At 70.5% G+C, this 56459-nt stretch carries 49 protein-coding genes and 4 tRNA genes (1 of these 53 only partly in view); 36 read left to right on the top strand and 17 right to left on the bottom strand.

From position 1 onward, the window contains the following. On the top strand, nt 1–287 hold the 3' portion of the coding sequence (locus tag ABT118_RS03955) for a hypothetical protein (RefSeq protein ID WP_350644723.1). It extends 187 nt beyond the left edge of the window; the window shows 287 of its 474 coding nt (coding positions 188–474); its start codon lies off the left edge, out of view; it ends in the stop codon at nt 285–287. Between the two features lie 132 nt (nt 288–419). Further along, nucleotides 420–1088 carry a hypothetical protein gene (locus tag ABT118_RS03960; RefSeq protein WP_350644724.1) on the top strand — a complete coding sequence of 223 codons (669 nt, stop codon included), beginning with the start codon at nt 420–422 and terminating at the stop codon, nt 1086–1088. A gap of 69 nt (nt 1089–1157) precedes the next feature. Here ABT118_RS03960 and ABT118_RS03965 read toward each other — a convergent pair whose 3' ends face one another. Beyond that, nucleotides 1158–1646 carry a YajQ family cyclic di-GMP-binding protein gene (locus tag ABT118_RS03965; protein WP_057231451.1) on the bottom strand — a complete coding sequence of 163 codons (489 nt, stop codon included), beginning with the start codon at nt 1644–1646 and terminating at the stop codon, nt 1158–1160. Nucleotides 1647–1863: 217 nt separating this feature from the next. Between ABT118_RS03965 and ABT118_RS03970 the strand changes: the two genes are divergently transcribed. Further along, nucleotides 1864–1944: transfer RNA gene (locus tag ABT118_RS03970), tRNA-Tyr, on the top strand. Between the two features lie 124 nt (nt 1945–2068). Beyond that, nucleotides 2069–2953: a YDG/SRA domain-containing protein gene (locus ABT118_RS03975; RefSeq protein ID WP_350644725.1), complete on the top strand. Its 885-nt coding sequence runs from the start codon at nt 2069–2071 to the stop codon at nt 2951–2953. Between the two features lie 17 nt (nt 2954–2970). On the opposite strand, the gene ABT118_RS03980 is transcribed toward ABT118_RS03975, so the two are convergent. Both ABT118_RS03980 and ABT118_RS03985 read right to left on the bottom strand, forming a co-directional pair. Continuing rightward, nucleotides 2971–4170: a ScoMcrA-related endonuclease gene (locus ABT118_RS03980; protein WP_350644726.1), complete on the bottom strand. Its 1200-nt coding sequence runs from the start codon at nt 4168–4170 to the stop codon at nt 2971–2973. 145 nt (nt 4171–4315) lie between these two features. Next, the gene (locus tag ABT118_RS03985) at nt 4316–4918 is read right to left on the bottom strand and encodes a superoxide dismutase (RefSeq protein WP_350644727.1); all 603 of its coding nucleotides are present in this window, start codon (nt 4916–4918) and stop codon (nt 4316–4318) included. Nucleotides 4919–5308: 390 nt separating this feature from the next. Here ABT118_RS03985 and ABT118_RS03990 point away from each other — a divergent pair, with 390 nt between their 5' ends. Further along, nucleotides 5309–7276: an APC family permease gene (locus ABT118_RS03990; protein ID WP_350645103.1), complete on the top strand. Its 1968-nt coding sequence runs from the start codon at nt 5309–5311 to the stop codon at nt 7274–7276. Between the two features lie 38 nt (nt 7277–7314). On the opposite strand, the gene ABT118_RS03995 is transcribed toward ABT118_RS03990, so the two are convergent. Next, a complete protein-coding gene (locus ABT118_RS03995) occupies nt 7315–8589 on the bottom strand; it encodes an amidohydrolase family protein (RefSeq protein WP_350644729.1) in 1275 nt (424 codons plus the stop codon). A gap of 265 nt (nt 8590–8854) precedes the next feature. On the opposite strand from ABT118_RS03995, the gene ABT118_RS04000 reads away from it, so the two are divergent. The 6 genes from ABT118_RS04000 (at nt 8855) to ABT118_RS04025 (ending at nt 11419) form a co-directional block, all read left to right on the top strand. Then, nucleotides 8855–8927 (top strand) — tRNA-Thr (locus ABT118_RS04000). Between the two features lie 45 nt (nt 8928–8972). Then, nucleotides 8973–9045 (top strand) — tRNA-Met (locus tag ABT118_RS04005). 83 nt (nt 9046–9128) lie between these two features. After that, nucleotides 9129–9293: a 50S ribosomal protein L33 gene (gene rpmG, locus ABT118_RS04010; RefSeq protein ID WP_006604855.1), complete on the top strand. Its 165-nt coding sequence runs from the start codon at nt 9129–9131 to the stop codon at nt 9291–9293. Nucleotides 9294–9433: 140 nt separating this feature from the next. Then, nucleotides 9434–9892, top strand: a complete 459-nt coding sequence (locus ABT118_RS04015) for an FAS1-like dehydratase domain-containing protein (RefSeq protein ID WP_350644731.1) — start codon at nt 9434–9436, stop codon at nt 9890–9892. 5 nt (nt 9893–9897) lie between these two features. Further along, entirely contained in the window at nt 9898–10320 is a 423-nt protein-coding gene (locus tag ABT118_RS04020) for a MaoC family dehydratase (protein ID WP_350644733.1), read from the top strand. A gap of 58 nt (nt 10321–10378) precedes the next feature. Then, nucleotides 10379–11419 carry a UDP-N-acetylmuramate dehydrogenase gene (locus ABT118_RS04025; RefSeq protein ID WP_350644735.1) on the top strand — a complete coding sequence of 347 codons (1041 nt, stop codon included), beginning with the start codon at nt 10379–10381 and terminating at the stop codon, nt 11417–11419. A 20-nt stretch (nt 11420–11439) separates the two neighbouring features. On the opposite strand, the gene ABT118_RS04030 is transcribed toward ABT118_RS04025, so the two are convergent. Beyond that, the gene (locus ABT118_RS04030) at nt 11440–12459 is read right to left on the bottom strand and encodes an adenosine deaminase (protein WP_350644737.1); all 1020 of its coding nucleotides are present in this window, start codon (nt 12457–12459) and stop codon (nt 11440–11442) included. A gap of 96 nt (nt 12460–12555) precedes the next feature. Beyond that, the gene (locus tag ABT118_RS04035) at nt 12556–13785 is read right to left on the bottom strand and encodes a pyridoxal phosphate-dependent aminotransferase (RefSeq protein WP_350644739.1); all 1230 of its coding nucleotides are present in this window, start codon (nt 13783–13785) and stop codon (nt 12556–12558) included. 237 nt (nt 13786–14022) lie between these two features. On the opposite strand from ABT118_RS04035, the gene ABT118_RS04040 reads away from it, so the two are divergent. From ABT118_RS04040 to ABT118_RS04110, 15 genes are all read left to right on the top strand, one after another. Further along, a tRNA-Trp gene (locus ABT118_RS04040) sits at nt 14023–14095 on the top strand. Between the two features lie 141 nt (nt 14096–14236). Continuing rightward, the gene (gene secE, locus ABT118_RS04045) at nt 14237–14569 is read left to right on the top strand and encodes a preprotein translocase subunit SecE (RefSeq protein WP_502884460.1); all 333 of its coding nucleotides are present in this window, start codon (nt 14237–14239) and stop codon (nt 14567–14569) included. 214 nt (nt 14570–14783) lie between these two features. Then, the gene (nusG, locus tag ABT118_RS04050) at nt 14784–15713 is read left to right on the top strand and encodes a transcription termination/antitermination protein NusG (RefSeq protein ID WP_502884483.1); all 930 of its coding nucleotides are present in this window, start codon (nt 14784–14786) and stop codon (nt 15711–15713) included. Nucleotides 15714–15876: 163 nt separating this feature from the next. Continuing rightward, nucleotides 15877–16311, top strand: a complete 435-nt coding sequence (rplK, locus tag ABT118_RS04055) for a 50S ribosomal protein L11 (protein WP_350644740.1) — start codon at nt 15877–15879, stop codon at nt 16309–16311. A 73-nt stretch (nt 16312–16384) separates the two neighbouring features. Further along, nucleotides 16385–17107, top strand: coding sequence for a 50S ribosomal protein L1 (gene rplA, locus ABT118_RS04060; protein WP_350644742.1), 723 nt, complete (start codon nt 16385–16387; stop codon nt 17105–17107). Between the two features lie 135 nt (nt 17108–17242). Next, the gene (locus ABT118_RS04065) at nt 17243–18163 is read left to right on the top strand and encodes an SCO4651 family lipoprotein (RefSeq protein ID WP_350644744.1); all 921 of its coding nucleotides are present in this window, start codon (nt 17243–17245) and stop codon (nt 18161–18163) included. Between the two features lie 49 nt (nt 18164–18212). Then, nucleotides 18213–19037: an SCO4651 family lipoprotein gene (locus tag ABT118_RS04070; protein ID WP_350644746.1), complete on the top strand. Its 825-nt coding sequence runs from the start codon at nt 18213–18215 to the stop codon at nt 19035–19037. A 320-nt stretch (nt 19038–19357) separates the two neighbouring features. Next, nucleotides 19358–19924 carry a 50S ribosomal protein L10 gene (gene rplJ / locus ABT118_RS04075; RefSeq protein ID WP_350644748.1) on the top strand — a complete coding sequence of 189 codons (567 nt, stop codon included), beginning with the start codon at nt 19358–19360 and terminating at the stop codon, nt 19922–19924. 89 nt (nt 19925–20013) lie between these two features. After that, entirely contained in the window at nt 20014–20394 is a 381-nt protein-coding gene (gene rplL, locus ABT118_RS04080) for a 50S ribosomal protein L7/L12 (protein ID WP_350644749.1), read from the top strand. A gap of 683 nt (nt 20395–21077) precedes the next feature. Further along, nucleotides 21078–24551, top strand: a complete 3474-nt coding sequence (gene rpoB, locus ABT118_RS04085; RefSeq protein WP_350644750.1) for a DNA-directed RNA polymerase subunit beta — start codon at nt 21078–21080, stop codon at nt 24549–24551. 101 nt (nt 24552–24652) lie between these two features. Then, a complete protein-coding gene (locus ABT118_RS04090; protein WP_350644751.1) occupies nt 24653–28543 on the top strand; it encodes a DNA-directed RNA polymerase subunit beta' in 3891 nt (1296 codons plus the stop codon). 170 nt (nt 28544–28713) lie between these two features. Next, nucleotides 28714–29382: a DUF4097 family beta strand repeat-containing protein gene (locus ABT118_RS04095; RefSeq protein WP_350644752.1), complete on the top strand. Its 669-nt coding sequence runs from the start codon at nt 28714–28716 to the stop codon at nt 29380–29382. Nucleotides 29383–29434: 52 nt separating this feature from the next. Further along, a complete protein-coding gene (locus ABT118_RS04100; protein ID WP_350645106.1) occupies nt 29435–30604 on the top strand; it encodes a sensor histidine kinase in 1170 nt (389 codons plus the stop codon). A 10-nt stretch (nt 30605–30614) separates the two neighbouring features. Then, entirely contained in the window at nt 30615–31289 is a 675-nt protein-coding gene (locus ABT118_RS04105; RefSeq protein WP_350644753.1) for a response regulator, read from the top strand. Nucleotides 31290–31427: 138 nt separating this feature from the next. Further along, complete coding sequence (locus ABT118_RS04110; protein WP_350644754.1) at nt 31428–31991, top strand: hypothetical protein; 564 nt, start codon at nt 31428–31430, stop codon at nt 31989–31991. 169 nt (nt 31992–32160) lie between these two features. Here ABT118_RS04110 and ABT118_RS04115 read toward each other — a convergent pair whose 3' ends face one another. Further along, nucleotides 32161–33771: a helicase-associated domain-containing protein gene (locus tag ABT118_RS04115; RefSeq protein ID WP_350644755.1), complete on the bottom strand. Its 1611-nt coding sequence runs from the start codon at nt 33769–33771 to the stop codon at nt 32161–32163. Nucleotides 33772–33831: 60 nt separating this feature from the next. On the opposite strand from ABT118_RS04115, the gene ABT118_RS04120 reads away from it, so the two are divergent. Genes ABT118_RS04120 through ABT118_RS04130 form a run of 3 tightly spaced genes read left to right on the top strand, consistent with a single transcriptional unit; the run spans nt 33832 to nt 36828 of the window. After that, nucleotides 33832–34566 carry an SIR2 family NAD-dependent protein deacylase gene (locus ABT118_RS04120; protein WP_350644756.1) on the top strand — a complete coding sequence of 245 codons (735 nt, stop codon included), beginning with the start codon at nt 33832–33834 and terminating at the stop codon, nt 34564–34566. 13 nt (nt 34567–34579) lie between these two features. Further along, nucleotides 34580–35815, top strand: coding sequence for a cytochrome P450 (locus ABT118_RS04125; RefSeq protein WP_350644757.1), 1236 nt, complete (start codon nt 34580–34582; stop codon nt 35813–35815). Nucleotides 35816–35826: 11 nt separating this feature from the next. Next, entirely contained in the window at nt 35827–36828 is a 1002-nt protein-coding gene (locus ABT118_RS04130) for an ADP-ribosylglycohydrolase family protein (RefSeq protein WP_350644758.1), read from the top strand. 45 nt (nt 36829–36873) lie between these two features. Here ABT118_RS04130 and ABT118_RS04135 read toward each other — a convergent pair whose 3' ends face one another. The 5 genes from ABT118_RS04135 to ABT118_RS04155 all read right to left on the bottom strand — a co-directional run bounded on the left by ABT118_RS04135 (nt 36874) and on the right by ABT118_RS04155 (nt 42965). Further along, complete coding sequence (locus tag ABT118_RS04135) at nt 36874–38298, bottom strand: cellulose binding domain-containing protein (protein ID WP_350644760.1); 1425 nt, start codon at nt 38296–38298, stop codon at nt 36874–36876. Nucleotides 38299–38437: 139 nt separating this feature from the next. After that, on the bottom strand, nt 38438–39940 hold the full coding sequence (locus tag ABT118_RS04140) for a beta-N-acetylhexosaminidase (RefSeq protein ID WP_350644761.1): 1503 nt from the start codon (nt 39938–39940) through the stop codon (nt 38438–38440). A gap of 36 nt (nt 39941–39976) precedes the next feature. After that, nucleotides 39977–40804 carry a carbohydrate ABC transporter permease gene (locus ABT118_RS04145; RefSeq protein ID WP_502884461.1) on the bottom strand — a complete coding sequence of 276 codons (828 nt, stop codon included), beginning with the start codon at nt 40802–40804 and terminating at the stop codon, nt 39977–39979. Continuing rightward, nucleotides 40801–41712 (bottom strand): carbohydrate ABC transporter permease, encoded by a 912-nt coding sequence (locus ABT118_RS04150; RefSeq protein ID WP_350644762.1) that lies wholly within the window; start codon nt 41710–41712, stop codon nt 40801–40803. The genes ABT118_RS04145 and ABT118_RS04150 overlap by 4 nt, the downstream gene beginning before the upstream one ends. Beyond that, nucleotides 41709–42965 (bottom strand): extracellular solute-binding protein, encoded by a 1257-nt coding sequence (locus ABT118_RS04155; RefSeq protein WP_350644763.1) that lies wholly within the window; start codon nt 42963–42965, stop codon nt 41709–41711. The genes ABT118_RS04150 and ABT118_RS04155 overlap by 4 nt, the downstream gene beginning before the upstream one ends. 193 nt (nt 42966–43158) lie before the next feature. Between ABT118_RS04155 and ABT118_RS04160 the strand changes: the two genes are divergently transcribed. After that, nucleotides 43159–44001, top strand: coding sequence for a GntR family transcriptional regulator (locus ABT118_RS04160; protein WP_350645108.1), 843 nt, complete (start codon nt 43159–43161; stop codon nt 43999–44001). Here the strand turns inward: ABT118_RS04160 and ABT118_RS04165 are convergent. From ABT118_RS04165 to ABT118_RS04180, 4 genes are all read right to left on the bottom strand, one after another. After that, nucleotides 43998–45002 carry an ADP-ribosylglycohydrolase family protein gene (locus tag ABT118_RS04165; protein ID WP_350644765.1) on the bottom strand — a complete coding sequence of 335 codons (1005 nt, stop codon included), beginning with the start codon at nt 45000–45002 and terminating at the stop codon, nt 43998–44000. The two genes, ABT118_RS04160 and ABT118_RS04165, sit on opposite strands and share 4 nt — an antisense overlap. A 32-nt stretch (nt 45003–45034) precedes the next feature. Next, a complete protein-coding gene (locus ABT118_RS04170) occupies nt 45035–46300 on the bottom strand; it encodes a DUF2786 domain-containing protein (protein ID WP_350644766.1) in 1266 nt (421 codons plus the stop codon). Nucleotides 46301–46396: 96 nt separating this feature from the next. Further along, nucleotides 46397–47983: a transporter gene (locus ABT118_RS04175; protein ID WP_350644767.1), complete on the bottom strand. Its 1587-nt coding sequence runs from the start codon at nt 47981–47983 to the stop codon at nt 46397–46399. Further along, the gene (locus ABT118_RS04180) at nt 47980–48741 is read right to left on the bottom strand and encodes an ABC transporter ATP-binding protein (RefSeq protein WP_350644769.1); all 762 of its coding nucleotides are present in this window, start codon (nt 48739–48741) and stop codon (nt 47980–47982) included. The genes ABT118_RS04175 and ABT118_RS04180 overlap by 4 nt, the downstream gene beginning before the upstream one ends. 158 nt (nt 48742–48899) lie before the next feature. Between ABT118_RS04180 and ABT118_RS04185 the strand changes: the two genes are divergently transcribed. The 5 genes from ABT118_RS04185 (at nt 48900) to tuf (ending at nt 54095) form a co-directional block, all read left to right on the top strand. Continuing rightward, the gene (locus ABT118_RS04185; RefSeq protein ID WP_350644771.1) at nt 48900–49430 is read left to right on the top strand and encodes a DUF1707 and DUF4190 domain-containing protein; all 531 of its coding nucleotides are present in this window, start codon (nt 48900–48902) and stop codon (nt 49428–49430) included. A gap of 299 nt (nt 49431–49729) precedes the next feature. Continuing rightward, nucleotides 49730–50101 carry a 30S ribosomal protein S12 gene (gene rpsL, locus ABT118_RS04190; protein WP_014144289.1) on the top strand — a complete coding sequence of 124 codons (372 nt, stop codon included), beginning with the start codon at nt 49730–49732 and terminating at the stop codon, nt 50099–50101. A 2-nt stretch (nt 50102–50103) separates the two neighbouring features. Beyond that, nucleotides 50104–50574, top strand: a complete 471-nt coding sequence (gene rpsG, locus ABT118_RS04195) for a 30S ribosomal protein S7 (protein WP_030457432.1) — start codon at nt 50104–50106, stop codon at nt 50572–50574. Between the two features lie 39 nt (nt 50575–50613). Beyond that, the gene (fusA, locus tag ABT118_RS04200; RefSeq protein ID WP_350644772.1) at nt 50614–52719 is read left to right on the top strand and encodes an elongation factor G; all 2106 of its coding nucleotides are present in this window, start codon (nt 50614–50616) and stop codon (nt 52717–52719) included. 182 nt (nt 52720–52901) lie between these two features. Then, entirely contained in the window at nt 52902–54095 is a 1194-nt protein-coding gene (gene tuf / locus ABT118_RS04205; RefSeq protein ID WP_350644773.1) for an elongation factor Tu, read from the top strand. A 229-nt stretch (nt 54096–54324) separates the two neighbouring features. Here tuf and ABT118_RS04210 read toward each other — a convergent pair whose 3' ends face one another. After that, nucleotides 54325–55920, bottom strand: coding sequence for a DUF2142 domain-containing protein (locus ABT118_RS04210; RefSeq protein WP_350644774.1), 1596 nt, complete (start codon nt 55918–55920; stop codon nt 54325–54327). Nucleotides 55921–56028: 108 nt separating this feature from the next. Here ABT118_RS04210 and ABT118_RS04215 point away from each other — a divergent pair, with 108 nt between their 5' ends. Continuing rightward, nucleotides 56029–56436, top strand: a complete 408-nt coding sequence (locus tag ABT118_RS04215) for a GtrA family protein (RefSeq protein ID WP_350644775.1) — start codon at nt 56029–56031, stop codon at nt 56434–56436. Nucleotides 56437–56459: the final 23 nt, after the last annotated feature.

Here is a 56459-nt window from a genome sequence, read left to right on the forward strand (position 1 = left end):
GCGGGTTCGGCCGACGGATGGCGGCCTGGTCCAAGGCCGGCCCGATCGGCTACGTTGAGGCGGACTTCTTCGGCGGCGCGGGCACCCAGCACGCGGCGGTCTGGTTCGACGGCCGGGTGGTGCTCGGCCCGCTCGCCTCGGTCACCGGTGAGCCGTTCCCGTCCGAGGGCAGCCCGATCTCCCAGGCGCTGCGCCAGGTCGGCGCCCAACACACCCACGGGCAGGACGAGTTCGAGTCGGTCGGCCTCGACAGACACCGTCGCCTGGTCGACTGGTGCTCCGGCTGACCACTGCGGAGGCGGTCCGGCGCCCGGGCCCCGAACCATTCGGCGTACAAGCAGTGGCCGGTGCACCACCGGTGGCCCAACGTGAGGTTCAGGCGATTCCGCCTGAACTTCACTGAGAGGAAGCGCAATCCCATGCGTGCCACCTGGACGGCCGTCGTGCTGACCGCAACCCTTGGCCTTGCCACGGTCACCACCACATCCGTCACCGTCGCCAACGCTGCCGACACCGCCGCGGCGACCACCATCCGTCCCCTAGCGTCGATCGTCCCGCCCCTCCCGGACCTGCCGGTGAAGCCCCCGGTGGACGTTCCGGTCAAGCCCCCGGTCGATCTGCCGGTGAAACCCCCGGTCGATCTGCCCGTGAAGCCCCCGGGCGCCGACCTCCCGGCCCTCCCCGACCCCGCCAAGAACCTCGCGGTGCTCGGCTCCCTCGGCGACGTCCTCGGCCAGATCACCAAACTGGTGACCTCCGCGACCTCCGCCACCCCCGACCCGGCCGCCCTGCAGAAGCAACTCGCCGACCTGCAGGCCGCGGTGAAGTCCCTGCTGGGCATGCTCCCGGCCGCCCCCGTCCCCGACCTGCCGGTCAAGCCCCCGGTCGGCGACACCCGGATCGTCCCGCCGCTGCCGGTCAACCCGGCCGACGCCCTCGGCCAGGTCCAGAAGGCCGCGGCCGACCTGGTCGCCAAGGCCACCGCCACCACCCCGGACCCGACGGGCGTCAAGGACGCGGTCCCGCCGCTCTCCACCAGCACCCTCACCGCCACGGTGGCCACCGCCACCGCCCTGGCCACCGGCTGACCCACCCGCACACACGTCGGGCCCCGGACCGTGCACGGTCCGGGGCCCGACAGCGGCGGTGCCGCGGTGTCAGCGGTAGTTCACGAACTGGATCGCGAACTCCAGGTCCTTGCCCTTGAGCAGCGCCTGGATCGTCTGCAGGTCGTCCCGGCTCTTCGAGCTGACCCGGAGCTCGTCACCCTGGACCTGCGCCTTGACGCCCTTCGGACCCTCGTCGCGGATGATCTTCGCAACCTTCTTCGCGTCGTCCTGGGAGATGCCCTCCTTCACGTCCGCGGTGATCCGGTACTCCTTGCCGGAGAGCTGCGGCTCGCCGGCGTCGAGCGCCTTCAGCGACAGGCCACGCTTGATGAACTTGTCCTTCAGCACGTCCAGGATCGCCTTGACGCGCTCCTCGCCGTTGGCCTTCATCTCGATCTTCTCGCCCGACCGCTTGACCTCGCCGCCGACGTTCTTGAAGTCGAACCGGGTGGCGATCTCGCGGGAGGTCTGGTTGATCGCGTTGTCGACCTCCTGCCACTCGACCTTCGAGACGATGTCGAAACTGGAGTCGGCCATGGTGTCTTGGTCTCCTTGATGCTCTGGCTTCACTGTCCGCCCCCACCCCCATCGGAGCAGGCGCCGCCCAAGCCTATCCACCCCCACCCCCGCCCGCCCCCGCCAGCCACGCCCACCCCCTTGATCATCACGTGACCGACAGAGTGGCGAAGCACCCCCATCCATCAGGTATCGTTTACGAGGTCGAACGGGGCAGCGCCCCGCAAGACACCATCCTGGCTGGTTGCCCGAGCGGCCAAAGGGAGCAGACTGTAAATCTGCCGCGCAAGCTACGCAGGTTCGAACCCTGCACCAGCCACAGGATAAAGAAGGGCCCCTGACCAGCGGAAACGCTGCTCAGGGGCCCTTCTGTGTTAGCGGGGCGCGCATGGGCGGCAGTGAACGCACTGTTGGATGTCGTACCTGTTTGCCAGGCTGGGCCCATGGCGAAGGTTTTTGGGCACATTGAGGGTCACCCCGTCGGCTCGCAGTATCGGTGGCGCAAGGAGGTGAGCGCGGCCGGGGTGCATGCCCCGCTGATCGCCGGCATCCATGGCAACGCGTCAGAGGGCGCTGACTCCATCGTGGTGTCCGGTGGCTACGCCGATGATCGGGACTACGGCGATGTGATCATCTACACCGGGCATGGTGGCCAGGCGAACGGGCGCCAGGTCCGCGACCAGGAGATCGATGCATCGGGGAACGCCGGCCTCGTCAAAAGCGAGCTCGAAGGCAACCTGATCCGGGTCATCCGAGGCGCCAACAACCACTCGGAGCACGCGCCTTCCTTGGGCTACCGCTATGACGGCCTTTTCCGGGTGGAGTCGCACCACAGCAAGGCCGGGGAGAACGGCTACCGGATCTGGCAGTTTCGGTTGGTCGCAGTGGACGCCATGCCTCCCGAGCAGCCGGTGACCCCGTTCCATGGGGACGCCGACCATGAGCCAGCCGCCAGACGCGCCTCAACGGTGCAGCGGATCGTTCGGAAGAGTTCAGTCACCCAGCTTGTGAAGAAGTTCCATGAGGGGCAGTGCCAGATGTGCGGTCAGGTACTGCAGGTACCGGGAGGCTCTCCCTATAGTGAAGGGGCGCACATTCAGGCGATTGGTGAGCCGTACAACGGACCCGACGTGCCTGAGAACGTGCTGTGTCTCTGCCCCAACTGCCATGTGCTCTTCGACTATGGCGCACGCTATTTGACCGATGATCTCCGCATCGTCGATGGGCTGACCCAGCAGCTTCTCGGCAACTTGCGGACACACCCGCGCCATCGCATCGACAGTCGCTTCGTGGCGCAGCACCGCGGGCGTTGGATCTCGGGCAGCTGAGTGCCACCGTCTCGCCCTCAGGCAGCAGCTGTGGGCGGTACGGCTTCCGTAGGAGTGAGGCGATTTGCTTTGAGCCAGGACTCGTAGCGCCAACGCAGGGCCTCTTGGTGGGGAAGCCTGCCCCTGCGATCGAGGTGAGGGGCCTTGATTCCCAATGCGGCGATGGTTGGGCCGGAGGGCGTGGTCATCACCTCGAGCGTTTCGGGGTGGATGGCGAACAGATGAGCATCGAGGGCCCGATGCAGTGCAGCGTTGAGCACGATGCCGTTGCGAGGATCGGAGCTGCCGTTGGCTGCGTCGGGGCGGAGGTGGGCGGCTTCGAGCATCGCGTACACAGCCAGACCGGAGAGCGGGCACACGGCGCCGTAGCGCTTGAACACTTCGAGCTTGAAGCGTGCTTGGTCCGGCCGAGTGGTAACGGTGCCGGTGCGACGGCGACGGCGGTTGCCTTCTAGCTCGAACGGCCTGTCATCCAACAGCTCCTGGTCGAGGATTTTCGCCGGCGGTGTGCTGCCAAATGACACGAGGAACCGCTCGAGGCGGTCGTCCCAATCGGCAACCCAACCGAGGCGAACGGAACGGAGGTCTCCTCGCTGGGAAACCACAAAGACGGGAAGAGCCAACTCCGCGGCAGCCTTGCTCGCGGCAATTTCGGACCTGTCCTGGCCGGGACGTCTTGTCCGCGGGTACTGGTAGAGAGCGGAGTCATCGTCGATCTCGTCCGGGTAGTGGATGCCGGTGTGCATGAGGCCGATGGTGACTCCAGCTGGGTGGAGGCTGCCAGTACGCTCCTTGTCCACCCAGATCCCGCGGTAGTTGTCGAAGGCATGGACTGCGCGGACATCGCCTGCCTGAAGCAGCCCGTTGCGGTCGGCTCTGGCCTGGAGGTTTCGCAAGATCGACAGTCGCCAAGCCCGCTCCTCCTCGACGGTCGAGGGTTGGCCATCGCGCAGTTGGAAGCCGAGAGACTGCAATACAGCGGGGCCCGTGGTGCCGTGGAAGCTCTGACCGGGGTTCGGCTCCAGCGAGGAGTACTGGTGGGTGTGCGCTGCCACGATGAGACCGTCGGCCGCGTACAGTCGCCCCTCGTGCTCCACGAACTGGCGCGACGAGTTACCTGATCCATAGCGCTTGCCGAAGGTGTACTGGCCGAGTTGATCGGAGTGGGCGATAGCCCACCGCACTGCCTCTGCATCAGGCAATTGATCGGTGCTCACAGGCGACTCCTTGCTCCGGCGACTTGGTGAGCTTACGGTCCGGACTCGTGAGCAGGCCTTGAATTTTCGGTTGCTAGATGAGTACGACCCGAAGCCCCGCGTCCCGTGCGGGAGGCGGGGCTTCGGAGTCTCACAAGCAGCCTGGTCAGGCGGACTTGGCCTTGGTGAAGCGGGCGGTCACGTCGGTCCAGTTGACGACGTCCCAGAGGCGGGTGACGTAGTCGGGGCGGACGTTCTTGTACTGCAGGTAGTAGGCGTGCTCCCAGGCGTCGAAGGCGAGGAGCGGGGTGGTGCCCTGGCCGACGTTGCCGTGGTGGTCGTAGACCTGCTCGACGATCAGGCGCTGCCCGAGCGGCTCCCAGGAGAGGATGCCCCAGCCGCTGCCCTGGACGCCGGTGGTGGCGGCGGTCAGCTGCTTCTTGAAGTGGTCGAAGCTGCCGAAGTGTTCGGCGATGGCGTCGGCGAGCTCGCCCTCGGGGCGGTCGCCGCCGTCGGGGGAGAGGTTCTCCCAGAAGAGGGAGTGCAGGACGTGGCCGGAGAGGTGGAAGCCGAGGGTCTTCTGGAGGCCGACCAGGCCGCCGAAGTTCTCCTTCTCGCGGGCCTCGGCGAGCTGTTCGAGCGTGGTGTTGGCGCCGGCGACGTAGGCGGCGTGGTGCTTGGAGTGGTGCAGCTCGAGGATCTCGGCGGACATCGCCTTCTCCAGAGCCGAGTAGTCGTACGGCAGATCGGGGAGCGTGTACTGACCCATGAGTAGAGGGCTCCTAGTCGCTGTGCAGTGAAGCAGTGAGGTGTGTACGGCGTGCCGGGGCAACACTATTGCGTATGGCTTGCAATTACATCCGAAGGGCATCAGAGTGTGTCGCGGGGTGGCCGGCCCGTGGCCAGCCGTCTGCTGAAGTGCGTCCCGGCCACCGCGCCGGGAGTCCTCCGCCCGTGCTGATCGTCTTCCCAACCGGCGCCCGCCGGGACGTCCGGGCCGCCACCCCCGCCACCGGACAAGGGCAGTGAGACTCCGTCAGGTGCAAACCGGGACACGCCGGGCATCCCGCGCCCCCGCGAACCTGACGCTCCGCCACTTACGCTCGCGAATGTGTTCAACGTGCCCCAGGCGCTGAAGCGCCTCGTGATCGGCAAGGCCATGCGCAGCGAGGAGCTGGGGGAGACGCTGCTGCCCAAGCGGCTGGCCCTGCCGATCTTCGCGTCCGACCCGCTCTCCTCGGTGGCCTACGCGACGCAGGAGATCCTGCTGGTCCTGACCGTCGGCGGCACGGCGTTCCTCTACCTGACGCCGTGGATCGCGGTGGCGGTGGTGGCGCTGATGGTGGTCGTGGTGCTGTCGTACCGTCAGGTGGTGCACGCCTACCCCAGCGGCGGCGGCTCGTACGAGGTGGTGTCGACCAACCTCGGGCCGAGCCCGGGCCTGGTGGTGGCGGCCTCGCTGCTGGTCGACTACGTGATGACGGTCGCGGTGTCGGTCGCCTCCGGGGTCGCGAACATCATCTCGGCGCTGCCGAGCCTCGCGGACTACCGGGTCGTCATGGCAGTGGGCTTCGTGGCACTGCTGACGGCGATGAACCTGCGCGGCGTACGGGAGTCCGGCAACGCCTTCGCGGCGCCGACGTACCTCTTCATCGGCGGCATCCTGATCATGGTGGTCACCGGCCTGGTCCGCTACCTGCTCGGGGATGCGCCGGTGGCCGAGAGCGCCCAGTACGGGATCGCGCCGGAGCACGGGCACGAGACCATCGCCGGGTTCGCGCTGCTGATGCTGGCGCTGCGCGCGTTCGCCTCCGGCTGTACGGCGCTGACCGGGGTGGAGGCGATCTCCAACGGTGTGCCCGCGTTCCAAAAGCCGAAGTCCAGGAACGCCGCCACCACCATGGCCGTGATGGGGATCACCGCGATCGTGATGTTCTCCGGCATCACCACGCTGGCGCTGGTCGCCAAGGTGCACATCACCGAGGACTCCTGCCGGTTGATCGGCTTCACCGGGGACTGCGGGACGGCCCAGCAGACCGTGATCGCCCAGCTGGCCGCCGCGATCTTCGGCGGCGACCACAGCATCCCGTTCTACCTGGTCCAGGCCGTGACGGCGCTGGTGCTGATCCTGGCCGCGAACACCGCCTTCAACGGCTTCCCGCTGCTGGCCTCGATCCTGGCCGAACACCGCTACCTGCCCCGCCAACTGCACACCCGGGGCGACCGGCTCGCCTTCTCCAACGGCATCATCGCGCTCGCGCTGGTGGCGGGCGGCCTGCTCTGGCTCTACGACGCGGACGTGACCAGCCTGATCCACCTCTACATCCTGGGCGTCTTCACCTCCTTCACGCTCTCCCAGATCGGCATGGTCAAGCACTGGAACCGCACCCTGCGGACGGACCGGCCCGCCGGGCCGGTCCGGCGCCGGGCGCACCGGGCCCGGGTGATCAACGCCCTCGGCGCGGTGGTCACCGGACTGGTGCTGGTGATCGTGCTGGCCACCAAGTTCACCCAGGGCGCCTGGCTCGCGGTGGTCGCGGCCGTCCTGCTCTGGCTGATGATGCGCGGCATCCGGCGCCACTACGACCGGACGGCCGAGGAGCTGGCGGTGGACGACCCGCACGCCGAGTCGGTCCGCCCGGCCCGGGTGCACGGCATCGTGCTGGTCTCCAAGGTGCACAAGCCGACCCTGCGGGCGCTCGGCTACGCCCAGGCGTTCAAGCCGGACACCCTGGAGGCGCTCACGGTCTCGGTCGAACGCGACAGCACCGACGAACTCCTGCGGCAGTGGGCCGAGTTCGACCTCCAGGTGCCGCTCAAGGTGCTGGACTCGCCGTACCGGGAGATCACCCGACCGGTGGTCGGCTACGTCCGCTCGGTCCGCCGCGACAGCCCCCGGGACGTGGTCGCGGTCTTCATCCCGGAGTACGTGGTCGGCCACTGGTGGGAGAACGCCCTGCACAACCAGTCCGCCCTCTGGCTGAAGAGCCGGCTGCTCTTCACGCCCGGCGTGATGGTGATCAGCGTCCCCTGGCAGCTGAACTCCTCCGCGGCGGCCAACCACCCGGTCCCGCGCGCCCCCGGTTCGGTCCGCCGGGGCGAGCCGACCGGCCCCAGGAAGAGCTAGCCAACCCCCGACCCTCAACCGGAGAGCCCCGCCGACGCCTACCCCGGCGTGTTCTGCCGGGGCAGCGCCAGCGCCACCGTGTCGGCGAACTCCCGCACCGCGCTGGTCCGGCTCACCACCCGGCCGCTGTGGATCACCAGCCGGCTGTGCCCGCCTGCCAGTGCCCCGGCCAGCGAGTCGCCGCGGACCGCCAGCAGCTCGGCCGGGAACCCGGCGTCGACCCGGACGGGCTGGAGCCCGAGGGTGATCCGGGCCTGGTTGGCGATCGCCTCGTACGCCGCCTCCGGGCTCAGCCCGCCGCCGGCCGCCAGCAGGTACGCCGCCTCCAGCGGATCGGCCCGGCCGACCGGGTTGGCCAGGTCGCGCAGGCCGCCCGCACCGGCGCTGAGCGCGAGGCCGGCCTCGATCAACTCCCGTACCAGGAAAGGCCGCAGCGGAGCCGAAGGCCCTTCGATCCCGACGCAGCCGCCGTTCTGCGGCAGGCAGACCACCCGCAGTCCGGCGCCCGCCAGCACCGCTGCTCCGCCGTCCGCCAGCGCGTTCACCGGGCCGACCGTGACCCGGGGGCGCAGCGGGGCCAACACGCTGACCAGTCGGGCGAGTTGGGCCGGATCGGCGCCGGTGGTGTGCAGGTCGACCGGGCAGTCGGCCTCCTGGGCGGCCTCCAGCAGCACCTGGACGTAGCCGACCGGGTCGGGGTCCAGCTCCGGGCAGCCGCCGGCCGCCGCGGCGCCGAGCTTGAGCGCGTCCCGCAGCTGGGCCCGGCCGTCGGCACCGGCCCGGCCGGTGAGCAGCCGGGGCATCGCCACGGCCTGGAGCTCGGCCAGGCCGCGCAGCGCCTGCCGGGCCGTCAGGACGGCCTCCAGTCGGCGCAGCCCGTGCACGTCGCCGATCCGGACGTGGGTGCGCTGGGCGGTGGCGCCGTACCCGAGCGCGGTGAGCGCGCCCTCGGTGACCCGGCGAATCAGGTCGGCGGGGGTCTCCGGCGGCGGTGTGGGCAGCGCGGCCGAGAAGGCGACGTCGTAGTGGGCGTGCGGTTCGGCGGGGGCGGGCAGCAGCAGGTAGCCGCCGAGGTCGATCCGGGCGCCGGTGGTGCTGGTCGGGCTGCCGGGTGTCGCGGGCAGCGGGCCCAGGCCGCCGGCGGTGCCGACCGCCTGGATGCGGTCGCCGCTGATCCGTACGTCCACCACCCGGCCGTCGGTGAGCCGCGCGTTGGCGAGCAGGAGGACGGGGCCGTGGCCGAGCGGGTTGGGGGTCTTCTGCGATCCCTCACCCGGGTGCGGTCCCTCGGCGGGTGCGCTGTCCGCGGTCATCGGCCGGCTCCTCGCTGCCCGGCGGCCTCGGGGCGCCCCGGGAGCCGCAAGATCACTGAGGGTCGAGCCTATGGCGAGGAGGGCCGGGGCGCTCGGAGGCTGGCAATAGTCGTATCGGGTCGGGGCGCCCGCCGCCATGGGTTCCGAGGCGTCATCGAACGCAGGTGCTGCACAGGAGCGCCCGTGCGGGCCGCCCACCTGCGATCTTCCGGGCCGGATACGGATTTCACCTCTGGCCGGGAAACGTGTAATCTCTTCCTCGTTCGCCCCTATAGCTCAGTCGGTAGAGCGTCTCCATGGTAAGGAGAAGGTCTGCGGTTCGATTCCGCATGGGGGCTCTGGTGAGAAGCAGTCGGACTTCGGTCAGGCTGACGGATCATCAAAGCGGTGTAGCTCAGTTGGTAGAGCAAGCGGCTCATAATCGCTGTGTCACCGGTTCAAGTCCGGTCACCGCTACCCCGCGTAGTCGGTCGGGAGATCGAACTCCCGATCGGCTACTCTTGTTGTGTCATCACTCATTTTTTCAGGAAGGCACTCCCGTGGCTGCCACCGACGTCCGCCCGAAGATCACGCTGGCCTGCGTGGAGTGCAAGGAGCGGAACTACATCACCAAGAAGAACCGGCGTAACGACCCGGACCGTCTTGAGATGAAGAAGCACTGCCCCCGTTGCAACTCGCACACCGCGCACCGCGAGACCCGCTGACCCCGCAAGGCGTCGTCGGGCCTGGTGTGATCAGGCTCTTGGCTCCAGGCCGTGTCCCGCAAGGGGCACGGCCTGGAGCTTTTTCTCGTTTCCAGGCATGTCTGCACTAACTGTGTGACCCACTGTCAGAGGAGTAGCCCATGGCCCTCGACCCCTCGTTCATCGGGCGGACCTACCCGCCCACCGAGCCGTACGAGGTCGGCCGCGAGAAGATCCGCGAGTTCGCGACCGCGATCGGCGACGCCAACCCGGCGTACACCGACGTGGAGGCCGCGAAGGCGCTCGGGTACCCGGAGGTGATCGCACCGCCGACCTTCCCGTTCGTGATCACCTACCGGGCCGCGGCCCAGGTGGTGAACGACCCCGAGCTCGGGCTGGACTACACCCGGGTCGTCCACGGCGACCAGAAGTTCAGCTACAGCCGCCCGGTCCACGCGGGTGACCGGCTCACCGTCACCGTCGCCATCGACGCCATCAAGTCGCTGGCCGGCAACGACGTGCTGACGGTCAGCGGCAAGGTGCACGACGAGAGCGGCGAGCACGTGGTGACCGCGATCATGACGCTGGTGGCCCGGGCCGCCGACCAGGCGGGGGAGTGACCAGGATGACCATCAACTTCGACCAGGTCGAGGTCGGCACCGAGCTGCCGGCCCAGTCCTTCCCCGTGACGCGCGCCACGCTGGTCCAGTACGCGGGCGCCTCCGGTGACTTCAACCCGATCCACTGGAACGAGAAGTTCGCGGTCGAGGTCGGCCTGCCCGACGTCATCGCGCACGGCATGTTCACCATGGCCGAGGCGATCCGGGTGGTCACCGACTGGGTCGGCGACCCGGGTGCGGTGGTCGACTACGGCGTCCGCTTCACCAGGCCCGTGCCCGTCCCCAACGACGGCACCGGCACCGTGATCGAGGTCACCGGCAAGGTGGCCGCCCTGCTGGACGACCGTCGGGTCCGGGTCGACCTGCTGGTGAAGAACGGCGAGAACAAGGTGCTCAACATGTCCCGCGCGGTGGTTCAGCTCGGCTGACACCGGGTCCGGGGGCCGACCTGCCCGCAGGGCCGGGCGGCCCCCGTACGCTGGGGGCGTGCTTGTTGAACTGGACGCTCCCCTTGCCCCGCTGACCACCCTCCGGCTCGGCGGCCCGGCCCGTCGGCTGGTGACCGCCACCACGGACGACGAGGTCATCGAGACCGTCCGGGCCGCGGACGCCGCCGGGGAGCCGCTGCTGGTGATCGGCGGCGGCTCCAACCTGGTGATCGGCGACCGGGGCTTCGCCGGGACGGTGCTGCGGATCGCCACCACCGGCTTCGCCCTGGACGGGACCGAGCTGGAGCTGGCGGCCGGCGAGGTCTGGTCCGAGGCGGTGGCCAGGGCGGTGGACGCCGGGCTGGCGGGCATCGAGTTCCTGGCCGGCATCCCCGGCTCGGCCGGCGCCACGCCCGTGCAGAACGTCGGCGCGTACGGCCAGGAGGTGGCGACCGGCATCACCGAGGTGGTCGCGTACGACCGCCGGGCCGGCGAGACGGTCGTGCTCTCCAACGAGGAGTGCGAGTTCTCCTACCGGCACAGCCGCTTCAAGGCCGACCCCGAGCGGTACGTGGTGCTGCGGGTGCGGTTCCGGCTGGAGGACGCCGACGGGCTGTCCACGGCGGTCCGGTACGCGGAGGTGGCCCGGACGCTGGGCGTCGAGGCCGGGGAGCGGGTCGACCTGGCGACCGCCTACAAGACCGTGCTCGGGCTGCGGGCGGGCAAGGGCATGGTGCTCGACCCGGCGGACCACGACACCTGGTCGGCGGGGTCCTTCTTCACCAACCCGGTGCTGACGGCCGATCAGTACGCGGCCTTCCTGGCCCGGTTGGGGGACCGGAGCGCACCGGCCTACCCCGCGCCGGGTGAGTGCACCAAGACCTCCGCCGCCTGGCTGATCGACCAGGCCGGTTTCGGCAAGGGCTACGGCACCGGCCCGGCGACCCTCTCCACCAAGCACACCCTCGCCCTCACCAACCGGGGCGCCGCCACCACCGAGGACCTGCTGGCCCTGGCCCGCGAGATCCGCGACGGCGTCCGGACCGCGTTCGGGGTCGACCTGGTGAACGAACCCGTGATGATCGGCGTCGCCCTCTAGGTAGAGGCTGCGGCGGCCGGCTAGGAGTTGAGCCAGGCGTCGACGTCCGCCAGCAGGAGCTTCTGGACGTCCTCCGGCGCGCGCGAGCCGCGGACGGACTGCCGTGCCAGTTCCGCGAGTTCGGCGTCGGTGAAGCCGTGCACGTCGCGGGCCAGCTCGTACTGGGCGGCCAGCCGGGAGCCGAACAGCAGCGGGTCGTCGGCGCCCAGCGCCATCGGGACGCCGGCCTCGAAGAGGGTCCGCAGCGGCACCGCCTCGGCCCGCTCGTAGACGCCGAGCGAGACGTTGGAGGCCGGGCAGACCTCGCAGGTGATCTGACGGTCCGCCAGTCGCTGCATCAGGCGCGGGTCCTCCGCGGCCCGGACGCCGTGCCCGATCCGGCCGGCCCCGAGGTCGTCCAGGCAGTCCCGGACCGACTCGGGCCCGGAGAGCTCGCCGCCGTGCGGGGCGGCCAGCAGCCCGCCGGCCCGGGCGATCGCGAAGGCCCGGTCGAAGTCCCGGGCCAGGCCCCGCCGTTCGTCGTTGGAGAGGCCGAAGCCGACCACGCCCTGGTCGGCGTAGCGGACCGCGAGCCGGGCCAGCGTGCGGGCGTCCATCGGGGACTTCATCCGGTTGGCCGCGACCAGCACCCGGATGCCGACGCCGGTGCTGGCGGAGGCGTGCCGGACGGCGTCCAGGATCAGTTCGAGGGCGGGGATCAGGCCGCCGAGCCGGGGGGCGTACGAGGTCGGGTCGACCTGGATCTCCAGCCAGCGGGAGCCGTCGAGGGCCTCGTCCTGGGCGGTCTCCAGCACCAGCCGGCGGATGTCGGACTCGTCCCGGAGCACTGAGCGCGCGGTGTCGTACAGCCGCTGGAACCGGAACCAGCCCCGCTCGTCGGTGGCCCGGAGCTTCGGCGGCTCGCCGGAGCTGAGCGCCTCGGGCAGCCGGACCCGGTGCTTCTCGGCCAGCTCCAGCAGGGTGGCGGGTCGCATCGAACCGGTGAAGTGCAGGTGCAGATGGGCCTTCGGCAGGCTCCGTACATCACGCTGGCGTTCCATTCACGAATCCTGCCGCATCAGCACCCCGAACGGGAACCGCCCCTTTCACATCCCTCGAAGGGGTGAAAGGGGCGGCACCGGGGAAGCGACGGGCCGTCAGGCCTTCGCCTCGCCCAGCAGCTTCTGCATCCGGCCGATGCCCTCGGCCAGGTCGGCGTCGCCGAGCGCGTACGAGAGCCGCAGGTAGCCGGGGGTGCCGAAGGCCTCGCCGGGGACGACCGCGACCTCGGCCTCGTCCAGGATCAGGGTGGCCAGCTCGGCGGAGGTCGCCGGGCGCTTGCCCCGGATCTCCTTGCCGAGCAGGTCCTTGACCGCCGGGTAGACGTAGAAGGCACCCTCGGGCTCGGGGCAGAACACGCCCTCGATCTCGTTCAGCATCCGCACGATGGTCTTGCGGCGGCGGTCGAAGGCGGTCTTCATCTCGTCCACCGCGGCCAGGTCGCCGGAGACGGCGGCCAGCGCGGCGCGCTGGGCCACGTTGGAGACGTTGGAGGTGGCGTGCGACTGCAGGTTGGCGGCCGCGTTCACCACGTCCTTGGGGCCGATCAGCCAGCCCACCCGCCAGCCGGTCATGGCGTAGGTCTTGGCCACGCCGTTGACCACGATGCACTTGTCGGCCAGCTCGGGCAGCAGCGCGGGCAGCGAGGTGAAGGTGGCGTCGCCGTAGACCAGGTGCTCGTAGATCTCGTCGGTGAGCACCCAGAGGCCGTGCTCCAGGGCCCAGCGGCCGATCGCCTCGGCCTCGGCCTCGGTGTAGACCGAGCCGGTCGGGTTGGACGGCGAGACGAAGAGCACCACCTTGGTGTTCTCGGTGCGGGCGGCCTCCAGCTGCTCGACCGAGACCTTGTAGCCGGTGGTCTCGTCCGCGACGACCTCGACCGGGACACCGCCGGCCAGCTTCACGGCCTCGGGGTAGGTGGTCCAGTACGGCGCCGGGATGATGACCTCGTCGGCCGGGTCAAGGATCGCGGCGAAGGCCTCGTAGATGGCCTGCTTGCCACCGTTGGTGACCAGCACCTGGGAGGCGTCCACCTGGTAGCCGGAGTCGCGCAGCGTCTTGGCGGCGATCGCGGCCTTCAGCTCCGGCAGGCCGCCGGCCGGGGTGTAGCGGTGGTTCTTCGGGTCCTGGCACGCCTCGACGGCGGCGTCGACGATGTAGCCGGGGGTCGGGAAGTCCGGCTCACCGGCGCCGAAGCCGATCACGGGGCGGCCGGCCGCCTTGAGGGCCTTCGCCTTGGCGTCCACCGCGAGGGTGGCGGACTCGGCGATGGCACCGACACGGGCGGAGACGCGGCGGTCTGCGGGGCGGGGGGTGGGAGCGCTCATGCCGCAATCGTTGCAGAGTCCCCACGGCGCGGGTACGGCGGTTTCAGCATGCGTACGGATCCGTCCACTATCCGTACCCGCAGGCGGGCGGTCGGTGAATGGGGTTCGACCAAACGCCCCGGAACACGTACACTCACTGCTCGATGGCTCCCGAAGTGCGGCTCCACCGGTGCGTAACTCACGCAGCGGCCCGGATGCGGTAGGTTGGTGGTCATCTCCGGAGCCGCAAAGCTCCGTAGGGCAATAGCTCAATTGGTAGAGCACCGGTCTCCAAAACCGGCGGTTGGGGGTTCAAGTCCCTCTTGCCCTGCTGCTTGAACCGTACCCAGCCCGTTCGCTCGACAGAGCGAGCGGGCTTGATGCGGAGAGGGCCCCATCGCACTGCATTCGCCGGATCGCCCGCACCCACGCGAAGCGACGCTCGGCAGGACCCGGATTCAGGTGAGGACGAGTGACGGAGACCACGGGCTCCACCGCAACGCCTGAGAGCGGCAACCCCGACGGCGCGGAGACTTCCGCCGACGTCAACGACCAGGTGCCCTCGCGTCGCGACCGTAAGCGTGGCAAGAAGGCCGAGGGGAAGCGGGCCAAGAAGGGCCTCTTCGCCCGGACGGCGCTGTTCTACCGCCAGATCATCGCGGAACTCCGCAAGGTGGTCTGGCCGACCCGCAGCGAGCTGACCCAGTACACCACCGTCGTGGTGGTCTTCGTGGTCGTGGTCATGGGCCTGGTGGCCAGCATGGACTACGGCTTCTCCAAGCTCAGCCTGTGGGTGTTCGGCTGATCGGCCGTCACCTCCCAGCTCCATCCCGACCCGGGCCGTGCAAAACGGTCCGGGTCGAGCTGTCGGCGCACTCAGGGCGATCCCGCTACCGTTGACTCGGTACTGTGGAGGTATCCGAGTCGTCCCCGCAACGTGCCCGCGAGGGTGCCGGACAGCCCGGAGCCGTTCCAACTCACATCCCAGGAAAGAAGCAGCCACCGTGTCTGAGTCCCCCCTGTACGACGCCGACGAGACCGTCCGCGAGGCGGATGTCGCGGCCGAGGCTGCTGACGTCGAGGACGCCGAGCAGATCCTGGACGCGGTCGACGCCGACCAGGACGAGGTCGAGGCTGCGGACGAGGCCGAGGCGGGCGTGCCGGCCGAGCAGGACGCGGTGCACGAGCTGGCCGAGGACGAGCTGACCGAGGACGAGGACGACGCGGAGGCCGAGGACGAGGCCGCTGCGGAGGACGAGACCGAGGTGGAGGCCGAGGACGCCGCCGAGGAGGAGACCGAGGACGCCGAGGCGGCCGAGGTCGAGGCGGAGGACGAGGTCGAGATCGACCCGGTCGTCGCGTTCCGGGAGCAGCTGCGCACCGCGCCGGGTGAGTGGTACGTCATTCACACCTACGCCGGGTACGAGAACCGGGTGAAGCAGAACCTGGAGCAGCGCTCCGTCTCGCTGAACGTCGAGGACTACATCTTCGAGTCCGCCGTTCCGCAGGAGGAGGTCGTCCAGATCAAGAACGGCGACCGCAAGACCGTCCGGCAGAACAAGCTCCCCGGCTACGTGCTGGTCCGGATGGACCTCACCCCCGAGTCCTGGGGCGTCGTGCGCAACACCCCGGGTGTCACCGGCTTCGTCGGCAACGCCTACGACCCGTACCCGCTGACCCTGGACGAGGTCGTCAAGATGCTCGCCCCCGACGTGGAGCGCGACGCGGCCAAGGCGGCCGGCAAGGCCTCGCCGCACCGTCCGGTCGAGGTCCAGGTGCTCGACTTCGAGGTCGGCGACTCGGTCACCGTCACCGACGGTCCGTTCGCCACCCTGCAGGCGACCATCAACGAGATCAACCCGGACTCGAAGAAGGTCAAGGGCCTGGTGGAGATCTTCGGCCGCGAGACCCCGGTCGAGCTGTCGTTCGACCAGATCCAGAAGAACTAGTACAGAGTCTTCGAGTCAGGGGCGGAGCCGAGGCTCCGCCCCCGACTCGTTTTGGTCCAGGCCGCATCAGCCGTTAGCCTGGTCTGATGTGTGTCCTGCCCGGCCGGGTGTCGCCCCGGCTGCGGACGCACCAGTAATCCACTCTCGGAAGGACCCGGAGAGCATGCCTCCCAAGAAGAAGAAGGTCACGGGGCTTATCAAGCTCCAGATCAAGGCCGGCGCGGCCAACCCGGCTCCGCCGGTCGGCCCCGCGCTGGGTCAGCACGGCGTCAACATCATGGAGTTCTGCAAGGCCTACAACGCTGCGACCGAGTCGCAGCGCGGCATGATCGTGCCGGTGGAGATCACGGTCTACGAGGACCGTTCCTTCACCTTCATCACGAAGACGCCGCCGGCCGCGCGCCTCATCCTGAAGGCCGCGGGCGTGGACAAGGGCTCGGCCGAGCCGCACAAGACCAAGGTCGCGAAGCTCACCAGCGCCCAGGTCCGCGACATCGCCACCACCAAGCTCCCCGACCTGAACGCCAACGACCTGGACGCGGCGGAGAAGATCATCGCCGGCACCGCCCGGTCGATGGGCATCACCGTCGAGGGCTGAAAAGCCCCCTAGTCCACCGTGGTAGGGCCTGCGCGGCCCGTCCCACGAACTCCATTCACCTTCAGGAGAAGCAGTGAAGCGCAGCAAGGCTCTCAAGGCCGCGGACGCCAAGGTCGACCGCGCCAAGATCTACGCTCCTCTCGAGGCCATCCGCCTCGCCAAGGAGACCTCCACCTCCAAGTTCGACGCGACCGTCGAGGTTGCCATGCGCCTGGGTGTCGACCCGCGCAAGGCCGACCAGATGGTCCGCAGCACCGTGATCCTCCCGCACGGCACCGGTAAGACCGCTCGGGTCCTGGTCTTCGCGACCGGCGAGCGTGCCGAGGCCGCGCGTGCTGCGGGTGCCGACATCGTGGGCTCGGACGAGCTCATCGACGAGGTCGCCAAGGGCCGTCTGGACTTCGACGCCGTCGTCGCCACCCCGGACCTCATGGGCAAGGTCGGCCGCCTCGGCCGCGTGCTCGGCCCGCGTGGTCTGATGCCGAACCCGAAGACCGGCACCGTCACCCCCGATGTCGCCAAGGCTGTCAACGACATCAAGGGCGGCAAGATCGAGTTCCGCGTCGACAAGCACTCGAACCTGCACTTCATCATCGGTAAGGCCTCCTTCACCGACGAGCAGCTGGTCGAGAACTACGGCGCCGCGCTGGACGAGGTCCTCCGGGCCAAGCCGTCCGCCGCCAAGGGCCGTTACATCAAGAAGACCGCGGTCTCCACCACGATCGGCCCCGGCATCCAGGTCGACCCGAACCGCACCCGGAACCTCCTCGTCGAGGAGGACCCGGCCGCCGTCTGAGCCTCCGAGCTCCAGCGGTAACCGTGTTCAACGGGCCCGCACTCCCTTTCGAGGGGGGTGCGGGCCCGTCGGCGTATGTACATCAATTAGAGTCCGCATGCCGAGATCCGAACGAGGGGGACTGCCATGCGGGACTTGCGGACCATTGCCGTCGCGGCGCTGCTGCTGGGGGGCCTGACGGCCTGTGGCGCGAGCGGAGGGGCGTCGGACCAGGCGGCCAAGCCGTCGGTGTCGGCCACGCCCTCGGGCAGCACGGCGGCCACCGGTACGGCGGCGCCCGAACCCGGTGCCTCCGCCCCGGCCACCGCCACCCCGGGCGCGGGCCAGGCCCCGGCGCCCACCGGGGCACCGAAGGACGTCCTGCTGGCCGCCGCCGCCGTGATGGCGAAGGCGGGCAGCGCCGGCCTGGTGGTCAGCGCCGGGGGAGCGGAGAGCGGCGGCGGTGCGCTGCGCTGGGGCCAGCCGGCCGCCGCCGACCTGAGCTTCAAGGTGGACGGGCAGGACGCCAAGCTGCGCTCGGCCGGCGGCGTCAGCTACGTCGGCGCCCCGGCGGAGACCTCCGCACTGGCCGGCGGCCGGCACTGGATGAAGGTGGACGCCGCCGCCCCCGCCAACGGCGCGGGCCTGTCGGCCGGCGGCGAGGACGCCCGGGCGCTGGCCGTGCTGATGAAGGCCCTCGACCCCGCCGTACCGCTGGCGGTCGGCGCGGCCAGCGCGGGGCTGGCCAAGGCCGGGGTCGAGCAGGTCAACGGGGCCGAGGCGGTGCACTACCGGGCCACCGGGGTGGGCCAGGCCCTGGTCGGCGCGATGCTCGGGCTGACGGAGGACCAGAAGAACCAGGCGCTGGCCGTGCTGGGCCGGGGCGACATCGCCCTGGACCTGTGGATCAACGGCCGGAACGAACTGGTCCAGCTCCGCACCGCCGACCTCACTCCGGTCCGGGCCGCCGAGATGACGGTCCGTTACACCGAGCTCGGCAAGGCGCCCGAGGTGGCCGCCCCGCCGGCCGCGGATGTGTTCGACGTCGCAGATCTGCTCAAGGGCTTCGGGGGCTGACCGGCCCGTGACAGGGTGGCGGGGGCAACGGCGGCAGCAGGAGGACGGGATGACGGCAGGTCGGGGGTCGATGGCCGCGGCGGTCGCCGTGCTGCTGCTCACCGGGGTGGCCGGCTGCGGTGGCGGCCCGGCCGACCGGCCGACCGCCAGCCCCTCGGCCAGCAGCTCCCCGACCGGCCTGCCGACCCCCACCGACCGCTCGCCGCGCGGCGTGCTGCTCTCCGCCCAGCTGGCGATGACCGCCGCGCGCCGGGCCGAGTTCTCCTACCGGCTGGACGGCGAGCAGGCGAGCGGGATGCTGTTCTGGGCGCCGAAGACGGTGCTCAAGCTCAAGTACCCGCACAGCGACGAGCAGCTCATCGTGCTGGACACCACCGCCTACCGGGGCGGCGACCGGGCCACCGCCGACCGCACCGGCGGCCGGCACTGGGAGAAGTTCAGCTCCCCGGGCGGCCAGCGCGAGATCCCGTACGCGGGGCTGGTGGACCGGATCAACCCGATGGTCGCGCTGACCGCCGCGGTCGCCGCCGACCAGCCCCGGCTGCTCGGCGAGGAGGACCTGGGCGAGAGCACCGCCCAGCACTACCGGGTGCTGCTGAGCACGGACCGGTACGTCGCGGCCCAGACCCAGCTCACCCCGGCCCGGCAGCAGGCCCTGCGGGCCGCGCTGGCCGAGGACGGCGTCCGGGAGCTCACCCTGGACCTCTGGCTGAACGACAAGGACCAGCTGGTCCAGCTCCGCCGCAGCGGCGCCGGCGGGCCGGAGGACACCCTGGCGTACAAGGAGCTCGGCGGCGCGCTCTCGGTGCAGGCCCCGGCCGAGAACGACACCGTGGACGCCGGCGGCCGGAGCCTGCCGCCGCTGCTCTCCTGACGGATTTGGCCGTTTCGCGGCCGGTCGAGTACGGTGGGGGCTGCCAAAGACCGCTGGTTGTCGGCCGCGCCCGCAAGGGTGCTGACGACCGAAGGATCCGCGAGTGATCGCGGGCAGCCCGCGCAGGAGTGTTTGGAGCTTGGACTTCCGGTCCGTGCGGCTTGCCGCCTGATCGTTGAGGTCATTCAGAGCCCCGTGCGCCTGCGCACCGGGGCTCTCACTGTTTCTGCAGAGCTTCCTGGCCGGTGGTTTGAGGCGTTGAATGGTCGACTGTTCCAAGGTCGGCCTGACTTCGACATCACGGAAGGAGGCGTAAGCCTATGGCAAGGCCCGACAAGGCTGCTGCCGTCGCTGAGCTCACGGACAAGTTCCGTACCTCGAACGCGGCGCTGCTGACCGAGTACCGCGGTCTCACGGTGAAGCAGGTCAAGACCCTGCGTCGCTCGCTGGGGGACAACGCCCAGTACGCCGTGGTGAAGAACACGCTGACCAAGATCGCGGCCAATGAGGCCGGGATCTCCGAGCTGGACGACCTGTTCGCAGGTCCGACGGCTGTCGCCTTCGTCACCGGTGACCCGGTGGAGTCGGCGAAGGCTCTGCGTGACTTCGCCAAGGAGAACCCCGCTCTCATCATCAAGGGCGGTGTCCTTGACGGTAAGGCGCTGTCCGCCGATGAGATCAAGAAGCTCGCGGACCTCGAGTCCCGCGAGGTGCTGCTCGCCAAGCTGGCGGGTGCCCTGAAGGCCAAGCCGTCTCAGGCTGCTGCCGTCTTCCAGGCCCTGCCCTCCAAGCTCGTCCGTACCGTGGACGCGCTTCGCGAGAAGAAGGCCGAGCAGGGCGGTGCCGGTACGCCGGCTCCCGCCGCCGAGGACGCTGCCGCCGAGTAATCGGTGGGCTCACGCCCTCGCTGCGGGCCCGTACGCCCGCCAATCCGTACATCCGGCACCACCTGCCGATTTAGTGGAAGGACGCCATCATGGCGAAGCTGTCCCAGGACGACCTGCTCGCGCAGTTCGAGGAGATGACCCTCATCGAGCTCTCTGAGTTCGTGAAGGCGTTCGAGGAGAAGTTCGACGTCACCGCCGCCGTGGCCGTCGCCGCGGGCCCGGCCGGCCCGGCCGCCGTTGCCGAGGTCGCTGAGGAGCAGGACGAGTTCGACGTCATCCTCGAGGGCGCTGGCGACAAGAAGATCCAGGTCATCAAGGAGGTGCGCGCCCTCACCTCCCTCGGCCTGAAGGAGGCGAAGGACCTCGTTGACGGCACCCCCGCCACCGTCCTGGAGAAGGTTGCCAAGGACGCCGCGGAGAAGGCCAAGGCTCAGCTCGAGGCCGCTGGCGCCAAGGTCACCGTCAAGTGACTCAGTGCCCCCTCTGAGGGGGCGCGGAGCCGGGCCGATCACCCTTGCGGGTGGTCGGCCCGGCTTTTTTGCTGCCCGGATCCCGGCGCCGGCCGGGCCCCCGGCGCCCGAGGTGACTGTGTACTGGGCCACTGTCGGCAGGGGCCGGTAGGGTGATCGCTGTCGTCGGGAGCGGCTCCCACCACGTCATCTGTAACGCGGTGGCCTGCTCGGACGATGAACAGCACGAGGTCCGCACTCCGGTGAGGGCCTTGACGAACTCCACCGGGCGCGCGATTCTCAAGGCGCGCCCCACAGGAGGCGAGTCCAACCGGTCGGTGTGGCTCCGGATGCATATTCGGTGGCCCCGACGGGAACTGACTCTTCGTGAGGTGCGGTGGCCCGGAGCGTCCGGGGCACGGCGGAGCGGTATGAGGGGAGTCTCCGATTCGGTCTCCGAATCAGAGCTTGTCAGCAGTGTGCCTTTTGGCTACACTGTCCCTTTGCGCTGCCTGTTAGCTGCTCCGTGACTCGTCGCCCGGAGTTCGCATTGCCCTGAAGGGGTCTGGCACTGCCTCCGCAAAGCGGCTCTGACCTGGGAGATCCTCCCGGCTGAGACCCACGGCGCCGGGGGTGGGACCAAACCCGTCGAGGCCGGCCGGTACGCGCGCAGTGAGCTCCGAGCCCTCGGAAGGACCCCCCTCTTGGCCGCGCCGCGCAACGCCTCGAACAACGCTAATTCCACCGCCCCGCTCCGCGTTTCCTTCGCGAAGATCAAGGAGCCCCTCGAGGTCCCGAACCTCCTGGCCCTGCAGACCGAGAGCTTTGACTGGCTCCTCGGCAATGCGGCCTGGAAGTCTCGTGTCGAGGCGGCCCTGGAGAGTGGTCAGGACGTCCCCACGAAGTCCGGTCTGGAGGAGATCTTCGAAGAGATCTCCCCGATCGAGGACTTCAGTGGGTCGATGTCGCTGACCTTCCGCGACCACCGTTTCGAGCCGCCGAAGAACTCGATCGACGAGTGCAAGGACCGCGACTTCACCTTCGCGGCCCCGCTCTTCGTCACGGCCGAGTTCACCAACAACGAGACCGGTGAGATCAAGTCTCAGACGGTCTTCATGGGCGACTTCCCGCTCATGACCCACAAGGGCACCTTCGTGATCAACGGCACCGAGCGTGTCGTGGTCTCGCAGCTGGTCCGCTCCCCGGGTGTGTACTTCGACTCCACCCTGGACAAGGTGTCCGACAAGGACATCTTCTCCTGCAAGGTCATCCCCTCGCGTGGTGCCTGGCTGGAGATGGAGATCGACAAGCGCGACATGGTCGGTGTCCGCATCGACCGCAAGCGCAAGCAGTCGGTCACCGTGCTGCTGAAGGCGCTCGGCTGGACCAACGAGATGATTCTCGAGGAGTTCGGCGAGTACGAGTCGATGCGCGCCACCCTGGAGAAGGACCACACCCAGGGCCAGGACGACGCGCTGCTCGACATCTACCGCAAGCTGCGCCCGGGCGAGCCGCCGACCCGCGAGGCCGCCCAGACGCTGCTGGAGAACCTGTACTTCAACCCGAAGCGGTACGACCTCGCGAAGGTCGGCCGGTACAAGGTGAACCGCAAGCTGGGCAACGCGGAGTCCCTGGACTCCGGCGTCCTCACCGAGCCCGACATCATCGGTGCGATCAAGTACCTGGTGAAGCTGCACGCCGGTGAGACCGACTGGCGCGACGACGAGGGCCGCGACATCGTCGTGGAGGTCGATGACATCGACCACTTCGGCAACCGTCGCCTCCGCAACGTCGGCGAGCTGATCCAGAACCAGGTCCGTACGGGTCTCGCCCGTATGGAGCGCGTCGTGCGCGAGCGCATGACCACCCAGGACGTCGAGGCGATCACGCCGCAGACCCTGATCAACATCCGGCCGGTCGTCGCCTCCATCAAGGAGTTCTTCGGCACCAGCCAGCTGTCGCAGTTCATGGACCAGACGAACCCGCTCTCGGGTCTGACCCACAAGCGTCGTCTGTCCGCGCTCGGCCCCGGTGGTCTGTCCCGTGAGCGGGCCGGCTTCGAGGTCCGTGACGTGCACCCCTCGCACTACGGCCGCATGTGTCCGATCGAGACCCCCGAAGGCCCGAACATCGGTCTGATCGGCTCGCTCGCGTCCTACGGCCGGGTGAACGCCTTCGGCTTCATCGAGACCCCGTACCGGAAGGTCATCGACGGTGTCGTGACCGAGGCGGTCGACTACCTCACGGCAGACGAGGAGGACCGCTACGTCATCGCGCAGGCCAACGCCCCGCTGACCGACGAGCTGACCTTCGCCGAGCCGCGTGTCCTGGTCCGCCGCCGTGGTGGCGAGATCGACTACATCCCGGGCACCGAGATCGACTACATGGACGTCTCGCCGCGCCAGATGGTGTCGGTCGCGACCGCCATGATCCCGTTCCTCGAGCACGACGACGCCAACCGCGCGCTCATGGGCTCGAACATGATGCGCCAGGCCGTGCCGCTGCTCCGCAGCGAGGCGCCCGTGGTCGGCACCGGCATGGAGTACCGCTGCGCGGTCGACGCCGCCGACGTGATCGTGGCCGAGAAGGCGGGTGTCGTCCAGGAGGTCTCGGCCGACTACGTCACCGTGGCCAACGACGACGGCACCTACACCACGTACCGCGCCGCCAAGTTCACCCGCTCCAACCAGGGCACCGCCTTCAACCAGAAGGTGCTCGTGGACGAGGGCGCCCGGGTCGAGGTCAACCAGGTGCTGGCCGACGGCCCGTGCACCGACCAGGGTGAGATGGCGCTCGGCAAGAACCTGCTCGTGGCGTTCATGTCCTGGGAGGGTCACAACTACGAGGACGCGATCATCCTGTCGCAGCGCCTCGTGCAGGACGACGTCCTCTCCTCGATCCACATCGAGGAGCACGAGGTCGACGCCCGTGACACCAAGCTGGGCCCCGAGGAGATCACCCGGGACATCCCGAACGTCTCCGAGGAGGTCCTCGCCGACCTCGACGAGCGCGGCATCATCCGCATCGGTGCGGACGTCGTCACCGGCGACATCCTGGTCGGCAAGGTCACGCCCAAGGGCGAGACCGAGCTGACCCCGGAGGAGCGCCTGCTCCGCGCGATCTTCGGCGAGAAGGCCCGTGAGGTCCGCGACACCTCGCTGAAGGTGCCGCACGGTGAGTCCGGCAAGGTCATCGGCGTCCGCGTCTTCGACCGCGAAGAGGGCGACGAGCTGCCCCCGGGCGTGAACCAGCTGGTCCGCGTCTACGTGGCGCAGAAGCGCAAGATCACCAACGGTGACAAGCTGGCCGGCCGTCACGGCAACAAGGGCGTCATCTCGAAGATCCTGCCGGTCGAGGACATGCCGTTCCTGGAGGACGGCACCCCGGTCGACATCATCCTCAACCCGCTGGGTGTCCCGTCCCGAATGAACCCGGGCCAGGTCCTGGAGATCCACCTCGGGTGGCTCGCCAAGCAGGGCTGGGACGTCTCCGGCCTCGCCGAGGAGTGGGCCCAGCGCCTGCAGGTGATCGGCGCGGACAAGGTCGAGGGCGGCACCAACCTCGCCACCCCGGTCTTCGACGGCGCCCGCGAGGACGAGATCACCGGCCTGCTGGACCACACCACCCTCACCCGTGACGGTGAGCGCCTGGTGAACTCCACCGGCAAGGCCCGGCTGTTCGACGGCCGCTCCGGCGAGCCGTTCCCGATGCCGGTCTCGGTCGGCTACATGTACATCCTCAAGCTGCACCACCTGGTCGACGACAAGCTGCACGCCCGTTCGACCGGTCCGTACTCGATGATCACCCAGCAGCCGCTCGGTGGTAAGGCGCAGTTCGGTGGTCAGCGATTCGGTGAGATGGAGGTGTGGGCCCTTGAGGCGTACGGCGCGGCCTACGCGCTGCAGGAGCTCCTCACCATCAAGTCCGACGACGTTCTCGGCCGGGTGAAGGTCTACGAGGCCATCGTCAAGGGCGAGAACATCCCCGAGCCGGGCATTCCCGAGTCCTTCAAGGTGCTCATCAAGGAAATGCAGTCGCTCTGCCTCAACGTGGAGGTGCTGTCCTCGGACGGCCAGTCCATCGAGATGCGGGACTCCGACGAGGACGTCTTCCGTGCCGCCGAGGAGCTCGGCATTGACCTGTCCCGGCGCGAGCCGAGCAGCGTCGAAGAGGTCTGACGGAGGTTGGGCCGGCCGCTCCACCGAGCGGTCGGCCCGCCCCCAGGCCCCCTCAGACCAGATGAACACCTTTCGACTTACGAAAGAGGGCTTGACGACCAGTGCTTGACGTCAACTTCTTCGACGAGCTCCGCATCGGCCTCGCGACCGCCGACGACATCCGCCAGTGGTCCCACGGCGAGGTCAAGAAGCCGGAGACCATCAACTACCGCACCCTGAAGCCGGAAAAGGACGGGCTCTTCTGCGAGAAGATCTTCGGCCCCACCCGGGACTGGGAGTGCTACTGCGGCAAGTACAAGCGCGTCCGCTTCAAGGGCATCATCTGCGAGCGCTGCGGCGTCGAGGTCACTCGCGCCAAGGTGCGTCGTGAGCGGATGGGCCACATCGAGCTGGCCGCGCCGGTCACCCACATCTGGTACTTCAAGGGTGTGCCCAGCCGCCTCGGCTACCTGCTCGACCTGGCGCCGAAGGACCTCGAGAAGGTCATCTACTTCGCCGCCTACATGATCACCTGGGTGGACGACGAGCGTCGCCAGCGCGACCTCCCGTCCCTGGAGGCGCATGTCTCGGTCGAGCGGCAGCAGATCGAGAACCGCCGCGACTCCGACCTCGAGGCCCGGGCCAAGAAGGCCGAGACCGACCTGGCCGAGCTCGAGGCCGAGGGCGCCAAGGCCGACGTGCGCCGCAAGGTGCGCGAGGGTGCCGAGCGCGAGATGAAGCAGCTGCGCGACCGTGCGCAGCGCGAGCTGGACCGTCTGGACGAGGTCTGGGCCCGCTTCAAGAACCTCAAGGTCCAGGACCTCGAGGGCGACGAGCTGCTCTACCGCGAGCTGCGCGACCGCTTCGGCACGTACTTCTCCGGCTCGATGGGCGCCGCGGCGCTCAAGGACCGCCTGGAGACGTTCGACCTGGCCGAGGAGTCCGAGCGGCTGCGCGAGATCATCCGCACCGGCAAGGGCCAGAAGAAGACCCGTGCGCTCAAGCGCCTCAAGGTCGTCTCCGCCTTCCTGCAGACCACCAACAAGCCCAACGGCATGGTGCTGGACTGCGTCCCGGTCATCCCGCCGGACCTGCGTCCGATGGTGCAGCTGGACGGTGGCCGCTTCGCGACCTCCGACCTGAACGACCTGTACCGCCGCGTGATCAACCGCAACAACCGCCTGAAGCGCCTGCTCGACCTCGGTGCCCCCGAGATCATCGTGAACAACGAGAAGCGGATGCTCCAGGAGGCGGTCGACGCCCTCTTCGACAACGGCCGTCGCGGTCGCCCGGTCACGGGCCCCGGCAACCGTCCGCTGAAGTCCCTCAGCGACATGCTGAAGGGCAAGCAGGGTCGTTTCCGTCAGAACCTGCTCGGCAAGCGAGTCGACTACTCGGCCCGTTCGGTCATCGTCGTCGGCCCGCAGCTCAAGCTGCACCAGTGCGGTCTGCCGAAGGCCATGGCGCTGGAGCTCTTCAAGCCGTTCGTGATGAAGCGCCTGGTGGACCTGAACCACGCGCAGAACATCAAGTCGGCGAAGCGCATGGTCGAGCGCGCCCGCCCGGTCGTCTGGGACGTCCTCGAAGAGGTCATCGCCGAGCACCCGGTGCTGCTGAACCGTGCACCCACCCTGCACCGCCTCGGCATCCAGGCCTTCGAGCCCCAGCTGGTCGAGGGCAAGGCCATCCAGATCCACCCGCTCGTCTGTACCGCGTTCAACGCGGACTTCGACGGTGACCAGATGGCCGTCCACCTGCCGCTCTCCGCGGAGGCGCAGGCCGAGGCCCGCATCCTGATGCTGTCCTCGAACAACATCCTGAAGCCGGCCGACGGTCGCCCCGTCACCATGCCGACCCAGGACATGGTGCTCGGTCTCTTCTTCCTGACCTCGGACCGGGAGAAGGTGAAGGGCGGTGGCCGTTCCTTCACCTCCGCGGCCGAGGCCGTGATGGCGTTCGACGCCAAGGAGATCGACGTCCAGGCCGTGATCGACATCCGCCTGCCGATCGGCACCGTCCCGCCCCGTGGCTGGACCCCGCCGGTCGACGAGGACGGTCAGTCGACCTGGTTCGAGGGCGAGTCCTTCCGCCTGCGGACGACCCTGGGCCGCGCGCTCTTCAACGAGCTGCTGCCCGAGGACTACCCGTTCGTCGACTACGAGGTGGGCAAGAAGCAGCTCTCCGCGATCGTCAACGACCTGGCCGAGCGCTACCCCAAGGTCGTCGTGGCGGCGACCCTGGACAACCTGAAGGCGGCCGGTTTCCACTGGGCCACCCGCTCGGGTGTCACCGTGTCGATCTCCGACGTCGTGGTGCCGCCGAACAAGCCGCAGATCCTCGAGGGCTACGAGGCCCAGGCCGAGAAGGTGCAGCGTCAGTACGAGCGCGGCCTGATCACCAACGAGGAGCGCAAGAGCGAGCTCATCGGCATCTGGACCCGTGCGACCAACGAGGTCGCCGAGGCGATGAACGCCAACTTCGAGAAGACGAACCCCATCTTCATGATGGTGGACTCGGGCGCTCGAGGAAACATGATGCAGATGCGTCAGATCGCCGGTATGCGTGGTCTGGTGTCGAACGCCAAGAACGAGACGATTCCCCGTCCCATCAAGGCGTCGTTCCGTGAGGGCCTCACCGTCCTCGAGTACTTCATCTCCACCCACGGTGCCCGTAAGGGTCTGGCCGACACCGCGCTGCGTACCGCCGACTCCGGGTACCTGACGCGTCGTCTGGTTGACGTCTCCCAGGACGTCATCATCCGCGAGGAGGACTGCGGTACCGAGCGCGGCCTCAAGCTGGCGATCGGCACGGTCGAGAACGGCGTCCTGCGCAAGACGGACGACGTCGAGACCAGCGTCTACGCCCGCATGCTGGCCGAGGACATCACCGTCGACGGCAAGCTGCTGGCCACGGCCAACACGGACCTCGGCGACGTCCTGATCGACGAGCTGATCCGCCACGGCATCAGCGAGGTCAAGACCCGCTCGATCCTCACCTGCGAGTCGGCGGTCGGCACCTGTGCCTTCTGCTACGGCCGTTCGCTGGCCACCGGCAAGCTGGTCGACATCGGTGAGGCGGTCGGCATCATCGCCGCCCAGTCCATCGGTGAGCCCGGTACCCAGCTGACCATGCGTACCTTCCACACCGGTGGTGTGGCCGGTGACGACATCACGCAGGGTCTGCCCCGTGTCGTCGAGCTCTTCGAGGCCCGTACCCCCAAGGGTGTGGCCCCGGTCTCGGAGGCCCAGGGCCGGGTCCGGATCGAGGACACCGAGAAGACCCGCAAGCTCGTCGTCACCCCCGACGACGGCAGCGACGAGATCGCCTACCCGATCTCCAAGCGCATCAAGCTGCTGGTCTCCGAGGGCGAGGCGGTCGCGGTCGGCCAGAAGCTGACCGCCGGCACGATGAACCCGCACGACGTCCTGCGGATCATGGGTCAGCGCGCCGTCCAGATCCACCTGGTGGCCGAGGTCCAGAAGGTCTACAACTCGCAGGGTGTGTCGATCCACGACAAGCACATCGAGATCATCATCCGGCAGATGCTCCGCCGCGTGACGATCATCGAGTCGGGCGACGCCGAGCTGCTCCCGGGCGAGCTCGTCGAGCGCGGCCGCTTCGAGACCGAGAACCGTCGCGTGGTCTCCGAGGGCGGTCACCCCGCCTCCGGCCGTCCGCAGCTGATGGGTATCACCAAGGCCTCGCTCGCGACCGAGTCCTGGCTGTCGGCCGCCTCCTTCCAGGAGACGACCCGCGTGCTCACCGACGCGGCGATCCACGCCAAGTCGGACCCGCTCCTTGGCCTCAAGGAGAACGTCATCCTCGGTAAGCTCATCCCGGCCGGTACGGGTCTCCCCCGCTACCGCAACATCCGGGTCGAGCCGACCGAGGAGGCCAAGGCCGCGATGTACTCGGCCGTCGGCTACGACGACTACGACCTGTCGCCCTTCAGCGCCGGCTCCGGCCAGGCAGTGCCGCTGGACGACTACGACTACGGCCCGTACACCGGCTGAGTCACGGTCACCTGATCGCAGGGCGGTCACCCCGTACGGGGTGACCGCCCTGCGGCGTTCCTCCCTCCGGCGGGGGAGGGGGCACAACCGCTCCGGGGAGGGATCCGGGCGGGTGGGGTGGGGCGGCAGGCTTCTCACTGTCAGAAGGTGTGCAGCGAGGGGAGTTCGTCGTGAAGCGGGTACTGGCGGGTATCGGGGTTGCGGTGGTCGTGGCGGCCGGGGCCACCGGGTGTGCGGGGCAGGAGGAGCGGGAGGTCGCATACGGGGTGACCGAGGCGGTGCGGACGCTGGTGGTGGACGGCGGGACCGGGGACGTCGAGGTGGTCGGGGAGGGCTCGGAGGTGCGGGTGACCGAGCACCAGTCGTACCGGGGGGCGGCGCCGGCGGCGGAGCACCGGATGGTGGACGGGACGCTGACGCTGTCGTACCGGTGCCCGGGCGACGACTGCGGGGTGAGCTACCAGGTGCGGGTGCCGGCCGGGACGGTGGTGCGGGTGAAGGCGGGGACCGGCAGCGTGCGGCTGGTCGGGCTGACCGGCGAGGTGGCGGCGTCGGCCGGGACGGGCGGGATCCGGGCGGAGCGGCTGGGCTCGGCGAAGGTCGAGCTCACCGCCGGGACGGGTGACGTGAAGGCCGGGTTCGCGGTGGCGCCGACCGACGTCCGGGTGAAGGCGGGGACGGGCAGTGTGCGGGTGACGGTGCCGAAGGGCGAGGAGTACGCGGTGGAGGCGGCCGCGGGCGTCGGCAGCGTCGATGTCCAGGTCCCGATCCGGACCTTGTCGGAGCGGAAGATCGTGGCCCGGGCGGCGACCGGTGACGTCACGGTCAGTGGTGGCTGAGCGGCCCGGAGTGCGGCATGATCATCTCCACGGGGGTGGGGCCGACGTGGAGATGATGTCGCGGGGGCAGGTCTGGGCAGCGGGCCTGGGCGCACGGGTGCAGGCGCGGTTCGCCAAGGTGGACCCGTACGTGGTGGACGTGCTGCTGGCGCTGGCCGCGCTGGCGGTCTCGCTCTGGACGGTGTGGCACGACGAGCCGTCCTGGTCCTGGTGGGTGTACGCGCTGGCGGCCGCCGGTGCGCTGCCGCTGCCGTGGCGGCGGCAGGCGCCGTTCCGGGTGTTCTGCGTCAGCGGGTTGGCCTCGGGGGTGCTCAGCGTCGGGGCCCACTCGGCGATGCCGCAACTGCCGCTGGGCATGGTGGTGGCGATCTACACCGTGGCGGACCTCGGCCGGGAGTGGCAGCGCTGGCTGGCGCTGAGCTCGGTGGTGGTCGCCAACGTGCTGGGCACCCACTCGGTGAACGGGATGCTGTTCAGCCTGCTCAGCTCGGTCGGACCGTTCGTCTTCGGCTCGCTGGTACGGGAGTTGCGCCGGCTGGCCCGGGTGGAGGCGAGCCGGGCGAACGAGGTGGGCCGCCGGGCGGCGGCCGATGCGGCGCGGGCGGTGGCGGAGGAACGGGCCCGGATCGCCCGCGAGATGCACGACATCCTGGCGCACGCGGTCTCGCTGATGGTGATCCAGGCGGAGGCGGGCCCGGTGGTGGTCCGCAGCGACCCGGACCGGGCGATCCGCACCTTCGACACCATCGCCGACTCCGGCCGGGACGCGATGATCCAACTCCGCCGGGTGCTGGGTGTGTTGAAGGAGCAGGGGGCCGGCCCCGAGCTGGCGCCGCAGCCGACCCTGGCCGAACTCCCGGCGGTGGTCGAGCGGGTGCGCGAGTCCGGGCTGCGGGTGGACCTGACGCTGCAGGAGCACGGCCAGGCCGACGTCCAGGCGGCGGCGTACCGGATCGTGCAGGAGGCGCTCACCAACACGGTGAAGCACTCCGGCGCGGACCGGGCCGTGGTGCGGGTGACGAAGGTGCGGGAGGTGCTGGAGGTCGTGGTCGAGGACGACGGCGCGGGCGTGCCCGTCGCGGTGGCAGGTGTCTGGTCGGGCGGCCGCGGGCTGGTCGGCATCCGGGAGCGGGCCGCCGCCTGTGGCGGCCGGGCCGAGGCAGGTCCCGGCCCCGGTGGTCGGGGCTTCGTGGTCACGGCCACGCTGCCGTTGGGGAGTTGAGAGGGAGCGCATGACGATTCGGGTGGTGGTCGCGGACGACCAGGAGCTGGTGCGGGCCGGGTTCGGGATGATCCTGGACGCGCAGCCGGACATCGAGGTGGTGGCCGAGGCGGCGAACGGCGCCGAGGCGGTCGAGGCGGTGCGCGTGCACGCCCCGGACGTGCTGCTGCTGGACGTCCGGATGCCCGTGATGGACGGCCTGGAGGCGGCCCGCCGGGTCTGTGCCGAGCATCCGGACACCAAGGTGATCATGCTGACCACCTTCGACGTGGACGACTACGTCTACGACGCGCTGTACGCGGGTGCCAGCGGCTTCCTGCTCAAGGACGTCCGCCGGGACGACCTGGCCCACGGGGTCCGGATGGTGGCCTCCGGCGAGGCGCTGCTGGCGCCCTCGGTGACCCGTCGGCTGATCGCCGAGTTCGCCGCCCGCAAGGGCAGCGGCCCGCAGTCGGTCCGGGCACCGTCCCGACTGCTGGAGCAGCTCACCGGCCGGGAGGCGGAGACCTTGCGGCTGCTGGCCCGGGGGCACTCCAACGCCGAGATCGCGGCCGAGCTGGTGGTCAGCGAGCACACCGTGAAGACGCACGTCTCCAACGTGCTGGCCAAGCTCCAACTCCGGGACCGGGTGCACGCGGTGGTGTTCGCGTACGAGTCCGGCGCGGTGGTGGCCGGCGAGGAGTGACCCCCTAGGGTCTGCCCCCGAGAGGTCCCTTCCCCCGTACGGGGGAGTGGACCTTTTCGCCGGTACGGGCGATCCGGGGGAGGGGTGGGCGGAGCAGGATTCAGGCATCGAACCGAACTGCTCCGAAAGGGACTTGAGATGAAGACGTACCAGCCTGCCCTGGCCGCCCCGCTGCTGGTCGGCCTCTACGGCGCGATCCGGCTGCTGCCCGGCAGCAAGGAGCCGGAGGCGGGTTGGCTGCTCGGGCACGCGGCCCTGCTGGCCGGGCTGCTGCTGTTCGTCCCGGTGCTGCTGGAGCTGCGCCGCCGGGTCGCCTCCCGCCTGCTGAGCACGGTCGCCCTGACGGTGGCCGGTACCGGTCTCGCGGCCTCGGTGGGGCAGACGCTGATCGACCTCTGGGTGGGTGCGGTGGCGGTGGACAAGGCCGACCAGCGGCGGCTGTTCGGGGAGGTCCAGGACGTGCCGGGGGTGCTGCCGGTCTTCTACACGGTGCTGCCGACGCTGTTCTACCTCGGCCTGCTGGTGCTGCTGTTCGCGGCGGTCCGCCGGATTCCGGTCTGGAGCCCGCTGCTGGTGCTGGTGGCCACGGTGATGATGGCGATGGACCTGGACCTGATGACGCCCGGCGCGCTGCTGTTCGCCCTGGCGCTGCGGCCGCTGACCGGGTCGGCGGGTGTGCCCGGACGGCCGGTCACGGCCTGAGCGGAGGCCGGGCCCCGGCCGCGAGCAGGGCCGCCGCGAGGTCGGCGGCGAGTTCGGGGAGGCGCTCCGGCGGGGCGGGAGCCCGGGCGACGGTGACGGCGGGGGTGCCCGGCGCCGGGACGGGCGCGTAGCCCGCCTGCCGCAGGGCGGCCAGGGTGGTGGCGGCGTCCTAGGCGGAGGTCAGCACGGTGGGCGCGATCCGGACCAGGCCCAGGCCGGACAGCGCCCGGACGCGGGTGAGTTCGAGCAGCAGGGCCTCGTCGTCCGAGCGCAGCACACAGCCGACCCCGGCCACGGTGATCCGGCCGTGGGTACGGGCGGTGTCCTCGACCAGGTACTCCAGCGGCTGCGGCAGTTCGCCCGCCGTACGCAGGCGGCGCAGCAGCTCGGCGGCGTCCAGCCCGGTGTCGAGGGCGCGGCGGACGCCGGCGGGGGTGAAGCGCCAGACGGTGGCGTGGCCGTCCGACTCCCGGTCGGCGGTCAGGTCCAGCAGCCCGGCCAGTTCGGCGGTGGGCGGTCCGGCGACCACGGCGGTCAGGTCGGCCTGGAACCGTGCGGCACCGACCTGCCGGGGCATCAGCCCGGCCAGGGTGCCGGCCAACCGCTCGGTGGGCGGAAGCGCCGGGAAGCAGTGCGCCGCCCCGGTGTCCAGCAGCTCGCGTACGGCGCGTCCCACGGGGGTGGGCGCACCGTGCGCGGTCACCCCGAGCAGCTCGGCCTCGGCCAGCGTGGCTTCGGCGGCGGTGGCCTCCGCGGCGGGGCCGAGTGGGCGGTGCCAGGCCGCGGCGGCGAGCAGCGAGTCCAGCGGCGGGCGGCCGTGGCCGGGCGGCAGCCGGTCCAGCGCGGACAGCAGGGCCTGCCGCAGCGGTACGGCGGTCGGGTCGTTCGGGGTGGAGAGGACGGTTCTGGCGGTGCTGAACACCGCCGGGGTGACCGCCCAGGCGGCCAGCAGCGGGGCCGACCGCTCGGCGGGTGCGGCGGCGGCCCACGCGTCGTACCGGGCGGTGGGCAGCAGTCGGAACGGTGGCGGGGACGGGGCGAGCAGCCCGGCGTTGGCGGCCAGGTCGAGCCAGAACGCGGTCTGCTGCTCCGTCAGCCCGGCGGCCCCGGAGAGCTGCCGGACGTCCCGGGCCACGAGGCCGCCGCTCCCCCGGCGGAGCGCCGGGGGAGTGGTGGCGGTCGCACGGAGCAGGAGCTCCACCCGGGTGGCGGCCTCGGCGACGGCCGCCCGGTCCGCACCGGCGGCGTACGGGGGCAGCACGGTGGCCGGGAGCGTGGGCGGGTCCGGCGTGAACTCCCCCGATCGGTACGGGGGTTGCTGGTGCACCGCAGCCGGGACGGTGAGCTGGTCGCCGTGCGGGGGCAGCAGCAGGGCCCGCTCGGCCAGCCCGTCCAGCAGCGGCTCGGCCGCCTCGCCCAGCAGGGCCAGCAGGGCGGCCCGGGGCACCGCCCGGTCGGCCGGGTCGAGCGGTGCCGCGGTGGCGCCGCCCAGCCGCCGACCGGCGAACCCGGCCGGGGCGGTGGCGACGGGAGCGGGGGCGGGGCCGTGCCGCTGCTCCGCCAGCACGGCCACGGCGGACAGCACTTGGAGCTCGGCCAGGTTCAGCGTGGTCAGGGCGAGCCGGACGGACGGACTGCCGAGCAGGAAGGCCGCCAGCCGGGCCGGTTCGGCCAGCCCGGGCACGCCCGCGTACGGCAGCTGCCGTCGCTCCAGCAGGACGGTCAGCTGTTCGACGGTCCGGCCGCTCAGCCAACGGGTCAGGTGCTCGGCGCTGCTCACCGCCCCACCGTACGGGAATCCGGTGGCCCGTCCGCAGCGCGAGCCGTACCGTCGGTCGGCATGAACGCCAAGCGACCGCTGATCGCCGTACTCACCGGGGCCGGGGTGTCCACCGACTCGGGCATCCCCGACTACCGGGGCCCGAAGGGGCTGTGGCAGCGCGACCCGAGCGCGCAGGAACTGGTCACCATCGGCCCGTACCTGGCCGATCCGGACGTCCGCCGCCGGGCCTGGCTGATGCGCCGGGACGCCGGGGCCCTGGCCGCCGAGCCGAACGCCGCGCACCACGCCCTGGTCGAGCTGGAGCGGGCCGGGTTCCCGGTCCGGGTGCTGACCCAGAACGTGGACGGGCTGCACCAGGCGGCCGGCCAGTCGCCCCGCAAGGTGCTCGAACTGCACGGCACCGCCCGGCTGGTGGAGTGCGTGCGGTGCCACCGCCGGACCGCGATGAGCGCTGCGCTGGCCCGGGTCGAGGCCGGCGAGCCGGACCCGCCGTGCTCGGACTGCGGGGCCGTGCTCAAGCCCGCGACGGTGATGTTCGGCGAGCAGCTCGACCCGGCGGTGATCTGGGAGGCCGAGGCGATCGCGAAGGCCTGCGAGCTCTTCGTCGCCGTCGGCACCAGCCTCCAGGTGCACCCGGCGGCGGGGCTGGTCGACGTCGCGGTCCAGCACGGCGCCCGACTGATCGTCATGAACGGCGAGCCGACCCCGTACGACCCGCTCGCGGCCGAGGTGATCCGGGAGCCGATCGGCACCGCCCTGCCCGCGCTGGTGGGGCGGCTGCTGGCCGGTTGACCGGGTGCGTACGATGGCGCTCCCGACGAGCTGGGAGTGGACGATGACCGAGTACGACCCGTGGTCGGCGGAGTTCGTGGCGCATCCGTACGGAGCGTACGAGCGACTGCGGCGGGAGGCGCCGGTCAGCTTCCACGAGCCGACCGGGCAGTGGCTGGTGGCCCGGCACGCGGATGTCAGTGCGCTGCTGCGGGACCGTCGGCTGGGGCGCACCTACACCCACCGGTTCAGCCACCAGGAGTTCGGGCGGCCCGAGCCCGACCCGGCGTACGAGGCGTTCCACACCCTGAACGAGCACGGGCTGCTCGACCTGGAGGGCGCCGACCACGGGCGGATCCGGCGGCTGGTGTCGAAGGCGTTCACGCCCCGGATGGTCGAGGAGCTGCGCCCGACGGTGGCCCGGCTGGCCGGGGAGCTGGTGGACCGGCTGGTGCAGGACGGCGGCGGTGACCTGGTCACCGCCGTGGCCGAGCCGCTGCCGGTCGCGGTGATCGCCGAGATGCTCGGCGTACCGGCGGCGGACCGGGGGCTGCTGCGCCCCTGGTCCGCCGACATCACGGCGATGTTCGAGCTCGACCCGGCGCCCGAGACGGCCCGGCGGGCGGTCGCGGCCAGTACCGAGTTCTCGGACTACCTGCGGGAGTTGATCCGGCGTCGCCGGGCCGAGCCGGGCACCGACCTGATCAGTGCGCTGGTCCTGGCGGCGGACGGCGACGACGCGCTGACCGAGCAGGAGATGGTCTCCACCTGTGTGCTGCTGCTCAACGCGGGGCACGAGGCGACCGTGAACACCACCGGCAACGGCTGGTGGGCGCTGTTCCGCAACGAGGGCGAACTGGCCCGGCTGCGCGGCTCGGTGGACGCGCTGCTGCCCACCGCGGTCGAGGAGCTGATGCGCTGGGACACCCCGCTGCAGATGTTCGAGCGCTGGGTGCTGGACGACATCGAGGTCGGCGGTGTGACGGTGCCGCGCGGCGCCGAGGTGGCGCTGCTGTTCGGCTCGGCCAACCGCGACCCGGAGCGGTTCGCCGACCCGGACCGCCTCGACCTGGGCCGGGTGGACAACCCGCACATCACCTTCGGCGCCGGTATCCACTTCTGTCTGGGCGCCCCGCTCGCCAGACTGGAGCTCGTCGAGTCGTACGGGGCGCTGCTGCGGCGGGCGCCCGGGCTGCGGCTGGTCCGCGAGCCGAACTGGCGCCCCGGGTACGTGATCCGGGGGCTGGCGGAGCTGGTGGTCGAGGTCTGAGGGGACGGGTCATGAAGCGTGCGACGGGCACACTGCTGGGGTTGGCGATCGGCGACGCGCTGGGGAAGCCGACCGAGTTCCAGGAGTACGACGAGCTGCTCCGGTGGGGTGTGCAGTGGCGCGAACAGCCGCTGCCCAAGCCCGCGTTGGTGACCGATGACACCCAGATGACGCTGGCGCTGGCCCGGGGTCTGCGGACCGCCCAGGAGCGCGGCCCGCTGGCCCCGCTGCGGCTGACCCGCCCGGTCCGGGAGGAGTTCGTGTTCTGGTACTTCGACCCGGAGAACAACCGGGCGCCGGGCATGACCTGTCTGAAGGCCTGTATGCGGCTCAGCAAGGAGGCGACCCGCTGGCAGGACGCCAGCGACGTCGGTTCCAAGGGCTGCGGCGCCAACATGCGGGTGGCCCCGGTCGGCCTGCTGCCGGGGCTGACCGACCGGGCCAGGTCCGGTGCGGCGCAGCTCCAGTCGGCGCTGACCCACGGCCACCCGACCGCACTGGCGGCCAGTGACCTCACCGCGTACACGGTGCGGCTGCTGGTGGACGGCGTCGAGCCGGCCGAACTGCCGGCCCGGCTGCGGGAGTACGCGCTGGCGGCCAGGGCCCGGGGCTACGACGAGCACTGGCTCGGCGACCTGGCCGCGCACGCGCAGGACCCGTCGCCGCGCCACTTCAGCGACCGGGGCTGGGACGAGTGCCTGGTCGAACTCGACCGGCTGGACGCGGCGTTGGCCCGTCCCGAGCCGGAGGCCGACCCCTGCACGGTGACCGGGGCGGGCTGGGTGGCGGAGGAGGCGCTCGGTACCGCGCTGCTGTGCTTCCTGCTGTTCCCCGACGACCCGGTCACGGCGGTGCGGCGCGGTGCGTTCTCCTCCGGCGACTCGGACTCGATCGCCTGCCTGGCCGGTGCCTTCGCGGGTGCCCGGCACGGTGCGGCGGCCTGGCCGGCCGAGTGGGTCGGCCGGATCGAGTACCGGGACGAGCTGCTGGAGCTGGGCGCGCTCTGGGACTGAACGGGCGGGCGCCCGGGGTCCGCCGACCCCGGGCGCCCGGTTGGGTCAGACGGTGTCCTTGAAGGTGGTGCCGGCCGAGCGCAGGGCCGCGATGTTCGCGGCGATCTGGGCCGGGCTGAGCACCTGGTCCTTCACGAAGTAGACGTAGTCGACCTGCTGGTCGTACGAGCGCGGGGTGCTGCTGGTCTGGCCGTTGAGGTCGATCAGCCAGTGGTTGAAGTCGATGAACTGCGGGGTCTCGGGCAGGTACGGCTCGCCGTGGGTGGCGACGATCTGGCCGTCGATCCAGTAGGTGACGTTGGTGTTGTCGATGGTGAACACGAGGTCGTGCCAGCCGTCGTAGGACTGGCGCTGCTGCCCGTGGGCGTTGACCGCGTTCCACGGGTCGGGGTTGTAGGTCTCCCAGGTGGTCTCGTACATGATGTTGCTCTGCTCGCCCCAGCCGCCGTTCGGCAGGTACTCGAAGTCCTGCTCGCCGTAGTCGGGGTCCATCGGGGCGTTCAGCGGGGTGAAGGCGAAGAAGGTCTGGTTGACGTGGTCGCCGTCCGGGCCGCCGGTCGGGGTGTCGTCGAACTTCACCCGGGCCGCGTACGTGCCGTTCCTGAACTTCCGTGCGGTGGTCTGGAGTTCGGTCTCCTTGGTGCCGGCGGCGGTGCCGTCGGTGGTGAGCCGCATGTTCATGATGCCGCTGGCGAAGGTGATGTCCTGCGGGGACCAGGTGGCACCGGGCACGCCCGGGCCGCCCTGGCCGGACTTCACCGTCCAGCCGTGCTGCTGGATCGAACTGTCACTGCTGGTGGCGTAGTTGAAGTCGTCGAACAGCACCGGCGCGTTCGGGTTCGGCGGTGTGGAGGTGGACGGCGACGGGGACGGGGTCGGCGAGGGGCTGGGGGTGTTGCCCGCCGGTGCGGTGCCGAAGACCACCGCGCCGGAGCGCTGGACGGTCACCTTGTCCCAGGTGACGTACGAGGTCTGGCCGCCGCTGAAGGAGTAGTCGTCGGACTGGGTGATGGTCTGCCAGTCCGCGCGGTAGAACCGCAGCTGCATGTCGCCGGTGGACTGCCCCGGGGCGAGCGAGCCGGCCCCGGCGGTGAAGCCGATCTCCAGGTAGCGGTCGGCGGTGGCGGTCGGGTTGGCCAGGGTGCCGAAGGTGCCGGTGATGTTGCCGCAGCCCTTCACCGCCCAGGAGCAGGCGAAGCGGTAGTTCACCGCCGGGCCGTCCGACTTGAAGTAGTAGCGGAGCGTCAGCTCGCTGAGCGGCACCGTGGTGGTGCCGGTGTTGCTGAGCTGGAGCCACGGCTCGACCTGGTCGGCCGTGGCGCCGCTCGCGCTGGTCCGGTACTGGGCGGTGACCGCCTCACCGGCCGCCGAGGCGGTCGGCGTGAGCAGCACGGAGCCGGCCAGGCCGGCGGCGGCGCAGACGGCCAGGGCCGCCCGCAGCCGGGTGTTGGGACGCAGTCGTGCGGACATCGGAGTCCTTTCCTCGTGGGGGGAGTTGCTGCGCGTACGGGCGCGGTGTCGGGGCGCGCCCGGGTCCTGCCCGGTTCCGCGGTCGGAGGCTGCTATGGCCGCCGGAGCGGAACCGCTCACCTCCGGGTCGGGAGGCGGCTCACCTTCCGGCCCTGACCCCGAACGCCGCCAGGCGGCGCTCGTGCCCGGGCAGGGCCGGGAGGAAGTCGGTGGTGTAGCCCGAGGCCGGGTTCCAGGCCCGGTCGGCCAGGGCGGCCAGCCGGGGGAAGGCCAGGTGGTCGAAGGCGTCCTGGGTGGCGATGAACTCGCTCCAGAACTGCGCCTGGGTACCGAGCACCCGGCCCCGTTCGGCCTCGGTCCAGTGGGACGGGGTGGGCTCGTTGGCGTGCACGGTGGCCAGGTCGACCACGACGCCCGCCTGGCCGACCGGCTCGTCCGGGTGGTCGCGCTGGGGGTAGTCCAGGTAGGTGGACCGGTGCGGGGCCATGATCACGTCGTGGCCCCGGCGGGCCGCCGCCAGGCCGTGGTCGCCGTCCCGCCAGGGCATCACGGCGAACTCGGGCGGCAGCGCGGAGGTGCTGTCCTCGGCCCAGCAGACCGGGTTGCGGCCGTTCTCCAGCAGGTACGACCCGACCTGGCCGAGGAACCAGCCGTGCAGCTCCTTCGGCGAGGCGAGCCCGAGTTCGGCGGCCCGGGTCACGGCGGCCGGGCTCTGCTCCCACTCGACGGTCGGGCACTCGTCCCCGCCCAGGTGGACGTAGCGGGACGGGAACAGGTCGGTCACCTCGCCGAGCACGGTGCGGCAGAAGTCGAGCACCGGCTCGTGCACGCCGAGGATGTTCTCGCAGACGCCCCACTCGGTCCAGACGTCCAGCTGCCGGTCGGGCCGGTTGCCCAGCGCGGGGTAGGCGGCCAGCGCGGCCCGGGTGTGGCTGGGCATCCCGATCTCCGGCAGCACGGTCACCCCGCGCACGGCGGCGTACCGGACCAGCTCGGCCAACTCGCCCTTGGTGTAGGCGCCCTGGTGCGGCTGATCGTCGTACTCGGCGGAGCCGGCCTGCCCGACCATGGACCGGGACCGGCGGGAGCCGACCTCGACCAGCCGGGGGTAGGCGTCGACCGGGAACCGCCAGCCCTGGTCGTCGGTGAGGTGCAGGTGCAGCACGTTCAGCTTGTGCAGGGCGAGCAGGTCGACCGCCCGGAGCAGGAACGGCAGCGGCTGGAAGTGCCGGGCCACGTCCAGCAGCGCTCCGCGCCAGCCGTGCCGGGGCGCGTCGGTGATCTCGACGCCGGGCAGCCGCCAGACCGTCCCGGTGACGGGGTGCGGGGAGAGCGCCTCGGGCGGCAGCAGCTGACGCAGCGTCTGGACGCCGTGCCGCAGCCCGGCCGGGGTGGCGGCGGTGAGCCGGACGCCCTCGGGGGTGACGCTCAGGCGGTAGCCCTCGCCGGTGCCGCCGGTGAGGGCCAGCTGCACCGCGCCGTCCCCGGCGAGCGGCAGCGGCAGCCCGGTGGCCGGGGCGAGCAGGGTGCGGAGCAGGGCGGCGGCGGACCCGGCGCCGTCCCCGGCCTGCACGGCGGTGTCCCGGTCCAGGACGAATTCGCCTGCGGTGCGGGTGAGTTCGAGCGGAGTTGGCAGGATCACGAGCGGTCCTCTGTTGGAAGGCGGCCAGGAAGGCGGTCAGCCCTTGACGGCACCGGCGGTCATCCCGGTGGTGACCTTGTTCTGCAGGACCAGGAAGACCAGCAGGACGGGGAGCATGAAGAGCGAGGCGGCGGCCATGGTGGCGCCCCAGTCGGTGCCGAAGACGTTGCCGAAGGAGGAGAGCCAGACCGGCAGGGTGCGGGCGTCCTGGTTCTTGATGATCAGCGTGTTGGCGAAGGCGAACTCGTTCCACGCGGTGATGAAGCCGAACAGCGAGGTGGAGAGCAGACCGGGGGCCAGCAGCGGCAGGGTGATCCGGCGGAACGCGGCCGGCCTGGTGCAGCCGTCCACCAGTGCGGACTCCTCCAACTCGGCCGGTACGGCGGCCAGGAAGCCGCGCAGGGTGACGATGGTGAAGGGCAGCGTGGTCATGAAGTAGACCAGGGTGAGCATGGTGAGGCTGTCCAGCAGGCCGGTGTCCCGGGCGATCACGTACATCGGGATCAGCAGCGCCTCCCAGGGCGCCATCTGGGCGATGAACACCAGCAGGATGAACGAGGTCCGGCCGCGCCAGCGCAGCCGGCCGACCGCGAACACGGCGGGCAGGGCGACCAGCAGCGCGAGCAGGACGGCGCTGAGCGTGACCAGCAGGCTGTTGCGCCAGTAGCCGGCGAATCCGGCCGCCTGGACGGCGGTGCGGAAGTGCTCCAGGGTCGGGTGCAGCGGCAGGAAGGTCGGGGTCTCGGCCTGGATCTCGGTGGCCGGCTTGAAGGCGGTCAGCACCATCCAGTACACCGGGAAGACCGTCACCGCGAGCACGGTCAGCGCCGTCAGGGTCAGCGGCAGCCGGCGGAGTGTTCTCACGGTTGTCCTTCCTGTTCCTGACGGAACATCCGGCGGAGGTTGACCAGCAGGGCGGCGAGCAGGATCAGCACGGTGAGGGTGGCGGCGGCCGAGCCCAGGTCGTACTTGTGCAGCGACTGGGCGACCTGGAAGGCGTACACCGGCAGGGTGGTGGTGGCGCCGTTCGGGCCGCCCTGGGCGACCACCCAGATCTGGGCGAAGCACTTGAAGGTCCAGATCACCTCCAGCGAGGTGACCAGGGCGAACAGCGGCCGCAGCAGCGGGAAGGTGACCAGCCGGAAGGTCTGCCACCGTCCGGCGCCGTCCAGCCGGGCCGACTCGTACAGCTCGGCCGGGACGGTGGTCAGCCCGCCGTACAGGGTGAGCGCGGCGAACGGGACGGACTGCCAGACCACCAGGGTCACCAGGACCCCGAAGGTCGGGCCGCCGTGGGCGAACCAGGCGTACTCCCGGAAGCCGTGCAGCCCCAACTGGTCAAGCATCCAGTTGACCACTCCGTACCGGGACTGGAACAGCCACTGGAAGACCGTGGTCGCCGCGATCACCGGGGTGGCCCAGGTGAGCACCAGGCCGCTGAGCACCGCCAGCCGGAGCCGCTTGCCCAGCCGGACCAGCATCAGGGCGACCAGGGTGCCGATCACCGTGATCAGGACGGTGTTCAGCGCCGTCCAGACCAGGGTGCGGCGGACCACGGCCCAGAACTCCGGGTCGCCGAGCAGCTCGGTGTAGTTCTTCGCCCCGACGAACCCGGCGTTGCCCCGGATGAGTTCGGCCAGCCGGAAGTGCTGGACGGACATCAGCAGGTTGCGCAGCACGGGGTAGAGCAGCAGGTAGGCCGCGCCCAGCAGGGTCGGGGCGACCAGCAGGTAGGGCCAGAAGACGCCCAGCCGGGCGCGGGCGGCGGTCATCCGGCGCTGTTGAGGGCCTTGGTGATCGCCTCGGAGGCCCGGCGCCCGGCGGCGGGGTCGGCTCCGGTGAGCACCTGGGTGAGGAACTGCTTGATCGGGTTGTTGGCCTCGACGGCCGCCCAGTTGGGGGAGTTGGGGGTGGCGTGCCCGTTCACCGCGCCGGCCGCCATCGCCGCCGCGCCCTCGTTGCCGCTCAGCACGCCGGCCAGCGAGGTGCGGTTGGGGACGTAGCTCATCTCCTTGGCGATCTCGGTCTGCCACTTCTCCCCGGCCAGCTCCTTGACCACCTGGTAGGCGGCGTCGGCGTGTCTGGACGCCTCGGGCACCACCAGGTCGGAGCCGCCGGTGAAGACCGCACCCGGCTTGTCGGCGGTCTTGCCGGGGATCGGGAAGAAGCCCAGCTTGTCCTTGAGCGCCGGGTTGGCCTTCAGGATCGCGCCCGCCCCGCCGGGGGTGGAGATCACCTGCGCGGTCTTGCCCTGGGCGACCACCTCGGCCTGCAGCGGCTTGCCCTCGTCGGAGTCCTTCGGGCCGTGGCCGAGCGCCTGCAGCTTGCGGTAGAAGGCGACCGCGGCGGCGGCCTGCGGGGTGTCCAGCGCGCCCTGCCACTTGCCGTCCGAGCCCTTGACGGCGAGGTCGCCGCCCTCGTCCCAGAGGAAGCCGGACAGGGCGAACCAGTTCTGCCCGGGGAGGTAGATCCCTTCGTTGCCACCGGTGTTGAGCTTCTCGGTGGCGGCGATCCACTCGTCCCTGGTCTTCGGCGGGGCGGTGATCCCGGCCTGGGCGAACAGGTCCTTGCGGTAGATCACCACCCGGTTCGCGGCGTACCAGGGGATGCCGTACTGCTTGCCGTCGACCTTGCCGGGCTCGGCCAGGCCGGGGATCCAGTCGCCGCCCTTGAGTTCGGCGGTCTTCGCGGAGAGGTCGCGGACCCCGCCGCCGGCCGCGTACTGGGCGACCTGGGTGTTGCCGACCTCGATCACGTCGGGGGCGTCCTTGCTGGCCAGGGCGCTGGTGATCTTCTGGCCGATGCCGTCCCACTCCTGGATCTGGATCTTCAGGGTGATGCCGGGGTGGGTGGCCTCGAAGTCGGCCTCGAAGCGCTGGACCAGGCCGTCGGTCAGGCTGTCGCGCATGATCCAGACGGTCAGTTCGGTCGGTCCGGCGGCCGCGGGGGAGCCGGAGGAGGAGCAGCCGGCTGCGGTCAGCAGGGTGAGGGCAGCCAGGGAGAGGGGGAGCAGACGGGAGCGCATGGGGGTTTGCCACCTCGGTGCGATGTTTTACCAGTTGGGCCAGTGGTAAGAGAAGGTGGCATAGACCAGTTGAGTCGTCAATACCCTTGTGCTGACCGGAACATGGTGGAAACGCCGGGGCGGCATGGCGACAAGATCCAGGACCGGCTAGGCTCAGGTGGTCAGATTCGGTGAACTGGTCAGGGAGAACGGGATGGCGGAGGCGGCGGGCCCGGCGTTCAAGCGCATCCGGGTACGGGAGTACCTGCGGGACCTGGTGGAGGGCTGCGCGGCCGGCGACCCGATCCCCTCCGAGCGCGTACTCTGCGAACAACTCAGCGTCTCCCGGCCCACCTTGAGGGCCGCCGTGGACGAACTGGTCAGCACCGGGCTGATCGTCCGGGAGCACGGCCGGGGCATGTTCGTCGCCCCCGCGAAGATCACCCAGGAGCTGACCGCCGCCCCCGAGGAGCACGCCTTCACCGCACCCCGGGCCGACGGCTCCTGGGCCGGGCGGGTGCTGGAGTTCTCGGTGCTCAGGGCCGGCGCCCGGGTCGGCCGGCGGCTGCACCTCTCACCGACCGCCGAGATCGCCTACATCGCCCGGCTGCGCCTGGTCGACGGCGAGCCGATGGCGATCGAGTACCTGCACGTCCCGGCCGAGCTGGTACCCGGTCTCGCGCCCGCCGACATGGAGAGCGGCGACTTCTACGAGCTGCTCAGGGAGCGCCACGGCGTCCGGGTGCACCAGGCCGTCCAGTCGATCGAGCCCACCGTGGTCAGCGAGAAGGAGGCCCAGCTGCTCGGCGTCCCGCCCTTCTCGCCCGCCCTGCACTTCGAGCGCCTCACCACCGACCACGACGGCCGCCCGGTCGAGTACGTCCACTCGCTCTACCGGGGCGACCGCTACCGCATCCTGTCCCGGATCACCCTCGGCGAGGCCGCCCCGCCGCCGGCCGGCGCCGACGACCGCCACCACCCCGGCATCCCGCCCGGCGACCTGGCCACCCCGCGCAGCAGCCACACCCTCACCACCGGCGACGTGCAGCGGTTCTAGGCGCGGTGCCCGGCGAGCGCGTCCGCCATCTGCGTGATCAGCTCGCGGCCCTCGACCGCCGCGAGCCAGTCGGCGGGCAGCGCCGCCGCGCCGTACAGCGCGCCGACCAGGTTGCCGCAGACCGCGCCGGTCGAGTCGCTGTCGCCCGAGTGGTTGACCGAGAGCAGCAGCGCGGCCCGGGCGTCGGCGCCGGCCAGCGCGCAGTAGACGGCGATGGCCAGGCACTCCTCGGCGATCCAGCCGAGCCCGACCCGCTCCACCGCCTCCGCCGACGGCGGGCCCTCGGCGGCGATCCGCACCGCCCGGTCCAGCGCCTCGACGGTCTCGGCCGCGTTCGGGTGCTGCGCCAGCACCTCGACCGTCCGGGCCAGCGCCGCGGGGAGCCCCAGGCCGGACAGCACCAGGTCGACCAGCGCCGCGAAGGCACCTGCGGCGAGCTGGCCGGTCGGGTGACCGTGGGTCAGCTGGGCGCACTGGGCGGCCAGTTCGAAGGCGGGCCCGGGCCCGAGGCCGAGCAGGCCGAACGGGGCCGAGCGCATCACCGTGCCGCAGCCCTTGGAGTGCCCGTTCACCGGCCCGACCGCACCGGTGGCCACCGGCGGCACGAACTCGCGGTGGTCCTCCAGCCCGCTCAGGCAGGCGTTGCCGGGGGCCCGGCGGGCGTACAGGAAGGCGTGCGCCAGCAGCGGCGAGGCGGGGGCGGGGCCCGGGCCCTGCCGGCGCTGGGTCAGCAGCCAGTGCTGGTACGAGCGGTGCAGGTCGGCCGGGGTGCCGCCGGCCAGCAGCCCCTCGACGGTGAACAGGGTCATCTGGGTGTCGTCGGTGATGTCCCCGGCCCGGTCGCCGGGCCGTTCGGCGGCCCGCAGGCCGGACACCCCCTGCGGGCCGTGGTCCTCCAGAATCCGCTCCAGCCGGTGGAACTCCACCGGCCAGCCCAGTGCGTCGCCCAGGGCGCCGCCGAGCAGGGAACCTTGCACACGGTCGGTACGGGAAATGGTCACCGGGCGACGCTAGTGCACCCGCCCGGTCCGCGTCAGCGGGTGATCGCCCCGGTGCCCTGGTGGAGCGCCGCGCGGTCGGCGGCCGCGCGCCCCTGGTGCCAGCCGTCGGCGTTGCTGATCCGGACGCGCTGGGAGGTGAGCTTGGGGAACATGTCGGTGAGGGTCTGGTCGACCGCCTGCTCGCGGGCGGCGAGGGCGGGCAGCAGGCGCTCGTCCGGGGTGAGCTGCTCGCTGCTGCCGTCCGGGTTGAGGTGGCGGCCGGCGGCGGCGTCGGTGGTGGCCTGCTCGGTCGCGGCGGTGAGCCGTTCCCGGATCCGGGCGGCGTACGCGATCAGGAAGGACTGCCGGAACGACTTGGTGCGGGCGGCGCCGTCACGGTGGTGCTTGCTGCCCGCCCGGTGCATGGTGGCGGTCGCCTGGACCAGCAGCGAGGTGTAGAGCAGCTCGACCGCGTCCAGGTCGGAGTCGAAGCCGATGATGGTGCAGAAGCCGAACTCCTTGGCCCAGACCGTCCGGCAGCGGTTGGCGCTCGCCACCGCGTCGAGCAGCATCGCCTTCGGGCTCTCGTACGGGTTGTCCACCCCGATCCGCAGTGCGCCGGGGGTGTCCCGGGAGGGCTGACCGATCGTCAGCAGGGCCTCGTCGATCGAGTGCTGGGTGATCAGCTGCTGGGCCTTGGCGGTGAGCGCCTCGGCCTCCTCGGGGTACTCGGTGGACTCGGCCTTGTTGAGCAGCGCGCGGATCCGCGACAGCATCCGGGGCTCGCCGGGCCGCGGGCCGTTCGACCGCTGGACGCCCGGCCGACCGGGGGCCGGGCCGACCGGGGTGATCGGGGGCAGCAGCGCCCAGACCCGGTTCAGCTCCAGCGCGGCGGTGGCCAGCGCGAAGCGGTCCAGCCGTTGCCGGGTGGCGAACTCGGCCAGGTACGCGTCGTCGCCGGGCCACCAGACGTCGGCGCCGAGCTCGCGCAGCTGGTCGTGCCAGCGCCGGTCCAGCGCGGCGGTCGGGTGGCGCCGGTTCTCGGCGGCGATCAGGTCGACGGCCAGCGCCTGGTGGACCGGGCCGAGCTCGCGCCGGACGATCCGGGCCAGGTCGGCGGGGCGCCAGCCGATGGCCCAGGCGCGGGTGACGGTCCGCTCGGCGCAGGCCACCAGGGCCCGGCTGACCTCCGGCCAGGCGGCGGCCGCGAGCATCGAGGCGGCGGTGTCGAGCGCGAGGTCCAGGGTGTCGGGGGAGGCGGCGACGACCTGGGTGGCGGCCTGGGCGACCAGGGCTTCGGCGGCGGACGGCTGGGCCACGGGGTATCGCCTCGAGAAGTTAGGGGGTGAACTGGCAATGATGCCCGAGCCCGGGACGGTCCGGGCCCGGGCATCCGGGTTCAGCGCTCGGTCAGGTCACCGTTCGATCGCCGTGGCCAGGATCTCCGGCAGCCGTTCGAGCAGCCGGGCCGCGGCCAGCCTGGTGCCGAGCAGGGCCACCAGGACGCCGTACCCGAGGCCGGCCGGCAGCAGCACCCAGCCCGGCAGGGCGAGCAGCAGCAGCGCCAGCGGCGCCGTGACCAGCAGCACACCGATCATCGAGCCGAAGGTGTTCAGCAGCACCACCCCGCTCTGGCCCGGAGCGGCGTTGCGCATCGGGCTGGAGTCGGCCGGCATTGCGTACGGCGCCAGCACGCTGAGCAGCGCGCCGAGGCCGACCCCGCTGCCGAGGGCGGCGTAGGTGAGCCCCAGGGCGGGGGCGAGCTGGTCCCACTGGCCGGTGGCGGCGGCCAGCACCAGGCCGAGCAGGGTGCTGAGCGGGACGGCGTAGCCGAGCACGGCGTAGGCCCGGCCGCGCACCTCGTCCCGGGCGTCGGCAGGGGTGGCCAGCGTGCTGGAGACCATCCAGAACGCGGAGCCGTCCATGCCGAACAGGTTGACCATCTGCAGCCCGAGCATCAGCCCGGCCATCACCACCACGTACACGGTGGCCCAGTCCTGGACGATCGAGAGCACGCAGATCACCAGGGTCATGCCGATGCTGGTGAACACGGCCGCCTTGGCTCGCGGCTCGCGCCAGGCGTACCGGAGGTGACGCTGCATCACGGCGCCGATCCGGCCGTCCGGGAAGAGGTTCCGGGAGGACCGGGCGACCGACTTGGTGGTGATCAGGGTGGACGAGTCCGCGGTCACCATCAGGTCCTGCAGGCTCCGCTGCCACCAGCGCAGCAGCAGGAGCAGCAGGGCGCCGGTGGCGGCCAGCTGGAGCAGCGCCAGCGGGACCGAGTCCCCGGCGGTGCGGGCCGCGTCCAGGGCGCTGACCGGGGGGATCCAGCGCAGCACCGAGGCGAACGGCTGCAGCGGCGAGAGGTCGAGGCCCCCGCTCTCACCCGCCCGGCCGAAGATGCTCTGCGAGGCCAGGTTGCCGACCTGCGCCAGGATCGCGAAGAGCAGGCCGCCGAAGATGGCGAAGTCCTTGCCCCGGCGGCTGGAGAGCAGCTTGGCGTTCCCGGCGGCCACCGCGCGGGAGAGCGTGACCAGGCAGACCAGGGTCAGCGGCACCCCGAGCACGGCGAACGGGACCGACACCGCCCCCGCGGCGGCGGCGGTCACGGCACCGGACAGCAGCACCAGCGCGATCACCGGGCCGGGACCGATCAGCGCGGCCAGCAGGGTGCCGCGCAGCATCGGGGCCGGCCGCAGCGGCAGCATGGTGAGCCGGGTCGGGTCCGAGCTCTCGTCGCTGCTGAACAGGAACAGCGGCAGCGCGGCCCAGCCGATCACCAGCGAGGTGGTGAGCATCACGCTCGCGTCGGCGGCGCCCGCGTGCCCCTGCAGGAAGGCGAAGCCGGTGGCGACGGCGGCGGTGAACAGCAGGCCGACGACCGAGCCGATCAGGTAGACGGCACGCCGGCCCGGGCTGCGGCGCAGCCCGTTGGCGAGCAGCCGCAGCTTGAGCGAGACCAGGGTCCGGACGACCACCCGGTCGGAGGGGACGTTCATCGGGCCTCGCCCAGCCAGTCCAGGCTCTGCCCGTCCTCCTCGCGGACCCCGATCAGGTCGAGGAAGGCGGTGTGCAGCGAGCGGTCGCCCCGGACGGTGTCCAGCGGGCCCTGGGCGATCACCTGGCCCGCGTTTATCACCGCGACCCAGTCGCAGAGCTGCTCGACCAGCTCCATCACGTGGCTGGAGAAGATCACGGTGGAGCCGGCCGCGGCGTACCGCTTGAGCACCCCGCGGATGGTCTGGGCCGAGACCGGGTCGACCCCCTCGAACGGCTCGTCCAGGAAGAGCACGTCCGGGTTGTGCAGCAGCGCGGCGGCCAGGCCGATCTTCTTGCGCATGCCGGTGGAGTAGTCGGCGACCAGCTTGTCCGCGGCGGCGGACAGGTCGAGGACGGTCAGCAGCTCCTCGGCCCGGCGGTCCACCTCGGCACCCGGCAGGCCGCGCAGCCGGCCGTTGTACTGGAGCAGCTCACGGCCGCTCAGCCGCTCGAACATCCGCAGGCCCTCGGGCAGGATGCCGATCCGCGCCTTCACCCCGACCGGGTCGGTCCAGACGTCGGCGCCGTGCACCAGCACGGTGCCCTCGTCGGGCCGGAGCAGGCCGGTGACCATCGAGAGCGTGGTGGTCTTGCCCGCCCCGTTGGGGCCGACCAGGCCGATGAAGGAGCCGGCGGGCAGGTCCAGGGTGAGTCCGGCGACCGCGGCGTGGTCGCCGAAGCGCTTCCACAGGTTGTGGATGCTGACGGCAGGTGTCATGTGGGTACTCCTGTGCTTACGGATGAACCGTCAGCTTTTCAGAGCAGGACCCGCCAGCGGCACCCCGCAGAAGGTGGGCTTGCTCAGCCGATCGGGTGAAGGTGCAACTGCGAAGGTGTGGCGTTCGTCATGCACCATGGGACAGGGAGGTGTACCGGATGAGCATGCAGTCCTGGGGACCGCAGCAGCCGCAGCCGTACAGCGGCCAGTCGGCCATGCGGGCCGGGCACACCGACCGCGAGCGGGCGGTGGACGTGCTCAAGGCGGCGTACGCCGAGGGGCGGCTGTCCGCGGACGAGTACGGGGTCCGGTTCGACGCCGCGCAGCGGGCCAAGACGTACGGTCAGCTGGCCTACCTGGTCTCCGACCTGCCGGTCGGGCCGGTCGTGATGCCGATGGCCGCCCCGGCGTTCGGCGCGCCGATGATGGCGCCCCCGCCGGTGTTCGCGCCCCGGCCGCGCCACAACCCGCTCGCCGTCACCTCGCTGGTGCTGGGCCTGCTCTGCATCCCGAGCTTCGGTCTGTTCGGCATCCCCGCGGTGGTGACCGGTCATGTGGCGAAGAGTCAGCTGTGCCGCAGCGACGAGCAGGGCGACGGGATGGCCGTGGCGGGGCTGGTGCTCGGCTGGCTGTCCGTGGGCGGCTGGGCGCTGCTGATCCTGGCCGGCTTGCTGTTCGGCGGCCACTGAGGTAGGGCGGAAGGGCGTCCACTTCGGGGACCACCTGCGGCGTTGCATTTGTTTTGACCGGCGCCGATGCGCTAGGTACGCTCTGACCTTGTGCCTGGGGTGTCCCCGGGTCCTTGTGCGTGCCAGCAGACCGGCCGCCGTACCGGAGTGGTCACCACTCCGTGAGCGCCGCCGCTGCACATCGGCTCATGGATTCCGCCCTCGAAAGAGGCTCAACACACCCGACCGCGTGGGTCGGAGCGTTGGGGTCACCGCAGGTTAGTTTTACGCAGCCTTGGCACACAGAAAACGGAGAAACGGTGCCTACGATCCAGCAGCTGGTCCGAAAGGGCCGGCAGGACAAGGTCGAGAAGAACAAGACGCCCGCGCTGAAGGGTTCCCCTCAGCGCCGCGGTGTTTGCACGCGTGTGTACACCACCACCCCGAAGAAGCCGAACTCCGCGCTTCGCAAGGTGGCCCGTGTGCGCCTCACCAGCGGGATCGAGGTCACCGCCTACATTCCGGGTGAGGGCCACAACCTGCAGGAGCACTCCATCGTGCTGGTGCGCGGTGGCCGTGTGAAGGACCTTCCTGGTGTCCGCTACAAGATCATCCGCGGCTCGCTCGACACCCAGGGTGTCAAGAACCGCAAGCAGGCTCGTAGCCGCTACGGCGCCAAGAAGGAGAAGTAAGAATGCCTCGTAAGGGTCCTGCCCCGAAGCGCCCGGTCATCATTGACCCGGTCTACGGCTCGCCGCTGGTGACCTCCCTGGTCAACAAGATCCTGCTCCACGGCAAGCGTTCCACTGCCGAGCGGATCGTCTACGGCGCCCTCGAGGGTGTCCGTGAGAAGACCGGTGCCGACCCCGTGGTCGCCCTCAAGCGCGCGCTTGAGAACGTCAAGCCCACCCTTGAGGTGAAGTCCCGCCGCGTCGGTGGCGCCACCTACCAGGTGCCGGTCGAGGTCCGTCCGGGCCGCGCGAACACCCTCGCGCTGCGCTGGCTGGTCGGTTACTCCCGCGCCCGTCGTGAGAAGACCATGACCGAGCGTCTGCTCAACGAGATCCTCGATGCCTCCAACGGCCTCGGTGCTTCCGTGAAGCGTCGCGAGGACACCCACAAGATGGCCGAGTCCAACAAGGCCTTCGCGCACTACCGCTGGTAGTCCGAACCCCGTCACTAGACAGAGAGAGAACGAGCCACCATGGCTGCAACCTCCCTTGACCTGGCCAAGACCCGGAACATCGGGATCATGGCGCACATCGACGCGGGCAAGACCACCACCACCGAGCGGATCCTGTTCTACACCGGTGTGTCGTACAAGATCGGTGAGGTCCACGATGGCGCTGCCACCATGGACTGGATGGAGCAGGAGCAGGAGCGCGGCATCACGATCACGTCGGCCGCGACGACCTGTCACTGGACGCTCGATGACAGCGACCACACCATCAACATCATCGACACCCCGGGTCACGTCGACTTCACCGTCGAGGTGGAGCGTTCGCTCCGCGTGCTCGACGGTGGCGTGACGGTGTTCGACGGCGTTGCCGGTGTCGAGCCGCAGTCCGAGACGGTCTGGCGTCAGGCCGACCGTTACGGCGTCCCGCGCATCTGCTTCATCAACAAGCTGGACCGCACGGGCGCGGACTTCTACTTCTGCGTGCAGACCATCGTGGACCGCCTCGGCGCCACCCCGCTGGTCATGCAGCTGCCGATCGGCGCCGAGGGCGACTTCGCCGGCGTTGTCGACCTGGTGAAGATGAAGGCCCTGGTCTGGTCCGCGGACGCCCCCAAGGGCGAGATGTACGACACCGTCGACATCCCGGCCGACCTGGCGGACAAGGCGGCCGAGTACCGCGAGGCGCTGCTGGACACCGTGTCGAACGTCAGCGACGAGGTGATGGAGCTCGCCCTCGAGGGCGACGACATCCCCGAGGAGCTGCTGGTCGCCGCGATCCGCAAGGGCACGCTGAACTCGGACTTCACGCCGATCTTCTGCGGCTCCGCGTTCAAGAACAAGGGCGTCCAGCCCCTGCTCGACGCGGTCGTCAAGTACCTGCCGTCGCCGCTCGACATCGAGGGCATCGAGGGCACCAAGCCCGGCGACGACTCGGTGAAGATCATCCGGAAGCCTTCGGACTCCGAGCCGCTCGCGGCGCTGGCGTTCAAGATCATGTCCGACCCGCACCTGGGCAAGCTCACCTTCGTCCGGATCTACTCCGGGCGCCTTGAGGCCGGCACCGCCGTCCTCAACGCGGTGAAGGGCCGCAAGGAGCGGATCGGCAAGATCTACCGGATGCACGCGAACAAGCGTGAAGAGATCGAGTCGGTGGGCGCCGGCGACATCGTCGCCGTCATGGGTCTCAAGCAGACCACCACCGGCGAGACCCTGTCCGACGAGAAGAACCCGGTCATCCTGGAGTCCATGGACTTCCCGGCCCCGGTCATTCGCGTCGCGATCGAGCCGAAGTCGAAGGGTGACCAGGAGCGTCTGGGCACCGCGATCCAGCGGCTGGCCGAGGAGGACCCGTCCTTCCAGGTCAACACCGACGAAGAGACCGGCCAGACCATCATCGCGGGTATGGGCGAGCTGCACCTCGAGGTGCTGGTCGACCGTATGAAGCGTGAGTTCAAGGTCGAGGCCAACGTCGGCAAGCCGCAGGTCGCGTACCGCGAGACGATCCGCAAGGCCGTCGAGCGCATCGACTACACGCACAAGAAGCAGACCGGTGGCTCCGGTCAGTTCGCGAAGATCCAGATCGCGATCGAGCCGATCGAGTCCGGCGAGGGCTACGAGTTCGTGAACAAGGTCACCGGTGGCCGCGTTCCGCGCGAGTACATCCCGTCGGTCGACGCCGGCTGCCAGGAGGCCATGGAGTTCGGTGTCCTCGCCGGCTACCCGCTCCAGGGTGTCCGCGTGACCCTGCTCGACGGTGCCTCGCACGATGTCGACTCCTCCGAGCTCGCCTTCAAGATCGCCGGTTCGATGGCGTTCAAGGAGGGTGCTCGCAAGGCCGGTCCCGCCCTGCTCGAGCCGATGATGGCCGTTGAGGTCACCACGCCCGAGGACTACATGGGTGACGTGATCGGTGACATCAACTCTCGCCGTGGCCAGATCCGGTCCATGGACGAGCGTCACGGTGCTCGCGTCGTTTCGGCGCTGGTGCCGCTCTCCGAGATGTTCGGCTACGTCGGTGACCTGCGCAGCAAGACCTCTGGTCGCGCAAGCTACTCGATGCAGTTCGACTCGTACGCCGAGGTTCCGCGGAACGTGGCGGACGACATCATCGCCAAGGCCAAGGGTGAGTGACGTCCCGACATTCGGGATGTTCGTAACCCCTTAGGCTATTAGGAGGCGAACCCGGGGAGATCCTCCCGGATCTCCCCGGGTCTCCTCCGCCCCCACCCGCGGGACGGCACGTCCGTGCCAATCCCGATCAAAGACCAACTGACGTCAGCACGGCGTACAGAATTGTCCTCAGGAGGACTGCAGTGGCGAAGGCGAAGTTCGAGCGGACGAAGCCCCACGTCAACATCGGCACCATCGGTCACATTGACCACGGTAAGACGACCCTTACCGCGGCCATCACCAAGGTGCTGCACGACGCGTACCCCGACATCAACCCCTTCACGCCGTTCGACCAGATCGACAAGGCGCCGGAGGAGCGGCAGCGCGGTATCACCATCTCGATCGCGCACGTCGAGTACCAGACGGAAGACCGTCACTACGCCCACGTCGACTGCCCGGGTCACGCGGACTACATCAAGAACATGATCACCGGTGCGGCCCAGATGGACGGTGCGATCCTCGTCGTCGCCGCCACCGACGGCCCGATGCCGCAGACCAAGGAGCACGTGCTCCTGGCCCGCCAGGTCGGCGTCCCCTACATCGTTGTCGCGCTGAACAAGTCCGACATGGTCGAGGACGAGGAGATCCTGGAGCTCGTCGAGCTCGAGGTCCGCGAGCTGCTCTCCGAGTACGACTTCCCGGGCGACGACCTGCCGGTCGTCCGCGTCTCGGCGCTGAAGGCGCTCGAGGGCGACAAGGAGTGGGGCGAGAAGCTCGTCGGTCTCATGCACGAGATCGACAGCTTCATCCCGACCCCGGCCCGCGAGGTCGACCTCCCGTTCCTGATGCCGATCGAGGACGTCTTCACGATCACCGGTCGTGGCACCGTCGTCACCGGCCGCATCGAGCGTGGTGTCCTCAAGGTCAACGAGACTGTCGACATCATCGGCATCAAGGAGACCAAGACCACCACCACGGTCACCGGCATCGAGATGTTCCGCAAGCTGCTCGACGAGGGCCAGGCGGGCGAGAACGTCGGTCTGCTCCTCCGTGGCATCAAGCGCGAGGACGTCGAGCGCGGCCAGGTCATCATCAAGCCGGGTTCGGTCACGCCGCACACCGACTTCGAGGCCCAGGCCTACATCCTGTCGAAGGACGAGGGTGGCCGTCACACCCCCTTCTTCAACAACTACCGCCCGCAGTTCTACTTCCGTACCACGGACGTGACCGGCGTTGTGACCCTCCCGGAGGGCACCGAGATGGTCATGCCGGGCGACAACACCGGCATGACGGTCGTGCTGATCCAGCCGATCGCCATGGAGGAGGGCCTGAAGTTCGCCATCCGTGAGGGTGGCCGTACCGTCGGCGCCGGCCAGGTCACCAAGATCCTCAAGTAATTTGACGGTCTGACCTGCCTGCACCACAGGCAAACCCGAGGGCCCCGCACACCGACAGGTGTGCGGGGCCCTCGGGCGTTCTCCGGGGGAGTGCAGCCGTGGCGCCAGCTCTCCCGGAGGGACCGTCCTCCGGAGGGGATCCTCTCGGGGCACTGGCCTTCCCCCGGGAACGCCGGAGGGGCGGGAGCCGACCTCGGCTCCCGCCCCTCCGGCGGCTGGTGACGACGGGTCAGACGGTCTGCCCGACCGCCTCCGGTGCCGCGGTCCTGGCCCCGGGCAGGGGACGGCTGCCGGCCCAGGCCCAGACGCCGAGCAGCAGGCAGCCGACCGTCGCCGCGAGCAGCGCGGTGGCCGAGCCGGCCGGCGGGTGCCAGGTCCCGGCCAGCGGGTTGAGCGGGGTGTAGGTGATCGCGGTGCCGACGCCGGACTGCCAGCGGATCATCGTGTAGGCCAGGAAGGCCAGCTGCAGCGGGAGCAGCAGCAGGGCGAAGGTCCGCACCAGCGAGGCCGACCTGGCCTCGCTCAGCACGTTGCGCAGGCCCAGTACGAAGGCCGCCAGGATCGGCAGGCCCACCATCACCGGCAGCATGTAGCGGCCCTGGGCGACGAAGCCGTACTTGGGGGCGCCGATGACGTCGGACAGCGTGGTCGCGCCGAAGGCCGCTGCGAAGATCGCGAACATCCGCCAGCGGTCCACCCAGCGGCCGCAGGCCAGCGCCAGCAGCAGCAGGCAGCCGAGCGCGAGCAGCCAGAGGTGGTACGCGGTGCCGGGCAGGTAGGTGTCGAGCCAGGACGGCACGCCGATCATCTGGATCACGTACTCGGGCCAGCGGACCACCACCTCCTGCCGGATCCCCTGGGCGAAGGTCATCGGCGGCGGCGTGGCCAGCGCGCCGAGCTCGGCAACCCGCATCACCACGGTCCAGGCCGCACCGGCCAGCGCGGCGACGAAGATCGCCAGCGCGGCCCAGCGGAACGCGCCGGACCGCAGCAGCTGGCGGATCCGGTCCCGCTTGGCGGGGATCAACATCACGGCGAGGATCACCAGGCACCAGAGCGGGCCGAGCGCCCGCAGCGTGCACAGCACCGAGCCGGCGATCCCGATCTGCACCATCGCGGCCCGCCGCAGCGGGGCCTCCGGGTCCAGCAGGGTCGGGATCAGCGCCGCGAACAGGGCGGCCCCGGCGGCGATCTCGACGCTGTTGGGGTTGACCGACCCGGCCAGGTGGATCGTCATCGGGGTCACCGCGGCCAGGACGCCCGCCGCCATCACCCGGTGCCTGGTCCAGGCCACCGCGCTGTACGCGGCGCTCGCCAGCAGGGCGGCCACGGCCGCCGCGTTGAGCAGCCGGGCCAGCGTGACGCCCACCCAGTTGGGCCAGGGGTTCAGCGGCCAGCCGACCACGGCGTAGTAGACCGGGTTGTAGCGCCCGGCCCGGGTCGCCACCCGCTCCACCTGCTGGTCGCCGCCGGGCGCCTTGGCGCAGGCCGCGGAGGTGGCGGGCTGGAAGTACCAGCAGTTGGCGCGGACCAGCGACTTCGGGATGTTCTGGAACGCCCCGGTGCCCATGTCGGCCGCCTCCGGCTTCGGGGCGAACTCGCCCCGGGCCACGCCGGCGGCACGCATGATGTGCTGCGCTTCGTCGGGGCTGGCGTCGTACGGCCCTGCCAGCGCCCAGCCGGCGCAGAGCAGGAAGAAACCGATGAACGCGGTCCACCAGCTGCGCCGGAAGGACGGGCGCTTCCGGCCCCTCGCCCTACGGCGGTCGGTACTGGGCGCCGGTGGGCTCGACTGGGGGACGGAAGGGGGGGAATAGGAGGACACGCGACCAAGATACCGGTGGGTGGAGGGGCGGAATCGGACGGCCGTGTGCCTGCGGGTTCGGCGGCACTTACCATTCCCTCTGTGACTTCACTGGACTCCCCTACTGAAATGTCGGATACCTCCCTGAAGGGGCGGATCCGCGCTCTGTTCGGCCACAGCGCCGTGCGCTTCCTGATCGCGGGCGCCGTCAGTGCCTCGGTCGACATGGGGATGCTGTACCTGCTGCACGGCGTGCTGGGCCTGGCACTCGCCCCGTCGACCTTCGCCGGCGTGCTGACCAGCTTCACGGTCAACTTCCTGCTGAACCGGATCTGGTCCTTCGGCAGCCAGGCCCCGGTGGCCGGCCAGGGTGTGCGCTACCTGATCATGGCCGGCTGCAACTGGGTGGGTACCGTCCTGCTGGTGAGTCTGCTGGTCAAGCTCGGCCTGTACTTCCTGCTGGCCCGCGCCCTGACGCTCGGCGTGCTGTCGGTGGTGAACTACATCGGCTACCAGCGCTGGGTCTTCAAGAAGTGACCGAGCCCGCCCCGGAGCACACG

Source organism: Kitasatospora sp. NPDC002040, from assembly GCF_040296785.1.
Classification (GTDB): domain Bacteria; phylum Actinomycetota; class Actinomycetes; order Streptomycetales; family Streptomycetaceae; genus Kitasatospora.

Bases quoted from the DNA above. Each gene is read 5' to 3' on its own strand.
- ABT118_RS04105 (WP_350644753.1), top strand. From the start codon at position 30,615: ATGACGATTCGGGTGGTGGTCGCGGACGACCAGGAGCTGGTGCGGGCC.
- ABT118_RS03990 (WP_350645103.1), top strand. From the start codon at position 5,309: ATGCGCAGCGAGGAGCTGGGGGAGACGCTGCTGCCCAAGCGGCTGGCC.
- rplK (WP_350644740.1), top strand. From the start codon at position 15,877: ATGCCTCCCAAGAAGAAGAAGGTCACGGGGCTTATCAAGCTCCAGATC.
- ABT118_RS04175 (WP_350644767.1), bottom strand. From the start codon at position 47,983: ATGAACGTCCCCTCCGACCGGGTGGTCGTCCGGACCCTGGTCTCGCTC.
- ABT118_RS04015 (WP_350644731.1), top strand. From the start codon at position 9,434: ATGGCCCTCGACCCCTCGTTCATCGGGCGGACCTACCCGCCCACCGAG.
- rplL (WP_350644749.1), top strand. From the start codon at position 20,014: ATGGCGAAGCTGTCCCAGGACGACCTGCTCGCGCAGTTCGAGGAGATG.
- ABT118_RS04130 (WP_350644758.1), top strand. From the start codon at position 35,827: ATGAAGCGTGCGACGGGCACACTGCTGGGGTTGGCGATCGGCGACGCG.
- ABT118_RS04110 (WP_350644754.1), top strand. From the start codon at position 31,428: ATGAAGACGTACCAGCCTGCCCTGGCCGCCCCGCTGCTGGTCGGCCTC.
- ABT118_RS04155 (WP_350644763.1), bottom strand. From the start codon at position 42,965: ATGCGCTCCCGTCTGCTCCCCCTCTCCCTGGCTGCCCTCACCCTGCTG.
- ABT118_RS04030 (WP_350644737.1), bottom strand. From the start codon at position 12,459: ATGGAACGCCAGCGTGATGTACGGAGCCTGCCGAAGGCCCATCTGCAC.
- ABT118_RS04100 (WP_350645106.1), top strand. From the start codon at position 29,435: ATGATGTCGCGGGGGCAGGTCTGGGCAGCGGGCCTGGGCGCACGGGTG.
- ABT118_RS04125 (WP_350644757.1), top strand. From the start codon at position 34,580: ATGGCGCTCCCGACGAGCTGGGAGTGGACGATGACCGAGTACGACCCG.
- ABT118_RS04020 (WP_350644733.1), top strand. From the start codon at position 9,898: ATGACCATCAACTTCGACCAGGTCGAGGTCGGCACCGAGCTGCCGGCC.
- ABT118_RS03985 (WP_350644727.1), bottom strand. From the start codon at position 4,918: ATGGGTCAGTACACGCTCCCCGATCTGCCGTACGACTACTCGGCTCTG.
- ABT118_RS04135 (WP_350644760.1), bottom strand. From the start codon at position 38,298: ATGTCCGCACGACTGCGTCCCAACACCCGGCTGCGGGCGGCCCTGGCC.
- ABT118_RS04180 (WP_350644769.1), bottom strand. From the start codon at position 48,741: ATGACACCTGCCGTCAGCATCCACAACCTGTGGAAGCGCTTCGGCGAC.
- ABT118_RS04035 (WP_350644739.1), bottom strand. From the start codon at position 13,785: ATGAGCGCTCCCACCCCCCGCCCCGCAGACCGCCGCGTCTCCGCCCGT.
- rpsG (WP_030457432.1), top strand. From the start codon at position 50,104: ATGCCTCGTAAGGGTCCTGCCCCGAAGCGCCCGGTCATCATTGACCCG.
- ABT118_RS03965 (WP_057231451.1), bottom strand. From the start codon at position 1,646: ATGGCCGACTCCAGTTTCGACATCGTCTCGAAGGTCGAGTGGCAGGAG.
- ABT118_RS03995 (WP_350644729.1), bottom strand. From the start codon at position 8,589: ATGACCGCGGACAGCGCACCCGCCGAGGGACCGCACCCGGGTGAGGGA.
- ABT118_RS04185 (WP_350644771.1), top strand. From the start codon at position 48,900: ATGAGCATGCAGTCCTGGGGACCGCAGCAGCCGCAGCCGTACAGCGGC.
- ABT118_RS04070 (WP_350644746.1), top strand. From the start codon at position 18,213: ATGACGGCAGGTCGGGGGTCGATGGCCGCGGCGGTCGCCGTGCTGCTG.
- fusA (WP_350644772.1), top strand. From the start codon at position 50,614: ATGGCTGCAACCTCCCTTGACCTGGCCAAGACCCGGAACATCGGGATC.
- ABT118_RS04160 (WP_350645108.1), top strand. From the start codon at position 43,159: ATGGCGGAGGCGGCGGGCCCGGCGTTCAAGCGCATCCGGGTACGGGAG.
- ABT118_RS04120 (WP_350644756.1), top strand. From the start codon at position 33,832: ATGAACGCCAAGCGACCGCTGATCGCCGTACTCACCGGGGCCGGGGTG.
- ABT118_RS04215 (WP_350644775.1), top strand. From the start codon at position 56,029: ATGTCGGATACCTCCCTGAAGGGGCGGATCCGCGCTCTGTTCGGCCAC.
- ABT118_RS03975 (WP_350644725.1), top strand. From the start codon at position 2,069: ATGGCGAAGGTTTTTGGGCACATTGAGGGTCACCCCGTCGGCTCGCAG.
- rplJ (WP_350644748.1), top strand. From the start codon at position 19,358: ATGGCAAGGCCCGACAAGGCTGCTGCCGTCGCTGAGCTCACGGACAAG.
- ABT118_RS04150 (WP_350644762.1), bottom strand. From the start codon at position 41,712: ATGACCGCCGCCCGCGCCCGGCTGGGCGTCTTCTGGCCCTACCTGCTG.
- ABT118_RS03960 (WP_350644724.1), top strand. From the start codon at position 420: ATGCGTGCCACCTGGACGGCCGTCGTGCTGACCGCAACCCTTGGCCTT.